Source organism: Cryobacterium sp. TMN-39-2 (assembly GCF_004402745.1).
Lineage (GTDB): Bacteria > Actinomycetota > Actinomycetes > Actinomycetales > Microbacteriaceae > Cryobacterium > Cryobacterium zongtaii.
Genome location: NZ_SOFX01000033.1, coordinates 57,672 through 115,342, shown reverse-complemented (window position 1 = coordinate 115,342; position 57,671 = coordinate 57,672). Strand labels below are relative to the sequence as shown.

The window sequence follows — 57,671 nt, the reverse complement described above, 5'->3', positions numbered from 1 at the left end:
ACGGGGTGCAGCCGCAGCGATGGGATGCGGGGCGCGCGGGTGCGCACCGGCTCCTCACCGAACGCCAGCGGCGCCGCGGCGGAGCCGACCACGATCGGCTCACCCAGTCGTTCTCCGCCGGAACCGATGTCGACGACGACGATGGTGACGTTGTCTGGCGCGCCGCCGTCCAGGCTCTCCTTGACCAGGCGGTCGGCAACGGCCTGCGCATCGAGCGAGGATCTCAGGGCGTTGCCGATGCCCGTGTTCGACACCACGCCGCTCAGCCCGTCGGAACAGATCAGCCAGCGGTCGCCCGCCCGGGTGGCCAGGATCGAGGTGTCGATCTCCGGAGAGGACTCGACGTCGCCGAGCACCCGCATCAACACCGACCGGCGCGGATGCACCATGGCTTCGGCCTCGGTGATGCGACCGCTGTCGACGAGGCGCTGCACGAAGGTGTGGTCGGTGGTGATCTGCGACAGCTCACCGTCCCGGAACAGATAGATCCGGGAATCACCGATGTGCGCGATGGCGACCTGGTCATCGAGCACCACGAGGGCGCTGACGGTGGTGCCCATGCCGGTGAGTTCGGCGTGCTCGAAAACAGTCTCGGCCAACTGCGAGTTCGCGGCGATCAGCGCAGCCTGGAGCGCGAACTCGGCGTCCTGAGCCGACAGGTAGGCCGTGTCGGCCTCCATGATGCGCTTGGTGGCGATGGCCGAGGCCACGTCACCACCGGCGTGTCCGCCCATGCCGTCGGCCACGACGAACAGGGTGTGTCCCGCGTACCCGGAGTCCTGGTTGTTGGACCGAATCTTGCCAACGTTGGACGCGGCTGCGCTGTGACTAACCGATGCCATGCACTACCGCCGAAGCTCGAAGCTCGTCGCGCCGATTTTCACGGTGGCGTTCAGCGGCACCGACGTGGGCACGGCAACACGTTTGCCGTCGAGGAAGGTGCCGTTGGTGGAATCCAGGTCCTGCACCATCCAGTCGTCATGCCACAGCATCAGCCGTGCGTGGTGGGTGGAGGTGTAGTCGTCCCGGATGACCAGGCTCGAATCGCTGGACCGGCCGATGGTGACGGGCTCGGTGCCGAGCGGGAACTCGGTGCCGGCCTTGGGTCCGGAGGTGATGACCAGGCGGGTGGCGGTCTGCGCGGTGGCCTTCTCTGGCCCGGCTTGCGGGAGCGGAGCGGCCTTCTCTGGCCCGGCTTGCGGGAGCGGAGCGGCCTTCTGGCGGGAGAACTGCTCGGTGGGTGCGGAGGCCGAGGCCGCCGGGGGCTGCGCGAACGCTCCGGCGGGTACCGGCGCGGGCGGCGGGGTGGCGAAGGGTACGGGTGCCGCTGCGGGCGCATCCGTGGACATCTTGCGCACTCGCTGGCCGAACAGGTCACTGCGGAGGGCGTAGACGATGCCGAAGATGAACAGCCAGAGCACCAGCAGGAACGCCAGGCGCAGGACAAGAAGGGTCAGTTCACTGGGATTCATGCGTTCGGCCCCCAGAAACCGCCCATATCGTGCCGTTGGGTGGACTCGTCGACCCGACGGGCCTCGGTTCTGTCGGTGCCGGCCTGGGCGACGACCCTGAAGACGATGCTGGTGCGCCCGATGGTGATGACAGAGTCGGGCTCCAGGATGGCCTGTTTGACGGGGGAGCCGTTCAGCTGGGAGCCGTTGGTGGAGCCGAGGTCGCGTACCTGGGCGCGGGCGCCGTCCCAGATGATCTCGACGTGGCGGCGGGAGGTGCCGGTGTCGTCGATGGTGATGTCGGCGTCCGAGCCGCGGCCGATCACCGTGCGGGACTTGACGAGCTGATGACGGTGCCCGTTGATGTCAACGACCGGGGTCCAGGCCACGCTGCCGTTGACGGAGGTGGAATCGATCTGCACCATGCCCTCGCTGAGGCCGGGGTCGTTGGCGAACGTGATCGAGACGACGCCGGTGAACTGATAACCCTGCGAGGACGCGTGCTGCTGCACGAGCTGGACGAGTTCGTCGATGAGGGCGGGGCCCAGATCTCTCATGCGGCCGAAGTCGGCCTGGGCCAGGCGCACGGTGAAGCGATTGGGCGCCAGGATACGATCCCGCGACACGACCGCGGCTTTGGTGTCGAGCTCACGACGCAGCGCTGAGGTGATCTCCACCGGCTGCACGCCCGACTTGAAGGTCTTGGCGAAAGCGCCGTTTACGGCGCGCTCAAGACCTTTCTCAAAGTTATCCAGTATGCCCACAGGTCTCCCGATCCGGTCCGTTTGGCTATGAGCATGTTACTTGCCTCACGTGTTAACTCGCCCAATGGGCGGGTCAGGGCACGGGAAGTCATCCTACGGGGGTAGTGCGGTCAGACCACTAACGGGGGGCATTCCGCGGGTCTGGGGCAGGCTGAGTCGGGGCGGAAGCCCTCGAATGGCGCTCAGGCCCTGCGGAATGCTAGGATTTCAAAGTTCGCGCGAGTGGCGGAATTGGCAGACGCGCTGGCTTCAGGTGCCAGTGTTCGAAAGGACGTGGGGGTTCAAGTCCCCCCTCGCGCACAGTGAAAAAGTGCACGATGGATGAATAATCTGCGCGAACAGGAAAGGCCCCCGGGAAACCGGGGGCCTTTCGTCATTCTCGGTGGTGCATACGGAACTGCACTCGCTGTCACGCTCTCACCGGATTCACCAGTTCTGGTTCTCAATGGCATCGGTGAGTGTTGTTGTACTTCTGCACCGCGCGTCCCTACGGTGGAATTACACCGCAGCGGCGCGAGAGGCTCGAACGTGCAGCACCCGCCGCCGGTGCATCACCCGAGAGGACCACCGTGAAGCGATTCACCATGCCCGGAACCGAGATCGTCGCCCCGAACGTTGTGCTGGGCCTGATGCGGATCGCGGAGAAGACCGACGACGAGGTGCGCGAACTGGTGCGCACCGCCCGTGACGCCGGCATCGACTTCCTCGACCACGCCGATGTGTACGGCACCGACCTGCACGGGTGCGAGCGCCGGTTCGCCGAGGCGATGCAGCTCACCCCGTCGCAGCGTGACGAGCTGACCATCCAGACCAAGACCGGGATCGTGGGGGATGGGCCGTACTTCGACTTCTCTTATGAACACATCATGGATTCGGTGGACGGTTCCCTGGCCGCGCTCAACACGGACCACATCGACATCCTGCTGCTGCACCGCCCCGACGCGCTTGTCGAACCCGCAGAGGTCGCCAGGGCCTTCGACGAGCTGGACGCCGCCGGCAAGGTGCGCGCCTTCGGTGTCTCCAACCACACCCCGCGCCAGATCGACCTGCTCAAGAAGTACGTACGACAGCCGCTCGTTGCCAATCAGCTGCAGCTCTCGATCACCCACGCTCCGATCGTCGCGCAGGGCGTGGCGGCGAACATGGCCGGAGAGCAGCAGTCGCTCACCCTCGACGGCGGCGGAATCCTGGACTACTGCCGGCTGAACGACATCACGGTTCAGGCCTGGTCGCCGTTCCAGGCCGGCTTCTTCACCGGGGTCTTCCTCGGCTCAGCGGAGTACCCCGAGCTGAACGCGGTCATCGACCGTCTCGCCGCTGCCTACGACGTTCCCGCGATCGCCATCGCCACGGCCTGGATCACCCGCCACCCCGCACAGATGCAGGTGGTGCTCGGCACCACCAGCCCTGAGCGGGTGGCCGCGGCCGCGCTCGGCTCGGAGATCCCGCTCACCCGCTCAGAGTGGTACGAGCTGTTCCGCGCCGCGGGCTACCGGGTGCCGTAACCCTGGCTAGTCCTCGACGGTGAAGCCGAGGAGGGCGCCGGGGGAGGCGACGATCAGTCGCCCGGCTCCGGCGTCGACCCCGACCATCCGCACCGACCCGATCGAGAACGTGTCACTGAGCTCTCCGGTCGCTTCGCAGGCTTGGTGGTCGTCGCCGCCACCGAACGACGTGCTCTCTCCGGTTCCGGGGTACATCGCGATCAGCGGCTCGCGCTGGATGGAGCAGGCGTAGACGGCCTCCTCCGAGGCGTCGGAGTGCTCCCCGGTGATGAGGTTCACGATCGTCGATTCGCCGTCGATGAGCCTGACGCTGTCGGCAGAGAATGAGGCGAAGGTCGATTCCTTCTCGTCGCCGGTGCCGTTGTAGTCGTCGCCGCCCAGCGGGAGGGTCCAGTCGATCTCCCCTGTTGCCACGTCGACCCCGACGAGATCCACGTCGAAGTCGGTGCGGGTGACGTCGAAGCCCGACCCGTCTGCTTTCTTGACGACCGATGTTGTACCGGAGTTGATGACGCAGAAGGTGCGCTTGCCGTCGGCGCGCGCCTCTTCACGCACGTAATAGTCACAGAACTCGGCTCCGTCGAGGCTCCAGACGCTCTCACCGGACTCCGGATCCAGCGCCACGACGCGCTGCTGCGTTGCGTCGTCGGTGTATTCGGTGGCGTCCGCACGGGACGCGTCGAACAGGCCCCCGGCGCCGATCAACAGGCCGGTGGTTTTCTCTTTGGTCCAGAACCAACCGCCGTCGGACGAGGTGCCCTCGCCGAAGACATCCTGATAGGGGCGCTCCCAGAGAAGCTCGCCGTCGGCGCTGCTGCCGAGCATCTCGGTGCCTTCCGGGGGTCGGCTATTGGTGGAATAGACGCGGTTGCCGATCAGGCGGGCCGAGTCCGGCAGCACGACGTCGGTATCCGGGGTGATCTCGCCTCCGGCGGTGGTGAAGCGGTAGCTCAGGCTGCCGGCGTCGTAGTCGGTCTGCTTCCAGCCCGTGAAACAGATATCGGTGCCGTCGGCGCAGGATGACGGTCGGCTGGTCGCCCAGACCCGGTTGTCGGTCAGCGGGACAGGCGTTCCCGTGCCGAGGTCCGCCAGCACCAGGTCCTGCCAGTCTTTGTCGTCGCCCGGGCGAAGGTAGGCGGCGTAGTGCTGGTCGCCATCGCTGATGATGGTGGCCGACGCCTGCACGCCGACCGTTGCCGCCCCGGTCACTGCGCTGTCGGCCCAGAGCTGTTCACCGGTCGTGGCGTCCCAGGCCACGACCTGCAGGGAACCTGAGGACGCCTTCGCGTAGGCGAGAACCACGCCGTCTGCCGCGGCGGGATCGCCGACCAGGGACGCGTCGACGGACCAGTCCGGCGTGGCCACCTCGTCGAGCTCCCGAGCCGCGATATCGGCGGCGCTTTCCGGGATCAAGCTGGTCCCCGGTGTGCAGCCGGTGAGAGCAACAAGCAGCACCAGAGCCGCGATCGGCAGCGTGGACGTGGCTCTGAACATGGTTTCCCCCGAATCCCCCCTGGCGCGCTCGCCAAGACTGCAAGTATGGCGCATCCGCCCCGCTCGGGTGACTATCGAGAACGAACGCAGGGCGCGGTGGCGTTGATCGAGATGCCCGCGGCGGTGCCGCGGATCGACAGGGTCTCCAGGCTGCCGTCCGGCACGGAGTAGAAGTCTGTTCCCATGGCACGGTCGGATCGGCTGAAGCCGCTGATCTCCCAGGCCGTTGTGATCGCGTCGAAGGCCTCGTCGGCGCTGTCGGCGATCTCGAAGATCGGGATCACGACAGAGCCCGTCACCTGCTCGTCGGAGCCGCCGGTGCACGTCGTGGTGGTGACAGAGGCCGGCCCGCGGATGCCCGCTTCGTCGCCGGCGGCATCCAGCAGCGCCGTCACCAGGGCGAGGTCGCCGGCAATCCGGGTGGTGGCATCCGCCGGATCGACGACGGCCGGGGGAGTGGCGCCGGGCAGCCCGGCCAACCTGTCGTCGGGCTCGGCCGAGCCGAGCGGGAGCCCCAGGTAGCCCGTCAAGGTCTCTGGTGAGTCGGTGGCGGTGGCTGGTGCCAGGGATACGTCGAAAGATGCCAGAGGCAGGCCGTCGACCTGGGTCTGGGAGTCGTCGAGCTCGGTCAGCAGGCCGGCCACGTCCTCGACGTCTCCGAGAGCCGCGACCCGCACCCTCAGGTTCGGACGCCACGCTGCGGAGTCCTTGCGGTTGTCGACACCGTCGAAGTACACGGAAGTGACCGCCAAGTCGGTGCTGAGCTCGGCGAGAAACCGTACCAGGCCGGTTCCGGGCGAAGTGGGGTCGATTGTCAGGGAGGAGCCCTCGCTCGAGCCGTCCGCCGGCGAGGTGAGAGTGATCGCCGGCAGGGCTCCGCTGCCGAAATCGGGCAGTGCCCGGACTGTTGTTGTCAGGTCGGCCCAGACCGAGGCGGACTCGACCTCGATGCCGACAGGCTCACCGTGCTGGAACACCGACACCGACAGGGTTCCAGGCAGGTCGCGCAGGGCGACGGCCGCGTCGGCCATCTGCTCAGGATCGAGGCTGGTGATGACGCCGATGCCGGGCGGCGAGAAGCTCAGCGACACGTCGGCGCCCCCCTTCTCGCCCGGGATCCGCACGACGGAACTCATCGAGACCGTGCCGTTCTGGGCAGCCGAGTCGACCGACACCGCCAGAGCCGGCACGTCCACGTTCGAGTCGTCGGCCTGCACCGTGAAGTGGGCGTCCCACAGGTCCGGTGCGGTGGGCGACGTGTCGGACTGGGCGAAGCCGTCGCTGACCCGGATGTCCGCGGTCACACTGGCCACCCCGGGGGTGGCCCGGATCTCGGTCAGGGCCTCGTCGACCACCGTAGTGACCTCTGTCGGTGGCCCGTCGGCGGGCCCTGCCCAGGCCGCGCACCCCGTCAGCGTAAGCGCCAGCGCCAGCGCCCCGACCCCCGCGCCGGCCGTCATCCGTAAGAACCCCCGTGCTGTCATCGAGCCAGTATCCCGCACCGACCTGGACGGTGTGCCACGCGGAGCCAGGCGCCCGGCTGAACACTCACGGCCGACTCAAGGCCTGCCTGTTACTGTCGGTTGGTCACCTCGAACCGAGCTGACACCACAGTCGTCAGGGAGATCCCGTGAATCAGCCGCGCATGAACGTCGAGTCGTTCAACCTCGACCACCGCACCGTCGTTGCGCCGTACGTGCGCCTGGCCGACACCAAGGTGCTGCCGCTGGGCGATGTCATCGTGAAATATGACGTGCGCTTCACTCAGCCCAACGTCGCCCACCTGGAGATGCCGGCGGTGCACTCGATCGAGCACCTCTTCGCCGAGCACTCCCGCAACCACTCGGACCGGGTCATCGACTTCTCGCCGATGGGCTGCCAGACCGGTTTTTACCTGATCCTGCAGGGACGACCGGAGTTCACCGAGGTGCTCGAGCTGATCGAGGCCACCATGACCGACATCCTCGGCGCCTCCGAGGTGCCGGCGGCCAACGAGGTGCAGTGCGGCTGGGGCGCGAACCACTCGCTGAGCGCCGCCCAGGAGGCCGTGACGGTGTTCTTGGCCGGCCGCGACGGCTGGGCCAACGTCACCGCATGAGCAGCGTAGACACCCTCGGCGCGAGCACCCTCATCCCCGACAGCCCCGACGCGATCGTCCTGGTCGCCATGGCGGAGGAGGCCGCGCCGTTCCTGGCGGCGGCCACCGTCGCCGCCGAACCGGTCACCGTGGGCAAGGCCCTGCAGTACCGGCTGACGCTGGCCGGGCGCGATGTGCTGCTCGTGCAGGGCGGTATCGGGCTGGTCAATGCGGCCGGTGCAACGACATCCGCGATTCTCGCCGCCCGGGCGGGTGACCCTGTGGCCGCGCCGCTGGTGATCAGCGCCGGCTCGGCCGGCGGCGTGGGCGTAGAGGTGCGGGTCGGTAAGGTCGTGATCGGCAGCGACTGCCTGAACAGCGACGCGGATGCGCGCCCCTTCGGCTACGCCCTCGGCCAGGTGCCCGGTATGCCCGCCCGGTATGCCGGCGCGGCTGCTGCCCTCGACGCCGCCGAAACGCCCACCCGGATGCCCGACGGGTCGGCCCTGGTCGTGCAACGCGGGCTGATGGTCTCCAACGACAAGTTCGTGGGCCCCGAGCTCGCCGAGACCCTGCGCGAGCTGTTCCCAGGGGTGCTCTGCACCGACATGGAAACCGTGGGAATCGCGCAGACCTGCTTCGCCTACGGGGTGCCCTTTGTGGCCATCCGCGGCATCTCGGATCTGTGCGGACCCGTGGGCGATCACCTCACCCACGTTGACGATGCGGCCGAACGTTCGGCCGTGGTGGTGCTGGAAACCCTCCGCCGGCTCTAGAGCTCGTCCATCGCGGGCGGGGGAGACCGGACCGATCACGGTGCTGCTGGTCGTGCCGGCGTTGCGCGCATCCGCCGAGGAGGTGATGGCCAACCCCGCCGGTACCGCCAGGGTGGCCGGTTACCCGCGTATCGCCGCCGGATCCGGCATCGTCACCCTGTTGCTGGTCGGCGTGACCGTGGTGATGGTCTGGAAGCCGTAACCGGGGCGGGTCAGGCAGCCTCGTAGGCGCGCCGCAGCCAATCGAGCACCTCGGCGGTGAGATCGTCGGGCTCGGCCAGGCGCAGCCGGTGGGTGACCATGCTGTTCCAGCTGCCGGATGCCTCCAGCGCGTCGGCGCCATCGACGCCGGGCAGCTTGAGGCCCAGGTCGAGCCGGCCGGCGGTGACCTGCACGATGGCGAACTTCTTCGTCGCCTTGAGCAGACTGATGTAGCTGTTCGTGGGAGCGAGGTTCACCTCGCCGCTCTCACGGGCGTGGCTGACCAGGGCGTCGTAGGTACCCCGCCAGTGCGCCTTGCCGCCGCCGAACTGGGCGTTGATCTTCTCGTCGACCGGCAGGCGCTGCCCGGAAACCTGCCCCAGGGCCGAGACGAGGGCCATCGCATGGCCGGTGCCGAGGCCATAGTCGTCCTTCAGCCAGGCCACGATGCGGGCGGTCTTCACGCCGGGCCCGAGCAGGCCCTTGGCGGCCGCGGCGGCACGGAAGTCGTCCGGGTCGAGGCCGGTTTTGGCCTTGATGGTGTCGAAATACGCCTGGATCGTCATGGAGGTCCTCGCTGCGAGCCGGATCAGTGACGTTAACGTAGCAGGGCCGCGCATCCGGGTGGATGCGCGGCCCTGCAATGGTGCGAACGCTAGTCGAGCGTGGGCATCTGCTCGGTGATGTGCGCGATCGTGGGGATCGACGAGGTGATCACGGTGCCGTCGGCGCGACGGGTGTCCTCGATGAGCGCCGCCGTGGGAGCGCCGGGGTCGCGGGCGCCCTGGTGCGACAACGGAACGGTCTCCGGCTGGCCGGCAGTCACGATGACCTGCAGACCGCGCACGGTGAGCCGCGCCTCGGTGCCCTCCTCGATGCTGAGGTGCACGCTGGTCTGCGTGACGGCCACGCGCAGGCGAGAGCCCTTCAGCGTGACCCTGAAGATCAGCTCATCCCAGTCCTCCGGCAGGCGCGGGTCGAGCGTGATGCGCCCGCTGTGGTCGCGCAGGCCACCGAACCCGTAGACCAGCGCGCTCCACACGCCACCGGCGGAGGCGACGTGCACGCCGTCCTGCGCGTTGTGGTGCAGGTCGGCGAGGTCCACGAACAGCCCGGAGGTGAAGTAGTTCAGCGCGAGCTCGTGGTAGCCCACCTCGGCGGCGATGATCGACTGCACGACATCCGACAGCGTGGAGTCGCCCGTGGTCAGCGGGTCGTAGTAGTCGAAGTCGGCACGTTTCTCTTCCGGCGTGAACTGGTCGCCCTGCAACAAGAGCGCCAGCACCACGTCGGCCTGCTTGAGCACCTGGAAACGGTAGATCACCAGCGGGTGGTAATGCAGCAGCAGCGGCCGGTTCTCCGGCGGCGTCGCGGTGAGGTCCCAGCGTTCCTTCTCGAGGAACTGGGCGTCCTGCGGGTGGATGCCGAGGTTGCGGTCGAAGGGGATGTGCATCGCCTCGGCGGCGAAGGACCACTCCATCACCTCGGCCTCATCGAGCTTCAACCGTGCGGACATGGAGTCGAACGAGGCCCGGTCGACCGAGTACAGCCGGCGCACGCTCTTCACCGCGGCACGCAGGTTGGAGCGGGCCATGATGTTCGTGTACAGGTTGTCGTTGACGACGGTGGTGTACTCGTCCGGGCCGGTGACGCCGTGGATGTGGAAGACGTCGTTGCCGTTGCCGCGCCAGAAGCCCAGGTCGGCCCACATCCTGGCGGTCTCCACCAGGATGTCGATGGCTTCGCGGGCGAGGAAGTCCTCGTCGCCGGTGGCCGCGACGTACTGGCTGAGCGCATAGGAGATGTCGGCGTCGATGTGGTACTGCGCCGTGCCGGCCGCGTAATACGCGCTGGACTCGAGCCCGTTGATGGTGCGCCACGGGAACAGGGCGCCGAGCTGGTTCAGCTCGGTGGCGCGGGCGCGGGCGTGGTCGAGCATGCCGTGCCTGAAGCGCAGGGCGTTCCTGGCCGCGTTCGGCGACGTGTAGGTGAGGAACGGCAGCACGTAGACCTCGGTGTCCCAGAAGTAGTGCCCGCCGTAACCGGACCCGGACACCCCCTTGGCCGAGACGCCCTGGCCGTCGGCGCGCATGGACGCCTGGGCGAGCTGGAAGAAGTTCCACCGGGTGGCCTGCTGCAGGGCCGGCTGGCCGGGCAGCTCGACATCCGTGCGGGCCCAGAATGCGTCGAGCCAGTCGCGCTGCTCCTGGATGATCGCGGCGACGCCGGCTTCCTTGGCACGGTCGAGGGTGCGGTCGCACCGGTCGGCGAGCTCGTGCGTGGGCACCCCGGCCGAGGTGTGGTAGCTGAGCAGCTTGGTGATGCGGATGGGGTTGCCCATCTTGGCCTTCACCTTGTACACGTGCTTGGCCAGATCGTCGCCCAGCTGCGACGACTCGTCGAAGTCGTTGATCGTGTCGATCGAGTGGTCGGACGCCGTGGCGATGGTCATGCCGGAGTTGGTGCACCGGAAGCCCAGGATGTAGCGGCCGTTGTTGGCCCGCTTCAACCGCGGCTGCAGCACCCGGTCGGTGAACGTCTCGGCGCGGCGGGGATCCCAGTCGTTCGCCGAACCGGACTTGGGCCGGTCGTACTCGCCGATGCCGTCCTGCCGGTTGAGGGTCTGGCTGGAGATGACGACCGACGCGTCGGCATCGAGCATGGTGACCTCGTACTCGATCACAGCGAGGTGGCGTTCGGTGAACGACACCAGGCGGCGCGAGCGGATCAGCACCTGCTTGCCCGACGGGGTGCGCCAGACCAGCGACCGCGACAGGATGCCGTCGGCGAAGTCGAGCCGGCGCTCGTAGCTGAGCAGCTCGGCGAGGGTGAGAACCAGGGGCTCGTCATCGACGTAGATGCGGATGATCTTCGCATCCGGTGCGTTGACGATGGTCTGGCCGACCCTGGCGAAACCGAAGGCCTCTTCGGCGTGCCGGATGGGCCATGTCTCGTGGAACCCGTTGATGAAGGTGCCGTGCACGTGGCCGTCGCGGCCCTCGTCGACGTTGCCGCGGAGCCCCAGGTAACCGTTGCCGACGGCGAACAGGGTCTCGGTGCGGCCCATGTCCTCGCCGGAGAAGTCGGTCTCCACCAGCGCCCACTCATCGAGCGGGAACCGGCTGCGGTCCAGTGGGTCGGAGAGGTTCTGGATGGTCGCGTCAAGAGTCATGCGCGCACTCCACTCGGGGTCAGGACGGTGCTGCCGATCAGCGGCAGGAGTTCGTCGAGGTCGGTGACGACGGTGTCGGCCCCCGCCTCGAAGAGCACGTGGGCGCCGACGCCGCGGTCGACACCGAGCACCAGGCCGAAGTCGCCGGCGCGGCCGGACTGGATGCCGGACTCGGCGTCTTCGACGACGACACACTGGGCGGCGGTGAGGCCGAGCAGCTCGGCGGCGAACGCGTAGGTATCGGGGGCGGGCTTGCCGGCGAGCTTCTCGGCGCGGGCGCGCACACCGTCGACGACGATCTCGAACCTGTTACGCAGGCCCGCGGCGGTGAGCACCATCTCACCGTTGAGGGAGCTGGTGACCACGGCGACCTGGATGCCGGCCGCGACGACCGCGTCGAGGAACCGGAGCGAACCGGGGTACGGGCTCACGCCGTCCTCGGCGAGGGTCTCGTTGAATGCCTTGTTCTTGCGGTTGCCGAGTCCGCAGACGGTCTCGAGCTCCGGCGCATCCGTGGGCTCGCCGTCGGGCAGGGACAGGCCGCGGGAGGCCAGCAGTGACCGCACGCCGTCGTACCGGGGCTTGCCGTCGATGAAGCCGAAATAGTCGGCGTCGGTGTACGGCTTGACGCCCTTCGACTCGAGGAACGGGGTGAACAGTCGCGACCAAGCGCTCATGTGCACCTCGGCGGTGGGGGTGAGCACACCGTCAAGGTCGAAGAGCACGCCGCGCGCGCCAAGTACCCGGTCTCGGGTCTCAGCTGGCGTAAGGGGGGAGTGGGGGGAAGTCAATATGGAGCCCTGCTTGGTAGGTGCGTGACGAACAGATGGCGGAAACCGGGTAGTCGAGCTTGTCACCTGCTCTGCGGATCACGAAATTCCGAAGGCTAACGCCCCAGGGTTCGGGAGGCCGAGCACGTGCAAGTCGATCCTAGGTCGCGGACCGGTCAAGCATGGTGCCGGAGTGTTAACATTCTGTTGCCATTCGGGCGGACTCGGCGCGCTGTGATGCCGCCTCGGTGAACGCTCAGTGGGCCATCATCGGCGCGTCGTGGGTGTCGGTGACCGACGGGGCCGGCTTGCGGATGAAGAACGCCAGCGGGATCGCGAAGAGCGAGATGATCGCGCCGTAGAGGAAGGCGCTCTGGGTGCCCGCCGCCGTCGCGGCGACCTCGCCGGCACCGTTGGCCATCTGCGTCGCCGCGGTCGAGGACATCACCGTGACGAACAGGGCCGTGCCCGCGGCTCCGGCCAACTGCTGGGCGGTGCCGACGACGGCGCTACCGTGCGAGTACAGCTTGGGCTTGAGGGAGGCGAGCGCCGAGGTGAACAGCGGAGTGAACAGGAACGCCAAGCCGAAGCTCAGTGTCACGTGGGCCACGAGCACCCACCAGACCGGCGTCGTGGCGGTGAGCATGGTGAGGAACCAGAACGCGGCGCTGACGATGATCGACCCCGGCACGAGCAGGACGGTGGGGCCGAACCTGTCGTAGAACCGGCCGACGAACGGGGCGAGCAGGCCCATCGTGAGACCGCCGGGCAGCAGCAACAGACCGGTGGTCAGCGCATCCAGGCCCAGCACGGTCTGCATGTAGATCGGCAGCAGGATCAGGGTGCCGAACAGGGCCATCATGCTCACGGCGAGCATCACGATGGCGAAGCTGAACGTGCGCGAGACGAAGGTGCGCAGGTCGAGCAGGGCCTTGTCGGTGCGCTGCAGCGTGAGCTGGCGCCAGACGAACAGGGCGATCGCCAGCACGCCGATGGCCAGCGGCACCAGGCCGGCGGCGGCGTTGCCTGTGGCGGATTCGCCGAGGTTGCTCAGCCCGTAAACCAGGCCGCCGAAGCCGAAAGCCGAGAGGATCACCGAGACGACGTCGAGGGGCACCGCGGTGGGAGTGGTCACGTTCTTGATGCGTGCGGCGCCGAGCGCCAGGGAGCCGAGGGCGATCGGCAACACGAGGATGAACATCCAGCGCCAGTCGAGCACGCTCAGGATGAGGCCGGAGATCGTGGGGCCGATCGCCGGGGCGACCGAGATGACAATGGAGATGTTGCCCATGGTCTTGCCGCGGGCGGCCGGTGCCACCAGGGTCATCACGGTGGTCATCAGCAGCGGCATCATGATGGCGGTGCCCATGGCCTGCACCACCCGGCCCACGATGAGCACCTCGAAGCCCGGTGCGATGGCGGCGATGAGGGTGCCCGTGCTGAACAGGGTCATCGCGGCGAGGAAGACCGGGCGGGTGTTGAACCGCTGCAGCAGGAAACCGGTGATCGGGATCACCACGGCCATGGTGAGCATGAACGCGGTCGTCAGCCACTGGGCGGCGCCGGCCGTGATGTTCAGGTCCTTCATCAGGTGCGGCAGCGCCACACCCATGATGGTCTCGTTGAGGATGACCACGAACGCGGACACCAGCAGCAGCGAGATGACGAGCTTGGTGCCGGCGGCATCCGGGGCATTGCCGGTCGGCGCGGCGGGCGCGGGGGCAGTGGTGACGGCGGAGTCGGTCATCGGGGTCCTAACGGAACGGGCTCAGGTGCGACCCCGGTATGAGGTACCCATGGTTCAACCAGAATGCGCCGGTTATGTTCCCGAATCGGACAATTCCGTCCGGCGCACCGGCACCATTTGTCCGCACGGGCAACAGTTGCCGGTCTTTTAGACTGGGGAGCATGGGGGAATGGCTGATCGACAACTGGACCGAGGTTTTGGGATTCGGAACGGGGGCCGCGTGCGTGTGGTTGGCCGCGCGCCGCAACATCTGGACCTTCCCGCTCGGCATCGCGAACAACCTGGTCTTCATCGTGCTGTTCTTCGGCGCCGCGCTCTACGCCGACCTCGGTCTGCAGATCGTCTACCTGGTGCTCGGGGTGATGGGCTGGCTTGGCTGGTCCCGGCACCGGGCCGCCGACGACCGCGCGCTGATCGGCCGGATGCCCAGGCAAGCCATCCTGCCGCTGGTCGCCGCCGCGCTGGCCGGCACCGCGATCATCGCCTACGCCCTGCACTCCTACACCGACTCCACCACCGAGATCGCGGATGCCGCCACCACCTCGGTGAGCCTGGTCGCGCAGTACATGCTCAACCGGCGCTGGCTGGAGAACTGGTTCGTCTGGATCGCCGTCGACGTGGCCTATGTGGGCCTGTTCCTCTATAAGGGGCTGAACATCACCGCCGCGCTCTACCTGCTCTTCATCGGCCTGTGCGTCTGGGGCCTTCACGGCTGGATGCGGGCCCGCACAGATCAGACGGCGAGCGACTCCGGGGCGGCCGGCGCCTCGCCCCACCAACCGGTGCCAGCCGGCACGACGGGTGCCCGAGCCGGTGCCTGACCCGCTGCCGGCGGCTGACCCGGTGCCGGTGGCGGCGACCCGATTCGGGCACGGCCTGGTGCTCGGCAAGTTCTACCCTCTGCACGCCGGGCACTCGGCCCTGATCCGCACGGCCCTCAGTCGCTGTGACAGGGTCACCGTGCAACTGTTCGGGGCCAGCGTGGAATCCATCCCGCTGAGCGTGCGCGAGGAGTGGCTGCGCGAAGAGCACCCCACCGCGCACGTCGTGAGCGCCATCGACGACGCTCCGGTGGACTTCGACTCCGCCGACGCCTGGGACGAGCACATGGTGTTGATCCGGGCGCTGCTGGACGCACCGGTCGACGCCGTGTTCTCCAGTGACCCGTACGGCGCCGAACTCGCCGCCCGCCTGGGCGCCGCGTGGGTGCAGGTCGACCCCGGCCGGCGGCACACCCCGGTCTCCGGCACCGCGATCCGAGCGGATGTGCCGGGACACTGGTGGGCGCTGGCCCCCGCCGTGCGCGCCTGGCTGACCCCGCGCGTGGTGGTGCTCGGTGCCGAGTCCACCGGCTCCACCACCCTCGCCGAAGCCCTCGCCGACCACTACGACACCGCGTGGGTGCCGGAGTACGGCCGCGAGCACAGCGAAACCCGGGTGGGCGGCCTGGACACCCCGTGGCGTAGTGACGAGTTCGACGTCATCGTGGACCGTCAGATCGGCTGGGAGAACCAGGCCCTGCGCCGGGTGCCGCGGCCGCTGCTCATCTGCGACACCGACGTGCTGGCCACCACCCTCTGGCACGAACGCTACGTGGGACCGGCCCCGGCGGGGCTCGTGGCGCGCGCCGCCGCGCATCCGCCCGCGCTGTACCTGCTCACCGGGGACGAGATCCCGTTCGTGCAGGACGGCCTGCGCGACGGCGAGCACATCCGGCACGCCATGCAGCACCGGTTTCGCCAGACGCTGGCCGGGCAGGACGTGCCGTGGCTGGAGGTGACCGGGTCGGTGCCGGAGCGCCTGGCGCAGGCGGCCGTGGCCATCGACCGGATGCTCGCCGGAGTCTTCGACTTCGCGCTGCCCCTGGAACAGCAGGCCGCGCTCGAGGCCGCCGTCGCCGCCGGGCCCGCCCGATAGGCTGAAAACCATGGCGCTGGGGAATCGTTGGAACAAGGTATCCGAATCACCGACGCGCGCTAACGCCGCCACACTGGCCGAGGAGCTGACCGCGGAGGACCTCTTCACCGAGGCGCCGGCGGTGGTGGACACGGCGCTGGACGAGAAGCTGCGCCAGGCCTACTTCTGGTTGGTGAACCGGGCCGTGATCTCGCCGTTCTACGACGTCGAATTCTCCACCGGCTCCCCGGTCACCTTCGAACTCGGCGACGCCGGCGCCGAACTGCACCTGCCCACCGACCAGTCCTACTCCTCGAACGTGCTGCTGCCGCTGCTCACCTTCGCGGTGGGCGGCAAGTGCCTGCTCGTGGGCGGTCCCGGGCGTGGCAAGACCACCCTGGCCATCCTGATGGGTGTGCTCGCCGGGTCGAGCGCCCGGGAGGTGCGCCGCAACGTGCAACAGGGCCAGCCTCAGGTCACGGTGAGCGACCTGGTCGGGATGCCGCTGCCGCGCGACCTCGTCACCGCCGGGAGCCTGGCCGAGATCGAGATCGCCTGGCGCGGCTGGCTCAGCCAGCCGGTGAAGATCATCGACGAGTACAACCGCATCCCCACCAAGACCCAGTCGGCGCTGCTCACGATGGTGGCCGAGGGCTACGTGGAAAGCCACGACCAGATGCACTCCACCGCGCCGGAATCCGGGGTGGAGAGCTGGTTCTTCACCGCCAACGACGACGCCGGCGGCGGCACCTTCCCGGTGATCCAGGCGCTCCGCGACCGGATGGACGTGACCGTCGCCGCGCAGGGTTTCAACAACCGGTTCTTCGACGAACTCGTCGCCCGCGTCGAGGCCGGCGAACGGCCGGAGGACCACCTGCCGCCCGAGCTCATCTTCGACGCCGACGAACAGCGCCTGCTCGAGGCGGCCATCCGGGCCGTGCCACTGCCCGGTGCGGTGCGTCGCCAGCTGGAGTTCTTCGCCAGCCACTTCGAATTCGTGCAGCAGGGCGGGCGCCGCTTCGAATACCGCACCAAGGACACCGTGCGCACCGGCGGCGGCGAGGTGGCCGAGGTGATCGAGGCCAACTCCGGCGCCGACCTGCAGGTCGACCTCGGCTCGCAGACCAGCAACAGCCTCTCGGTGCGGTCGCTGCAGACCCTCATCCGCTACGCCAAAGCGATGGCCTACTTTCGCGGCCGGCCCGTGGTGGGCCTGGACGACCTGGCCGCCGTGCTGCCCTTCGCCCTGCGCGGCAAACTACTGCCCAACGAACTGCACCCCCGCTTCGACGTGGGTGCCGACCGGGAGCTGGCCACCGACTCGATCAGCTGGCTCGCCGACCTCTTCACCGAGTCCCGCCGGCAGTTCACCGCCCTCGGCCTCGGCGGCAACGACCCGATCAGCGACGCCCTCGACCTGTTCAACCAGGGCCTGGATGCAGTCAGCTCCGCCGAGGCCGCGCAGCGCCTCACCGGCATTGAATCCCTGATCAGCGGCATCGCCAAGCAGGGCAAGCTCTACGGTCGGCACTTCGACGACCTGCTCGCCCTCAAATACCTGCACCAGCGCTACACGAACTACGTCAGCTGGTTGGGGTTCAGCGGGTGACCCAGCGCCCCCGGCACCTCGTGAACGATTCGCTGGAGCTCACCGACGAGGCCCTGCCGGAGACCACGGTCGACCTCGAGCTCTCGGCGACCCGCATTCAGGAGCGGCACGGCGAGGCGGCCGGCGCCCGCTACCGCCACTTCATCGGCCGGGCCGTGGCGGCAGCGCCCGACGCCGACCGGGACGACCTGCTCACCCTCGCCGCCCTCGCCGCCTGGCGCTCGGGTGCGCCGGCGTTCCGAACGGATGCGCTGCGTCGCCTCGACCTGGCCCTCGCCGCCGGCCGCACCGGCCTGCCCGCCCTCGCCGCGGCGCTGGGCCTGGGTGAGGGCGGGGTGGCCCCGTTCGCGGCGTTGCAACTGAATTCCCGGTTCGGTTGGCCCGGCCTGCACGCTCCCGGAGAACTCCTCGCCGTGATCGGCGGTTTCCGCGGCCTCTACGGCCCGTGGCTGGCGCCCCCGGTGGCGGCGCTGCCCGGCGACCGGCCGGGCAGCTTCCTGATCCGCACGGGCAGTGCTGCCACGGCCGAGGACTGGCTGCTCACCGTGGATGTCTTCGGGCACACCCTCGTGCGGCTCGCGACCGACGAGCAGGGGAATGTCGACGCTGCGGCCGACGCACGGTGGTCTGCAGCGGGCGATACCGCGCAGGGGCTCGCCGAGACTGGAGCGGCCGGCGCCGTGCTGACCGTGCGCGCCTACACCGCACAGCTGTGGACCCCGGAGGAGAGCCCGTGACGGCTGCGCCGCTCACCCCCGAGCAGCGCAGCGCCTGGCAGAGCGCCCAAGCGCTCTGGGGCGTCGAACTCCACGACCCCGAGCTCGCGCCGGACGCGAAGGAGGCGTCCTTCGCCTGGTTCAGCTTCCCGCCCCAGGTGACCTTCGACCTTCCGCAGGCCGAGCGGCTGGGCGTCGGGGCGTTTCTGGAGAGCATCTTCGCGCACGAGATCGGCCACCACGCCCTTTCTCCCTCGACCCGGCTGACGAGCCTGAAAATCCGGCACCAGATCGCGCGGGCGCTCGCGGCCACCGATGCCGCGCGCATCCCGGATGTCGCCGACCAGGTTCACAAACTCTCGAACCTGTGGTCGGACATGCTCATCAACGTGCGGGTGGCCGAGCTGCAACGGCGGCGGGACGGCGAAGCCACGCCGCCGGAGATGGTGCGGATGTGGGCGGTGCTGGGCGGGAATGACAGCGCCGATCGGCTCTGGTGGGTGCTCCTGCGGGCCTACGAGATTCTGTGGGTGCTCGCGGCCGGGGCACTCTGCCCGGCCGAGCCACCGGCCGTCCCGATAGACCCTGACGAGGTGGTGCGGCAGCGGATATCGAAGATCACCGACGCGTGGCAGAAGAAGAACCGGCTCAATGAGGTCTTGGCCACCAAAGACCCGAAAAAGCTCGCCGAGTTGCAGCTGTCGGAGCGGACCCAGGAGCTGGCCGCCGAAGTGCAGCGCGAGTTCGACGCCCTGGCGCTCACCGACCCGCGGCTCGACGCGGTGCTGCTGGCCGAGACCGTGCGCACCTTCGGTGACGATCCGGTGAGCGGGGCGCTGCGCTTCGGGATGCTGCTGGCACCGTACCTGGTGGCCCAGGGGCCCACCAGGCACCGCCCCGGGTTGGTGGTGCAAGGGGGAGGCTGCGACGGCGAGTCCGGAGCAACCCCGGCGACCGCGGGTGAGCTGGTCGCGGTGCTGGGGGATGCGCGCCTACGGGAAGACCCGGAGCATCCGGCGGTGGCCAAGGCCCGCGGCCTCACGACGGCCGGCCCCGGCGCCGGCACGGTGCCGGGCGCCCCGGACTCCCCGGGTGACGGCCCGCCCACCGCGCCCACCGGCCAGGGCTACGGCCTGGCCCGGACGCTGGAGCTCTACCGCGACAGCGGCGCCAACGCTGTCATCGCCGCCTGGTATCAGACCCGGGCGCGCAGCTACGTTAAGCCGCTGCTGCAGCGCACTCCGGATGCGCCCCCGGCCGACGCCGAGATCCCGGGTCCCCTGGCAGCGTGGGAGCTCGGCGACGACCTCGCCGACATCGACTGGGCCGCATCCATGGCGAGAAGCCCCACGGTCGTGCCCGGGGTGACCACCCGGCAGCGGGAATACCTGCCCGACGCGCCGCCCGTGGCCACCGCGAGCCTCGATCTGGACCTGTACATCGACTCCTCGGGGTCGATGGTGAGTCCCGCCAACGAGTCGCCGGCCGTCCTGGCCGGCAGCATCCTCATCCTCTCGGTGCTGCGCGGCGGCGGCCGGGTGCGGGTGACCTCATTCTCGGCGGCCGGACAGGTCGCCGGTGGCGAGAGATTCACCCGTGACCGCCTCGAGGCGCTGCGTGACCTCACCACCTACTTCGGCTGGGGCACGGTCTTCCCGCTCGACCTGTACGGGAGCCGGTATCGCGGCCTGGGCCGCACCAGCGCGAGTGTGCGCCGGCACGTGGTGGTGCTTTCCGACGAGGGACTGCTCTCGATGTTCGGCGCGGGGCAGCCAGAGTACGCCGACGTCGCCGCCCGTGTGCGCCGCGGGCTCGACACGGCCACCCTGATCCTGCAGGATCCCCGCCGCTCCGTTGCCGAGCCTGCCGCTCTGGCCGGCTATGACGTCGAGTACATCCAGCGGATGGACGATGCACCGGCCGCCTGCGCCCGGCTCGCCCGGCGACTGACGGAGAGCGATCCGCGCCGTGCCGCCCGAACACCAGGAGGATTCCGTGGCTGAGAGACCCGCGCCGTTCTGGCGACGGCTGACCAACTCCGCCGGGCTCAGGGAGCCCGACCGGGGGGAGCTGGCGACGAACGCCATCCCGTTCTCTCCTCCCACCGCGCGGGTGCCGCGCCCGGCGGCCGACGCGGAGCCAGCCGGCGCCACGCCGGATGCAGTTGACTCGGAGGCGCTTCTCGCGGTGTGGTTCGCGCGTGAGCAGGACGACATGCTCGTCTGGCGCACCTGCCTGCCCGGGGCGAGTACCGCCGAGATCGCCACCCGCCTGTCCCTGGTTCCGGCGTCCTTCCTCGCCGATGACGTGGCTATCCTCCCGCTCGCCGAGAATATTCTTGAAATGGAATACGGCGCCGTCGGATCAACGCCGCCGGACCGGAGGGGGCAGGAGGTCCTCCGGATTGTGGACCAGGTGCGTGCCACCGGGTCGGCCGCCGCCCGCCGGGGCGCGGCCCTGGTGCTGTGGCTCTGGGCCAGCGAGGACCTGAACGGTCCGTTGTCGGTGCCCTTGAGCCCGGTTTGGTACGGCCGCGCCATGGCCGCGCTCTCGTTTCGGTTGGCGGCGGTGGTCGACCCGGCCGAGTGGGTGCGCACGGCCGACCGGCGCGACGAAGCAGCCCGCACCTTCCTGCTCTGGTCCGGCCATCTGCCGGCCGGCGAGGACGAGGCCACCGCCAGGTCGATCCTCGCCATGCGCGACTCCCTGCAGCAGAACGCGGCGCTGGCCCAGACCATGGCCGAACACGAACACCGGCTCCAGGTGACCAAACGGCTGCAGGAGGCCAGGGCCCGCGAGGCCGCCGCCCGGTACTCGAATGAGTAACCCGCCGGGGCCGGCCATGGCAGTGCCCGACCCGGACGACCCGCTGGCGCTGGCCGAATACGCCCCGGGCGGCACCGTCGCGCTCACCGACGCCGAACGGTGGCCCACCCTCGATGTGGCCGGCGCGGCGCGTCTGGATGCCGTGCAGCGGCATCCGCTCGCCCCGGCCTGGGTACACCGGACCGGTGACAGGCTCACCGCCGACGGAGTCGCCAGGGCCCAGGCGGCGCTGCCCGTCACCTGTTGGCTGGCCGAGCACCTCGCCATCGCTCGCCGGCTGCCCGCCTACCGCAGGGTCGCCGACACCCTCGGTGAGCTGCGCACCTGGCCCACCGTGACCCGCGACGACCTGCTCGAGAACGTGTCGGCGTTCGTGCCGCTGGATGCCGACCTCGATCGGATGATCGAGGGCTCCAGTTCCGGCACCACCGGGCGCGCGTTACAGATCCCCGACGACATCGAGGAGGTCGCTCGCAGCTTCCACCTGCTGGTGACCCTGGTGGCCGAGCAGGGTATCGACTGGCGGCCCGACCCGGCACGGATGGCCCTGGCCTACCTGGTGCACCAGCGCCAGGCGTTCACGTACACGTCCTCGATCAGCAGTTTCGGTCAGTCCACCATGGCCAGGCTCAACCTGCATCCTTCGCAGTGGCCGGCGCCCGGGCAGCGCACCGGGTTCCTGCTGGACCAGCAGCCGCAGGTGATCACCGGCAACCCCACCAGCCTGGCGGAGCTGCTGCACCCCGACCTTGTGGCGGGCCTGCGGCCGCTCGCGCTGTTCAGCGGCGCGATGGCGCTCAGTCTCGCCCTCCGCCGCGACCTGGAGGCGGCATACGGCTGCCCGGTGATTGACGTCTACGGGTTGCACGAGACCCGGCCGATCGCCGCCAGCACTGACGGGGGACCCTTCGTGATCCTCGATCGGCGGGTGCACGTGGAGGTGCTCGACGGTTCCGGCCATCCGGTGGCACCCGGGGAGCGCGGCGAGATCGTGGTGACCGCGGGGGAGAACTCGCTGTTGCCGCTGGTGCGGTACCGTACCGGGGACTTCGGCCGGCTGGTCGACGTGGCCGGCCGGCCCGCACTGGCCGACCTGGAGGGCCGGGAGGCCACCCGGTTTCTGGCGTTGGACGGTTCCCTGGTGCCCTGCGTCGACCTCACCCAGCAGTTGCAGGCCGGCGGGGCGCGCGGCTGGGCTGTGCGGCAGGGCGTCGACGGCAGCGTGACCGCCACTGTGGTGGGCGGTGCTACCGGGCAGATCGGTACGGCGCTCCGACGGCTGCTGGCACAGCCGGTGACCGTGACCGCGGTGCCGACCCTGCTCGACCTCGGCGAGGGCAAACCGCGCCGCTACGAGTCGGAGGCGCCGGGCACCTAGCTCACCGTTGCCGCAGGGATGCGATTGGCAGTGTCTGCACCATTTGTGGCAGTCAGTTCCCGCAGCCGGCCGGCCGGTTTCCCTAGGCTGTGAAGATGCCGATCACCCCCGACACCAAAGACTGGACCTGGGTGCTCGAGCGCCCCTGCCTCGAGTGCGGATTCTCCGCCGCCGAGCTTCGTTACGACGACGTACCCGATCTTGTGCGCCAGAACGCGGCCGCCTGGGCACCCGTGCTCGACCGACCGGATGTTGCGGCGCGGCCCGACGACACCACCTGGTCGGCGCTGGAATACGCGGCCCACGTGCGTGACGTGTTCCGCATCTTCGACCTGCGGCTGGGCCTGATCCGCGCCGAGGACGACCCGCTCTTCGCGAACTGGGACCAGGACGCCACCGCGGCGGCCGAGCGCTACAACGAGCAGGATCCACGGGTCGTGGCGGCGGAACTGGCCGCGGCCGCGGCATCCGTTGCCGACGCCTTCGCGGCCGTGCCGCCCGCCGACCGGCAGCGCACCGGCCGCCGCAGCGACGGCGCCCGCTTCACAGTGACCACGCTGGCCCAGTACTTCATCCACGACCCGACGCACCACCTGCATGACGTATCCCGCTGACCGGACGTCAGCGATCCGGTCACTCGAACGGCCGACGCTGTAAACTTCGGCCATGACGACGGACCGCAGCGTGGCGCGCAGCCCGGCCGTTGTGGCGCACAAGGTGCTCAACAACAACGTCGTCATCTCGGTCGACAGCGCCGGCCAGGAACGGGTACTGATGGGACGGGGGCTGGGATTCCAGTTGCAGCCCACCGACACCATCGACCCGGCGAAGGTCGAGAAGACCTTCATCCTCGAGCAGGGCAGCGGAGCCGATCACGCCCGGCAGCTGCTCGCCTCGGTGCCGTATCCGGTCATCGAGGCCGTCACGGCCGCCGTCGATGAGGCCGAGCGGATCCTGGGGCGCAGCCTCGGTCGGCGGCTGCCGATGGCCATCATCGACCACGTGCAATACGTGCTCGAGCGTATGCAGAAAGGCATTCGGATCCCGAGCACGGCGATGCCCGAATTGCGCGTGCTGCACCCGCAGGAATTCGACGCGGCGCTGGCGATGGCACGATCCGTCAGTGCCAGTCTGCAGACCGACCTCCCGGCGGAGGAGGCCGTATTCCTCACGATGCATATTCTCAACGCGACCCGGGACGAGCCCAACGGCACCGCGGCGTTGCTCTTTCGTCGGGTACAGCACGTGGTCACCACGGTTGAGGGCGGCCTCGGCGTGCAGCTGGACGTGGCGAGCCCGGACTACGCGCGGTTCATCCTGCACATCCAATTCCTCCTGCAGCGACTCGTGGCCCAGACGATGCTGCGAGGCTCCGACACGTCGTTCTTCGAGTTCGCTAAACACAGTTATCCGCGCTCGTACGCGATCGCCGCCGACGTCAAGCTGTACGTCAGTGAAGCCACCGGCTCCGATCTCACCGATGAAGAACTCCTCTACGTGATCGTGCACGTGGAGCGCCTGGCCAACCAGGTTGTGGATGGCGCGGCGCCCTGACGGTGTGCTAGCGTGAGCGTCGCAGGGCGAAGACGACCTGTGGAAGCTCTTCGGATTGTTACTGCGCAAGCAGGCAAAACCTGGACTCTCATCGCATAGCGCGATGTCTGAGTTCAGGTCTTTTTTTTGCCCAAAATCCGAAGTCCCGCTTCCTTGGCACGAAGAAGCCGCGATGCCGCGGCGGAAGGTGAACCAGAACGATGGATTACTCCAAAACCGCTGCTGCGGTTCTCAAGGGCGTGGGCGGCGAAGACAATGTCTCGTCGCTGGTGCATTGCGCCACCCGGCTGCGGTTCGTGATCAAGGACGACTCGAAGATCGACAAGGCCGGCGTGAAGGCGGCCCCGGGCGTCATCGCCACGGCCGAGGCCGGCGGCCAGTACCAGGTCGTCATCGGCAACGAGGTCCCAGAGGTCTTCGCCGAGATCGCGAAGATCTCCAAGCTCGCCGGTCTGTCCGCGAACGAGACGTCCGCCCCGGACGGACCCAAGGGAAACCTTCTCAACCGCTTCATCGCGATGATCTCGGCGATTTTCACCCCGCTGGTATGGGCTCTGGCCGGAACGGGCCTGCTCAAGGCGTTCCTCGCCGCGGCGGTCACCTTCGGCTGGCTCGACAACACGACCACGACCTACGTGATCCTCAATGCGCTGTCGGATGCGTTCATCAATTTCCTGCCGCTCGCACTGGCGATCACGGCGGCGAAGTACTTCAAGGCCGAGCAGTTCACCTCACTCGCGATCGCCGGCGCCTTCGTCTATCCGTCGATCGTCGCCCTCAACGGGGTGCCCGACATCACCTTCTTCGGCATCCCCGTCACAATGGTCAGCTACGTGTCGAGTGTTATCCCGATCATCGTCATCGTCTGGCTGCAGAGCCACGCCGAGCGCTTTCTCTACACCAAGCTTCCCGCCGCGATCCGCCGGTTCGTCACCCCGATGCTCCTGGTTGCCATTCTTGTTCCGTTGACCTTCCTCGCCATCGGCCCGCTCTCCAACCTGATCAGCGGCGGCCTCGCCGGTGGCATCGGCTGGATTTTCACCGTTCTGCCGTGGCTCGGTGGCGCCATTATGGGTGGCCTCTGGCAGGTCTTCGTGATCTTCGGCTTGCACTGGGGATTTGTTCCCCTGATGACGGCCGAGTTGCAGAGCACAGGTTTGACCTACCTCCTGGCGCCACTCTTCGCTGCAGTTCTGGCGCAGGCCGCGGCCGTCACCGGTGTCTGGGTTCGCACCAAAGACGCGAACCTGAGGTCCCTCGCGGCCCCCGCGGCGCTGTCTGGCTTCCTGGCCGGTGTCACCGAGCCAGCAATCTACGGCGTGAATCTGCCGCTCAAGCGCCCGTTCCTGTATGGAATCATCGGCGGTGTCATCGGCGGCGGGCTGATTTCGGCGGGCGGTGTGGCCGGCAACGCCTTCGTGCTCCCATCGGCACTGGGCCTGCCCGCGCTATTCAGCGAGGGAAGCGTCGTGATGCTGGTCCTCGGCCTTGCCGTCGCCGTCCTGGTGCCGTTCCTCCTCACCGTCATCGTCGGTTTCACGGACCCGGTCGTCGAGACCGCCGCTCCGGTGGATGGCACCGACCTTGTCGTCCTCAGCCCGCTGGACGGCACCGCCGTGCCGCTCACCGAGGTTCCCGACGCCGTCTTCGCCGGTGGCGCACTCGGCAAGGGTGTCGCGATCATCCCCCGCGTCGGCACTCTGTACGCCCCGTTCGACGCTCTCGTGGTCGCCGCGTTCCCGACCGGTCACGCGATCGGCCTGCAGCACGCCGATGGCGCCGAAGCGCTGATCCACATCGGACTCGACACCGTCAAGCTCGGCGGAAAGCACTTCTCCCTCAAGGTCGAAAAGGGCCAGCAGGTCAGGGCCGGCGACCTCCTGGTGGAGTTCGACATCGCCGCGATCACCGCGGCCGGCTACGACGTGACCACGCCGGTCATCATCACCAACCCGAAGAAGTACCCGACTATCGGCTCGCCCGCATCGGGACCGGTGGCCCACGGTGACGCCCTTTTCCTCGCCATCGCCGAAGCAGAACTAGCCATCGCCTAACAAGCACACCCAGCACGTCTCGGCAGAGGAGCGGCCCGACCGCTCCTCCGCCCCGTGCACTGCACCACATCTGCACTGCGTAATAGAAGGAGCACACGAATGACTGATTCCATAACGTTTCCCGCTGATTTCCTCTGGGGCGGCGCCACTGCCGCGAACCAGATCGAAGGCGCATACAACGAGGGCGGCAAGGGCCTGTCGATCCAGGACGTCATGCCCCAGGGCATCACTACGCCGCGTACCGACGGCCCCACCGACGACAACCTCAAGCAGGTGGCCATCGACTTCTACCACCGCTACGCCGAAGACATCGCCCTGTTCGCCGAGATGGGCTTCAAGACCTTCCGCTTCTCCATCGCCTGGAGCCGGATCTTCCCGCTCGGCGACGAGGCCGAGCCCAACGAAGAGGGCCTCGCGTTCTACGAGCGGGTTCTCGACGAGTGCGAAAAGCACGGCATCGAGCCGCTGGTGACCATCTCGCACTACGAGACGCCGCTCCACCTCACCGACACCTACGACGGCTGGGTCAACCGCGAGCTGATCGGCTTTTACGAGCGCTACGCCCGCGTGCTCTTCGCCCGCTACGGCGCCCGGGTGAAGTACTGGCTCACGTTCAACGAGATCAACTCCGTGCTGCACGCCCCGCTCCTCTCTGGCGGTATCAACACACCCAAGGGCCAGCTCACCAAAACCGACCTGTACCAGGCCGTGCACAACGAGCTGGTTGCCAGCGCGCTGGCTACCAAGGCCGCCCGCGAGCTCGCCCCGAACGCCCAGGTCGGCTGCATGATCCTCGCAATGCCGGTGTACCCGCTGTCGCCGTCTCCCGATGACATGATGGCGTCACTCACCACCGAGCGCACCAACCTCGCGTTCGGCGACATCCACGTGCGCGGTGAATACCCGGGCTACTACCTGCGGAGCCTGCGCGACCAGGGCGTCGACCTTGTCATCACCGACGACGACCGCGCGGTCCTCAAAGAGAACACCGTCGACTTCGTCTCGTTCAGTTACTACGTGAGTGTGGCCGAGACGGCCGACGATTCGCAGCGGGTGATGGGCGAGGGCAACATTTTCCCCGGCGTGCGCAACCCGACGCTGAAGGCATCCGAGTGGGGCTGGCAGATCGACCCCGTGGGCCTGCGCATCGTGCTCAACCAGTTCTGGGACCGCTGGCAGAAGCCGCTGTTCATCGTGGAGAACGGCCTGGGTGCCAAGGACGAACTCGTCGAGGTCGACGGCCGCAAGACCGTCATCGACGACTACCGCATCGCCTACCTGAACGACCACCTCGTGCAGGTCGGTGAGGCGCTCACCGATGGTGTGGATGTGATGGGCTTCACACCCTGGGGCTGTATCGACCTCGTCAGTGCCAGCACGGCACAGATGAGCAAGCGCTACGGGTTCATCTATGTCGACCGCAACGACGACGGCAGCGGCACCCTCGACCGGTACAAGAAGAAGTCCTTCGACTGGTACGCCGAGGTCATCGAGTCGAACGGTGCCAGCCTCACCCGCTAGCGTCGATTTATACGTACTAACCCTTAGGTGGTCTCCCGGGCCCGGTTCGGCTCCGGAGACCGCCTCGTTTGGAGCTCCACATGATTTCCCCGCGCATCGCTTTTCTCGACGTGGACGGCACCCTCATCGACTCGGGCGAAGTGATCGCCCCGTCCACCATCGAGGCGGTGCGGACCGCCAGGGCGAACGGGCACCTGGTCTACCTGAGCACCGGGCGGGCTTCGGTGGAAATCTACGCGGCGATCCGCGACATCGGCTTCGACGGTGCCATCACCGCCGGTGGCGGTTTCGCCGAGATCGGCGACGAACTCGTGATCTCCCGCACGATGCCCGAGGATGCGGTCGCCCGAATGGTCGGCTTCTATGAGGAGTCGGGGTACGACTTCTACCTGCAGTCCTACGACGAGCTCTTCCCGAGCCCCGGGGTTCGGGGGCGGTTCGCGGCGTACCTCGACGACGACAGCGAACGGAAGGGTGAAACCCGCACCGACCTGGCCTCCGTGACCGACGCCGACGAGCACCCCGCGCTGAAGGCATTCGCCGACGTACGACCGCTTCGTTACAGCGGCATCGCGAAGTCCGTGTTCCTCGCCGCCGACCTCACGGCCTTCGACAGGGTGTCGGAAGCGCTCAGCGGCGACTTCCACGTGATCACCGGCACCATCCCGCACATGGGTAAGGGCAGCGGCGAGGTCACCCTTGACGGGGTGAACAAGGGCACGACCCTCCTGCAGCTGCTCGACAAGCTCGGCATCGACGCGGCATCCGCCATCGGCATCGGCGACAGCACCAACGACATCGAGATGCTGCAGGTCTGCGGCGTCGGCATCGCCATGGGCAACGCCACCGACACGGTCAAGGCGCACGCCGACGAGGTCACCACCTCGGTCCTGGACGACGGCGTCTGGAACGCGTTCCGCCGCCACGGCCTGATCTGAGGGCTGCTCGCCCCGGGTTGCGCGGGTAGCCTGAGCGGATGAACGAGTCCTCGGCCGAGATGCGCACGCGGCTGACCGCGTGGGGTGTGACGCCCGTGGGGACGGGGTTCTCGACACCGTCGAGCGAGCTCATGCCCGGTACCCGCGGGGGTGAAGCCGTGATGCTCAAGATCGCGCTGGTGGAGGAGGAAGCTCGGGGTGCCACCCTCCTCGAGTGGTGGGGCGGGCACGGAGCCGCGCGGGTGTTGGCGCGGACCGACCGGGCGACGCTGATGGTGCGAGCGACCGGTTCTCGCGATCTGACGGTCATGGCGGCGGCGGGTCAGGATGCGGCAGCGACAGCCGTCCTCGTGCAGAGCGCGCTGACCTTGCACGAGCGCACACCGCCCTCATCCGGCGAGGTGCCTCTCGTCGCCCTCCGCGACTGGTTCCAGGTCCTGCTCACCACCCGGTCCGACGACCCGGTGCTGCGGCGGGCGGCCGAACGGGCCGAACGGCTGCTGGCCACGACGCCGCCGGCGGATGTTGCGGTGCTGCACGGCGACATCCACCATGGCAACGTGCTCGACTTCGGCGACCGCTGGGCGGTGATCGATCCGAAGGGCCTGATCGGGCATCGCGCCTTCGACTTCGCCAACATCCTCTGCAACCCGACAGAGACGGCCGCGCTCGACAATCTCGCGGCGCGGCTGAACACCATCAGCCGCCAGGCGAGCATCGACCCGGTGACGCTAGCGGAGTGGACCATCGCCTGGTGCGGTCTGTCCCTGGCCTGGGCGCGGGGCGACGCCATTCCCACCTGGCACGCCCGAACCGCCCGCGCCGTGGCGGAACTCCTGTTGGAAAGCCTGAACGACGGGTCTAAGTCGAGTGGAACTTTCAGCATCGGAGCGTAGTGTCGGGGATACGCATTGCGCAGTTCTATGTGGTGACACTGGAGGTCTTCTGTCATGTCCCGAACCTGGTTGAAGTGGATGCCCGCCGTCGCGGTTCCCGCCGTGATCGTCGCGGGGGTCCTCGCGGTTCCGTTGCAGGCCGGCGCGGCCGTTGACCTGCCGGACAAGACCCCGCAGGACGTGCTCGAATTGGCGGCCGGCAGCACCGTCGACACCTTCTCCGGCACCATCGAGCAGACCTCGGAACTCGGACTGCCCGAGATCCCCAGCACCGGGGACGCCGCCACCGCCGAGTTCGCCGACGCCCTCGACCTGCTCACCGGCAGTCACACCGTACGGGTCTACCAGAACGGCCCCGACCAGAGCCGGGTACAGGTGCAGGACACCATGTCCGAGCGCAACCTGATTCAGAACGGCGCCGACCTCTGGCTCTACGACTCCGCCGACAACACCGCCGCGCACACGACCCTGCCGGCCGACACGGGTGACCGGTCGGCGCCGGGTTACACGCCGAGCGAGATGGCCGACACGTTCCTCGCCGAGGTGGCGCCAAGCACCGAGGTGACCCTGGGTGAGAACACCGAGGTGGCCGGTCGCACCGCGTACGAGCTGGTGCTCACCCCGAACACCGACGACACCCTGGTGGGATCCGTCTCGATCGCGGTCGACTCCGAGACCGGGCTGCCGCTGCGCGTGCAGGTCGAGGCGCTGGAGGCCGCGGAGCCCGCGATCAGCGTGGCCTTCACCTCGCTCAGCTTCGACGCCCCGCCCGCCGACCTGTTCGTCTTCACCGCGCCGGCCGGAGCCACGGTCACCGAGGAGACCCTGCCCACCAAGGACGCGGCCGGCCACCCCGAGGGCGAGACCAGCGGCGTGACCGTCACGGGCTCCGGCTGGGACGCCGTCGTGTCTGTGCCGGCCGGCGCGGATGCCGCGGCCATGGCCGAACTCACCGCCTCACCCCTGTACAGCCAGCTCACCGACGCCGTTGACGGCGGCCGGGCCCTGAGCACCACCCTCATGAGCGTGCTGATCACGGACGACGGCCGGGTCTTCGCCGGTTCTGTCCCAGTGGAGCGGCTGCAGGCCGCCGCAGCCCAGGAGTGACCATCGCCGCCCGGGCCGGCGACCTGGCCATCGAGACCCGGGCTCTTACCAAGCGGTTCGGCCGCCAAATCGCCGTGGACGCCATCGACCTTGCCGTGCCGATGGGCTCGGTGTTCGGCTTCCTCGGCCCGAACGGGTCGGGCAAGACCACCAGCATCCGGGTGATGCTCGGCCTCGCCGCGGCCACCAGCGGCGAGGTTAGCCTGCTCGGTGAGTCGATGCCGGGCCGCCTGGCCAGGGTGCTGCCGCAGGTGGGCGCCCTGGTGGAGGGCCCCGCGTTCTACCCGTTCCTCTCCGGCGCCGCCAACCTGCGCCGGCTCGACTCCGCCGATCGCGCCGCGCCCGGCCGCAGCCGCCGGGCCCGGGTGGACCGCGCGCTGGACCGGGTGGGCCTGTCGAACGCGGCGGGCAAGAAGGTGTCGGCGTACTCGCTGGGTATGAAGCAGCGCCTGGGCATCGCGAACGCCCTGCTGATGCCGCGCCGACTGCTCGTGCTGGACGAACCGACCAACGGGCTCGACCCGCAGGGCACCCGCGAGGTGCGCGCCCTGGTGCGATCCTTGGCCGGTGAGGGCACCACGGTCTTCGTGTCCAGCCATCTGCTCGCCGAGGTGGAGCACATGTGCACGCACGCGGCCATCATGAGCGCCGGACGTCTGGTGTCCCAGGGCACCCTCGACGAGCTGCGCGCCGGTGAAGCCAGGGTGCGGGTGCGAACCCCGGATGCCGCGGCGGCGATCCGGGTGCTGGCCGCCGCCGGACTGGTGGCCGAGCTGGAGTCCGCGCCGGACGAGCGCGGCGCCGAGAGTTTCTCCGCCGCCGGCGGTTCCTCGAACCGGCCCGCCGACCACTGGGTGAGCGCCCCCCTCGAGGTGCCCGCAGGCGGACACCTCGCAGAGGAAGACCTCGTCGCGGCGCTCGTCGCCGCCGGGGTGCGGGTGCGTGGCTTCCACCTGCAGGACACCAGCCTCGAGGACCGCTTCGTGGCTCTCACCGGAGAGGGGTTCGACGTTGTCCGATAAGACGGTGTCCGATAGTTCGGTGTCCGACAGAACGGCGCCAGAGAGTGGGCCAGCGGCATCCTCGGCGACGGCGCCGACCGGCTCGCCCCGACCCGGCGGCGCCTGGGCGCTGCTGGTCTCCGAACTGACGGTGCTCTTCCGCCGCCGCCGCACCTGGGCGCTGCTGCTCGCGTTGGCCGCGGTGCCGGTGCTCATCGCCGTCGCCGTGCGGCTCTCCTCGCAGGAGCCGACCCCCGGCCGCGGTCCGCCGTTCCTCGACCAGGTCACCCAGAACGGCCTGTTCGTCGCCGTGACCGGACTGATCGTGTCGATCCCGCTGTTCCTGCCGCTCACCGTGGGCGTCGTCGCGGGGGACACCATCGCGGGCGAGGCCGGCCTGGGCACCCTGCGCTACCTGCTCGCGGCCCCGGCCGGGCGGGTCTGGTTGCTCGTGGTGAAGTACATCGGCGCCGCGGTGTTCTGCCTCGCGGCCACGCTCACCGTCGTCACCGCCGGGGTGCTCGCCGGGCTGGCACTGTTCCCGGTCGGCCCGCTGACCCTGCTCTCCGGAGACACCATCAGCCTGGCCGAGTCATTCCTGCGGGCCCTGCTCATCGCCGGCTACGTCACGGTCTCACTGCTCGGCCTCTCGGCCATCGGGCTGTTCTTCTCCACCCTCACCGTGGTGCCCGTCGGGGCGATGGCCGCCACCATCGTGCTCTCGGTCGTGGCGCAGGTGCTCGACTCGCTGCCGCAACTGGACTGGCTGCATCCGTGGCTGTTCAGCCACTACTGGCTCGACTTCGCCGACCTGCTGCGCCAACCGATCGATTTCACCTCGTTCGGCGCCAATGCGTTGCTGCAGGGCGGCTATCTGCTGGTCTTCGGGGCGCTCGCCTACGGCCGATTCGCCACCAAGGACATCCTGAGCTGAGGTCGCCGGGCAACCCGAGACGGGCCCGCGCTGCGCCGCTTTCTATGCAATTGACATGAGTGTGCCAGAACGGGCCGCTATCGCAGGTCCCTTGCAGAACGGGAGCCTACGGTAATATTCTGCCCTCATTCGGGGGGTGAATCCGGAGGCATCTGTTTTGGCAATCGAAAGTACCCCACCCGTCGTTAGACCGAGCAGCCCGCCGCGGGTTCGCTTGGCGGATGTCGCCGGTCGGGCCGACACCTCGTGCGCCCCGGCCGACGCGGGCACAATCGTGACGGGCATCGCCCTCTCCACCCAGTCGGTGCAGCCGGGCGACCTTTTTGTGGCCCTGCCCGGCAAGAACGGTCACGGCGCCGCGTACACCGACGGCGCGGTGCAGGCCGGCGCGGTGGCCGTGCTCACCGATGCAGACGGCGAGGCCGAGGCGCGTGCCGCCGGCGTGCCCGTTCTCGTGAGCGACAACCTGCGCGGCCGACTGGGCGAACTCAGCGCCTTCATCTACGGCACCGCCGACAGCGCCCCCACGATCTTCGGCATCACCGGAACCAACGGCAAGACCACCACCGCCTACGTGCTCGAGGCCGTGCTGCGCCAGATGGGCCTGGTCACCGGCCTGTCCACCACGGCCGAACGCCACATCGCGGGCGAGGTCTTCGTCTCCAGGCTCACCACCCCCGAGGCCACCGACGTGCACGCTCTCCTCGCCCGCATGAAGGAAAAGCAGGTGGAGGCCGTGGTGCTCGAAGTCAGCGCCCAGGGCCTGACCCACGGCAGGGTCGACGGCATCGTCTTCGACGTCGCCGGCTTCACCAACCTCTCGATCGACCACCTCGACGACTACGGCACCATGGAGAACTACTTCGACGCCAAGGAGCTTCTGTTCCGGCCGGACCGCGCCCGAAGAGGCGTCGTGAGCATGGAGACCCCCTGGGGCCTCAAGCTGCTGTCCGAGCCGAAGATCCCGGTGACCTCGATCTCGGCGGATGCCAAGACCGACCCGGATTGGCGCCTGGACATCCTCGAGGCCCTGCCGGAGGCCACCCGGTTCCGGGTGCAGAACCGGGCCGGCGAGTTCGTCGAAACGACGGTCGCGCTGCTGGGCGACCACCTCGTCGCGGACGCCGGGCTGGCCGTGGCGATGATCGTCGAGGCCGGCTACGGCGCCGCCCGGGTGCAGGCGGCGCTGCAGGACGGCATCGAGGTGTACATCCCCGGCCGCACCGAGAGCGTGTCCGGTCCGACCGGCCCGCGCGTCTACGTGGACTTCGGCCACAGCTCCGACGCGTTCGAGAAGACCTTGCGTGCGGTCAAGGCCGTCACCACGGGTCGGGTCATCATGCTCTTCGGCGCCGACGGCGACCGGGACCCGGTCAAGCGCCCCGAGATGGCGCGCGTCGCGGCGGCCGGCTCCGACATCGTGGTCATCACCGACCACCATCCCCGCTTCGAAGACCCGGCCAGCATCCGACGGATGCTCGTGGACGCCGCCAGGGAAGCCTTCCCCAGCAAGCAGATCGTGGAGGTCTCCCCGCCGGAGGCCGCGATCGACTACGCGGTCGACCTGGCCAGGGACGGCGACGCCATCCTCTGGGCCGGACCCGGCCATCAGGACTATCGCGACATTCGAGGCGTGCGCACACCGTACTCGGCGCGCGCTTTGGCCCGGGAGGCCCTCGCCCGGCACGGCTGGCCGGTCTCCTAACTCGCGAACTGTGACTTAATCACCAAAACTCCCGGTTTCAGGTGCTTAAGTCACGGCTTGCGTGGGGGTCGGCGCGCACACCCTCGGTCCAGGTGGCGACGCAGAGCGGCACCCCCGGCCGGTAGGCCAGATGTGCCACCGACGGGGCATCGAGCACCTGCAGATCGGCGCGGCCGCCGATGCGGAGCGAGCCCACGGCATCGGGCCCGTGCTCACGGCCGACCGCCCGCGCCGCGCCGCGGGTGGCGGCCCAGACCGCCTCGCGCACGGTCAGGCCCATCTGCAGCACCGCCGTGGCCACGCAGAACGGCATCGACGTGGTGTACGAGGTGCCCGGGTTGCAGTTGCTGGCCAGCGCGATGTGCGCGCCCGCATCGAGCAGCCGTCGGGCGGGCGGGAACGGCTGCCGGGTGGACAGGTCGCAGGCCGGAAGCAGGGTGGCCACGGTGTCGGAGCCGGCCAGGGCGTCGATGTCGGCGTCGTCGAGGTGGTTGCAGTGGTCCACGCTGGCGCAGCCGAGCTCCACGGCGAGCCGCACGCCACCGCCGGCGCCGAGCTGGTTGCCGTGCAGGCGGAGGCCCAATCCGGCGGCCCGGCCGGCGAGCAGTACCTCGCGGCACTCGTCGACGTCGAACGCCCCGGTGTCGCAGAACGCGTCGATGAAGTCGACGTGCGGGGCCACCGCCTGAAGCATCGGACCTGTCACCAGGTCGAGGTAGTCGCGCCGGTCGATGCCCGGCGGCACCAGGTGGGCGCCGAGGAAGGTGACGACATCGGCGACCTCGGCCGCCGCCCTGGCACCGCGGAGTTCGGTGGCCAGGTCGAGGCCGTAGCCGGTCTTGGTTTCCAGGAAGGTGGTGCCCGAGGCAGCGGCCTCCCGGCGGAGGCGGCGGGCATTGGCGACCAGATCGGCCTCGCTCGCTGCCCGGGTGGCGGCCACCGTGGTGGCTATGCCGCCGGCGGCATATCTCTGCCCGCCCATGCGGGCCTCGAACTCGGCAGCCCGGTCACCGGCGAAAACCAGGTGGGTGTGGGTGTCGACCCAACCGGGGAGCACCGCCCGGCCGTGCACATTCACCTCGCTGTCGGCGGCGGGCGCGTCGGCGGCCGGCCCGATCCAGGCGATGCGGCCGTTCTCGATCACGAGCGCGGCATCCGCCAGCCTGTTGTCGTCATGACTGTCATGGCTGGACTCGGCGGCTTGGGTGGTGAGCTCTGCGATCCCGGTGATCAGTTCGGCGGTCATCGTGGGGCCTTCCGGTCGGGGTGAAGAACGGTGATGCAACTGTTCCTGTTCCGGACAATTGTGGCCGGTGCGCCGGTAACAATTGTCCGCATGGGGCACAGAAGAGCCGGGCGCGGGTGGTCATGCGGGGCTCGGGGCGGCGGGGAAGCTGCTTGTGTCGGGGGAGCTGAGGGCGTCGAAGGGATCGAGGGCGTCGAGCGCATCGCCGAGGAGCGCCGCGGGCGACCCGTCGAGGGCGAGGGCGGCCGCGGCGGTGCCCACCAAGCGGCCGCTGTCGGCGACGATGCGGCCGGCCACGATCACCCGCCGCACGTCGGTCGCCGTGGCGGCGAGCACTAGCTGGTCGAGCCGGGCCCCGATGGTGCGGATGCTGCGCGCATCGACCTCGACCAGGTCGGCCGGGTCACCCGGGACCAGGCGCGCCCGACCGAGGCCGAGGGCGGCGTAACCGTCGGTGCCGGCGGCCTGCAGCAGCTCCGCCGGGGTGAACCGGCCGCGACAACCGGAGGCCAGGCGTTCGCCCATCTCCAGGCCGCGCAGCTCCAGGAACGGGTCGATCACGGCGTTCTGGTCGGAGCCCAGGGCGACCGGTGAGCCCGCGTCGGCCAGGGCCCGGGCCGGACCGATGCCGTCGCCGAGGTCGGCCTCGGTGCTCGGGCACATCGATACGGTGACACCGTTGGTGCCGAGTAGGCGCACGTCGTCGTCGCTGAGGTGGGTGGCGTGCACCACGCTCAACCGTGGTGTGAGGGCGCCGAGGCCGTCGAGCACTCCGGTCGGCGTGACCCCGTATGCGGCCAGGCAGTCAGCGTTCTCTTGCACCTGTTCGGAGAGGTGGATGTGCAGCGGAACGTCGGCCGGCAACCCGGCGAGGATCTCGCGCATGGCCTCCGTCGGGACCGCCCGCACGGAGTGCAGCGCGGCACCGAGGCTGACCAGGGCCGGTTCGGCCGGCCGGGCGGCGGCATCCGCGTCGAGAGTCTCGCGCAGACGCGCCCAGCGGGCCAGCCAGCCGGCGGCGGAACCGTCGCCGAAGGCGCGTTGCTCGGGCCGCAACGGGGTATGGATACCGCCGGCCAGGTAGCTGGTGTCCAGCAGCACCAAGCGGATGCCCACCTCGCGGGCCGCGGTCGCCAGCGCGAGCTCCATGGCGTGGGCCTGCGGGTATGGCGCGCCGCCCGACTGGTGGTGCAGGTAGTGGAATTCGCCGACGGCGGTGTAGCCGCTGACCAGCATCTCGGCGAAAACGGCCCGCGCCAGCCGCAGATAGCGCTCGGGGGTGAGCGCCTGCGCCACGGCGTACATGGACTCACGCCAGTGCCAGAAATCGCCGCCCTGGTCGTGGGTGCGGCCGCGGAGTGCCCGGTGGAAGGCGTGCGAGTGCGCGTTGGCCAGGCCGGGCAGAACAGTGCCGAGGCGGATGTCGCCGGGCTCGACCGGAACACCATCGGCGCGGTCGGTCAGGCGGCCGTCGATGCCGGCGGACAGGCGCACGCCGGCGACCGCGACGCCGTCGACCAGCAGCGCCTCGCACCAGTAGGTGGCGCCTGTCGGCAGCGGGCTGCTCGCCGGGGCCGAGGTCACAACAGCTCCCGCAGCAGGGTGTCGAGGGCTTCGACGCCGGCGAGGCAATCCGCCAGGGTGGCGAATTCCTCGGGGGAGTGCGAAATGCCGGTGGGGTTGCGCACGAACAGCATCGCGGTGGGCAGCCGGGCGGCGAGCACTCCGGCGTCGTGGCCGGCTCCCGTGGCCAGCGCGGGCACGCCGCCAAGCGCGAGGGCCAGGCGGGCGGCCAGCTCCGGGTCGAAGGTGACGGTGCCGGTCCAGGACTCCTCGACCACGGTCGCGGCGCAGCAGGAGTGCGGGGCCTGCAGCCGGGCGGTGATGTCGGCGACCACGGCGCGGGCCTGGTCGTCGGTGTCCGCGCGGGCGTCCAGCCAGGCGGTGACGGCGGAGGGGATCACGTTGGTGCCGCCGGGTATCGCCTCGATGCGGCCGACGGTGGCACGGGCCCCCGGGTTGGCCAGGGCGGCCTGCTGCACCGCGACGATGGCATGTGCCGCGGCCACCATGGGGTCGCGGCGGCCGGACATCGGGGTGGCGCCGGCATGGTTGCCCTGGCCGGTGAAACTCAGCCGCCAGCGCCCGTGGGCGAGGATGGAGGAGGCCACCGCGACGGGTTCACCGAGGTCGATCAGGCGGCGGCCCTGCTCCACATGCAGTTCCAGGAATATGCCGATGCGGTCGAGGGCGGCCTGGTCTCGGCCCAGGTGTGCAGGGTTGAGCCCGGCCGTTTTCGCCGCCTCGGCGAGGGTGATTCCCGCCCGGTCCGTCAGGGCACGGGCCGTATCGGCGTCGATCGCGCCGGAGAGCAGCCGGGAACCGAGGCAGGCCACCCCGAATCTCGAGCCCTCCTCCTCGGCGAACACCAGCACGGCGCAGGGCCGGCTCGGCACGAAACCGGCGGCCTGCAGTCGGGCGACGGCGTCGAGGGCGGAGACCACGCCGAGCGGGCCGTCGTAGGCGCCGCCGCCGGGCACCGAGTCGAGGTGGCTGCCGACCACCACGGCATCCGCGCCAGGTTCGCCCCACCAAGCCCAGGTGTTGCCGTTGCGGTCTGTCTCCACAGCCAGCCCGAGCCGCTCGGCACGTTCGGTGAACCAGGCCCGCAGCTCGTGTTCGGCCGGCTCCCAGAGGTGCCGGGAGTAGCCGGCGGCACGCCGGTCCCTGCCGGTGTCGGCGATCTCGTCGAGGCCGGCCAGCAGGCCGTGCGCGATGAGGTCAGGCATGCGGCGCATCCGCGACCGAGCCGGCGGGCGCATCTGTCTCCCACATCGGCACCCGCAGGCCGCGTTCGCGGGCCACCTCTTCGGCGCGTTCGTAGCCGGCGTCGACGTGGCGCATGACGCCGGTGCCCGGGTCGTTGGTGAGCACCCGTTCGATCTTCTCGGCGGCCAGCGGGGTGCCGTCGGCCACGATCACCTGGCCGGCGTGGATGCTGCGGCCGATGCCGACCCCGCCGCCGTGGTGGATCGAGACCCAGGTGGCGCCGGACGCGGTGTTCAGCAGGGCGTTCAGCAGCGGCCGGTCGGCGATGGCGTCTGAGCCGTCTTTCATGGCCTCGGTCTCCCGGTAGGGCGAGGCGACCGAGCCGGAATCGAGGTGATCACGGCCGATCACGATCGGGGCGGACAGTTCGCCGGAGGCGACCATCTGATTGAACTTGAGGCCGGCCAGGTGGCGTTCCTGGTAGCCGAGCCAACAGATGCGGGCGGGCAGGCCCTCGAAGCGCACCTTTTCGCCGGCGGCGGTGATCCAGCGGCGCAGGTGCTCGTCATGAGGAAACAGGTCCACGATGGCCTTGTCGGTGGCCGCGATGTCGGCCGGGTCGCCGGAGAGCGCCGCCCAGCGGAACGGGCCCTTGCCCTCGGCGAAGAGCGGCCGGATGTAGGCGGGCACGAAGCCGGGGAACTCGAACGCCCGCTCGCAGCCGCCGAGCAGCGCCTCGGCGCGAATGGAGTTGCCGTAGTCGAAGACCTCGGCTCCGGCATCCTGAAAATCGACCATCGCCTGCACCTGCTTGGCCATCGCGGCGCGGGCCCGGTCGGTGAACTCTTCGGGTTTGTCGGCCGCGTAGGCGTGCCAGTCGGCGACGCTGACGCCCTCGGGCAGGTACGCGAGCGGGTCGTGCGCGCTGGTCTGGTCGGTGACGATATCGATGGGTACCTCGCGGGCGCGAAGCTCGGCGAACACTGTGGCGGCGTTGCCGACCAGGCCCACCGACAGTGGCCGGCGATCGGCCTTCGCCGCCAGCACCCGGGCGATGGCGTCGTCGATGTCGTCGGTCATCTCGTCGAGGTAGCCACGCTCGACCCGGCGCTCGAGCCGGGACGGGTCGACGTCGACGATGAGCACGACGCCCTCGTTGAGGGTGACCGCCATCGGCTGGGCGCCGCCCATGCCGCCGGCGCCGCCGGTGAGGGTGAGGGTGCCGGCCAGGGTGCCGTTGAACCTCTTGGCGGCCACGGCGGCGAAGGTCTCGTAGGTGCCCTGCAGGATGCCCTGGGTGCCGATGTAGATCCAGGATCCGGCGGTCATCTGGCCGTACATGGTGAGGCCCAGGGCCTCGAGCCTGCGGAACTCCGGCCAGGTGGCCCAGTCGCCGACGAGGTTGGAGTTGGCGATCAGCACCCGGGGCGCCCACTCGTGGGTACGGAACACGCCCACCGGCTTGCCGGACTGCACAAGCAGGGTCTCATCCTTCTCCAGCGTGGTGAGGGTGCGCACGATGGCGTCATACGCCGCCCAGTTGCGGGCAGCCTTGCCGGTGCCGCCGTAGACCACCAGCTTCTCCGGGTGCTCGGCGACCTCGGGGTCGAGGTTGTTCATCAGCATCCGCAGCGGGCCCTCGGTCTGCCAGCTCTTGGCGGTGAGGGTGTTGCCCCGGGCGGCGCGCACGACGCGCGGGGCGTGCGGGTCGGCGGCCGGCGCATCCGCGGCTGCTGGCGCCGTGCTGTCGGTCAGGTCGGTCATGAGCGGGTCTGCTTTCTCGAGAGCTGGGCGTGCGGATGCGGTTAGTACAGCGAGCCGGTCATGGTCTGCGCGGCGTCGAGTAGGGCGCCGCTGCGTGCGGATGCGGCGACCGACTCGATTTCGGGGGAGAGGAACCGGTCGGGGCCGGGGCCGGCAACGCCCCGGCGCACCTCGGCCAGCACGGCACCGGTCGCGGGCCCGGGCTTCAGCGGCGCGCGCAGGTCGAGGGCGCGGCTCGCGGTCATGATCTCGATGCCGAGCACCCGGGCGAGGCCGTCGATGCCGGTGCGGAGCTTGCGGGCGGCGTGCCAGCCCATGGATACGTGGTCCTCCTGCATGGCCGAGGAGGGGATCGAGTCGACCGAGGCCGGCACGGCGAGGCGCTTGAGCTCGGAGACGATGCCGGCGGCGGTGTACTGGGCGATCATCAGGCCGGAGTCGACCCCCACGTCGTGGGCGAGGAAGGCCGGCAGACCGTTGTTGCGGGCCGGATCGAGCATCCGGTCGGTGCGGCGCTCGGACATGCTCGCCACGTCCGCGACGGCGATGGCGAGGAAGTCGAGCACGTAGGCGACCGGGGCGCCGTGGAAGTTGCCGTTGGACTCGACCCGGCCGTCGAGAGTGACGACGGGGTTGTCGATCGCTGAGGCCAGTTCGCGGTCGGCGATGCGGCCCGCGTGCTCAACGGTGTCCCGGGCGGCGCCGTGCACCTGCGGGGCGCAGCGCAGCGAGTACGCGTCCTGCACCCGGGTGCACTCCGGGGTCTGGTGGCTGGCCACGATCGGCGAGCCGGCGAGCAGGTGGCGGAGGTTCTCGGCGGAGGCCTGCTGACCCAGCTGCGGGCGGAGGCCGGCGAGGTCGGCGGCGAAGACGGCGTCGGAGCCGAGCAGGGCCTCGATGCTCATCGCGGCGGCCACGTCGGCGGTGGAGAACAGGGTCTGCAGGTCGTGCAGGGCCAGGCTGAGCTGGCCGAGCATGCCATCCGTGCCGTTGATCAGGGCCAGGCCCTCCTTCTCGGCCAGGAGCACCGGCTCGAGGCCGGCGGCGGCCAGGGCGTCGGCGGCGGGCAGCTCAGTACCGGCGCGGTCGCGCACGGTGCCCTCGCCCATCAGCGCCAGGGCGCAGTGCGCCAGCGGGGCCAGGTCGCCCGAGCAGCCGAGCGAGCCGTATTCGCGCACGATCGGGGTGATGCCGGCGTTGAGCAGGCCGGCATACGCCTCCGCGGTCGACAGACGGATGCCGGTGCGCCCGGTGAGCAGGGTGGACAGGCGCAACAACATCAGGGCGCGCACGGTCTCCCGTTCCACCTCGGGGCCGGAGCCGGCCGCGTGTGAGCGCACCAGGCTCTGCTGCAGCCGGGTGCGATCGGCGGCGTCGATGAAGGTGGTGGCCAGGGCGCCGAAGCCCGTGGAGATGCCGTAGTGCGGCGCCGTGTCGGTGGCGAGCACCTCGATGGTGGCCCGGCTGGCGGCCACGGCGGCGCGGGCGTCATCGCCGAGCAGCACCGGGGCGTCGTGGCGGGCGACGGCCACGACATCCGCCACGGAGACCGGGCCGGTGCCCACTGTGACGGGGAACGGGGTGATGTTGGTGGCGGGCAGGACGGTGTCGACGGTGTGCATGTGTCCATCTGACTCCTGCCCGGTCCTCGGCGCACGGGGCTCAGCCGACTTGGTGTCTCGGATACGAGACACTTGCCGGATCCCCACAGCGGGCTAGGGTGGCGCGTGAACGGGTCCTCGGGTGGGCCGGTCGTCGACCCACAGGAGGTACCGGATGCTGTCGACCGACCTGATCACGGATGCGTTCGGCCGTGTGCAGGGGGCTGTGCACGCCGCCCTCGTCGGAGCCGGCCCCGAGCTGCTGGGGTACCGGGCCGACCACGAGGCGAACACCATCGCGTGGCTGGTCTGGCACCTCACCCGGGTGCAAGACAACCACGTGGCCGATCTCATGGGCGAGCCCCAACTGTGGACGTCGGCGGGCTGGCAGAAACGGTTCAACCTCCCCTTCGCGCCGACGGCGACCGGCTACGGCCAGGGTTCCACCGAGGTAGCCGCGGTGCGGGCCGGTGCTGACCTGCTGCAGGGTTACTTCGACGCGGTGCACGAACGCACCCTCGGCTACCTGGCCACCCTGCACGAGGACGATTTCAGTCGCATCGTCGACACCCGCTGGACCCCGCCGGTGACCCTGGCGGTGCGGCTGGTCAGCGTGATCGCCGACGATCTGCAGCACGCCGGCCAGGCCGCGTACGTGCGCGGGTTGGCGCAGCGGGCCGGCCTGCTCTGAGCCGGGCCTGCCTGCCTGCCTGCCTTGCCTGCCGCGAGAGCGGCCACGTGGCTGCCTGTGGCCGCGGAGGTGACCGTTCGACCGCTCTCGCGAGAGGGATCGCCCGGCTAGGCTCGGTGTCAGCACCTCGACACTGGAGAGCCCGTGGCCCACTCGTATCCGCTGTATGTGAACGTGCTGGCGCAGTGCTTCTGCTGCCAGTCGCTGCAGCCGTTCCACTTCACCTCGGCGACCGACCAGGTCGTGTGCGGCCACTGCCTGCGCCACCTCGGGCCCGAAAAGGCCGAGCAGCGCGACGCCGACCACATCAAATTGTGGCTGGGGCAGTTCGCCGCGCAGCAAGAGACCCTTCAGGAGCTGGACGCGACGACCACCGCGACGATCGCCGAGCGGGACGCCGAGATTGCGGCGTTGGCCGCCCAGGTCGCCGACCTCACCGGCATCGTGGCCGGCCGCTTCGACCGCGGGCCCGACGCGGGCCTGCGCGGCCTGCTCGAGACCGAGGTGCTCAAGCGGGCCGAGCGCAAGGCCGAGCTCGGCCAGCGCCGAACGGATGCGGCCATGGCCGTGCTCTGGGAGATTGACCGTCTGCACCGGGTGACGCCCGCCGACCCGCAGCACTGCGGATGCGGCAAGTCGGCCGCTGCCTGCCCCGAAACACGTGCACTCAACCCGATGCGCCAGGCGCTGGGCGACTGGGAGAGCAAGAACCAGAAGCTGCACGCCGCCGGCCAGCGGCACGCCCTGCCCGCCGGGCATCCCGACCTCACCTGACGCGCTGCGCATCCACCCTGACCGCACCCTTACCAGCAGACAACTGTTCCCGGTGCGGACAATTGCGCCCGGTGTGCCGGGCGCAGATGTCCGAATCGGGCACAGATGTGGCGCTGGGCTAGCGGGCGACCGAGGACTGGCCGGGATCGCGCGCGCCGAGGCTCGACGAACCGGGGCTCGGCGTGAGGCCGAGGCGGCGCACGATCTCGGCGGCCTCCTCGGCGGGCTTCCGGCCGGCGTCGATGGTGATCGCGTTCTCGTCGGGCTCCGGCGGCTCGAGCGCGTCCACCTGCGAGTCGAGCAGCGAGGTGGGCATGTAGTGGTCGTGCCGGGTGGCCAAGCGGCGCCCGATCAGGTCTTTCGACCCGGTCAGGTGCACAAAGATCACGTTGTGCTCGCGCAGCACGTCGCGGTAGCGGCGCTTGAGCGCCGAACAGGTGATGATGCCGGGCACGCCCGCCATGGAGTGCTCGATGATCCACGAGGAGATCGTGTCGAGCCACGGCGCGCGGTCTTCATCGTTGAGAGGCTCGCCAGAGGACATCTTGTCGATGTTCTCCTGCGGGTGCAGGTCGTCGCCCTCTTCGAGGTCCCAGCCGAGCTGGCCGGCGAGGATTCCCGCCACGGTGGACTTGCCGGATCCGGAGATTCCCATGATCACGAGCACGGGTTGCTGATTCTCGAACACGGCTAGATCACGATGTTCAGGAGGAGGACGCCGGCCAGGCCGGTGACGGAGATGAGGCACTCCATGACCGTCCAGGTCTTCAGGGTCTGCGGAACGCTGGTGCCGAGGTACTCCTTGACCAGCCAGAAGCCTGCGTCGTTGACGTGCGAGAGGAACAGCGAACCGGCGCCGATGGCGAGCACCATGAGCGACACATCCGTGGAACTCAGGCTCGCGGCGACCGGGGCGAGGATGCCGGCGGCCGTGACCGTGGCGACGGTGGCCGAGCCGGTGGCGACGCGAACCAGCGCGGCGACGACCCACGCCAGCAGCAGCACCGAGACGCTCGAGCCGTTGACCGCGTCGGCGATGACGGTGCCGATGCCGGTGTCGATGAGCACCTGCTTGAAGCCACCGCCGGCGCCGACGATGAGCAGGATGCCGGCGATCGGGGGAAGCGAGTCAGCGAGCGACTTCGAGACCGCAGCGCGGTCCATGCCGCCGCCGCGACCGAACACGATCATGGCGTAGATCACGGCGATGCCGAGCGCGATCATCGGGGTGCCGAGGAAGTCCAGGGTGGCGTTGAGCGGGTCGGTCGAGCCGGGGTTGATCGCGTCGGCGATCGACCTGGCGAGCATCAGCACGACCGGCAGCAGGATTCCTGAGACCGTGGCGATGAAGCTCGGGCGCTTGATGTTCTCTTCGAGACCCTGGTCGGCGGCGGTGATGAACATCTCGGGAACGGGCACCTTGACCCAGCGGGCAGCGAACTTGCTGAACAGTGGGCCGGAAATGATCACCGTGGGGATGGCGATGAGCACGCCGATGGCCAGGGTGAGGCCGAGGTTGGCGTTCAGGGTGGTGACGGCCACGAGCGGGCCGGGGTGCGGCGGCACCAGGCCGTGCATGACCGACAGGCCGGCGAGGGCCGGGATGGCGATACGGATGAGCGACTGCCCGCTGCGACGGGCGACCAGGATGATGACGGGGATGAGCAGGACCAGGCCGACCTCGAAGAACATCGGCAGGCCGATGAGGCCACCGATCAGGGCCATGGTCCACGGCAGGGTGCGCACGCTCGAACGGCTCACCAGTGCGTCGACGATGCGGTCGGCTCCGCCGGAGTCGGCCAGCAGCTTGCCGAACATGGCGCCGAAGCCCACGAGCACACCCACGCCGGCCATGGTGGAGCCGAAGCCCGCACCGAAGCTGGTGACCGCGGCGTTGGGGGCCATGCCGGCGCCCACACCCACGCCGACGGCGCCGATGGACAGGGCCAGGAAAGGATGCACCTTGAGCCACGTGATCAGCACGATGATCACGGCGACGCCGATGGTCGCCGCGAGAATGAGTTGCAGGGTGCTGCCGGCGGGAACCACTGGTTCCACCGCCTGAATCGCGCGGGTCACATTCATCTCGAGAATCCGTTCCGAGGCCGCGTCCCTGCGACCCCTTCGTCATGTGGTGAACACGTAAGTCGCCCTCTCGCCGCGGGATGCGGCATAGTGAAGGAGGAAGTACGTAATCTGATTAATCTGATTAATCGGATTTATGAAGTCTTACACAACGACGGCGATGCAGGCAACATCACCGAAGTGCAGAGTGCGATGACGCAGGCTGGGACGGATCGGTGCGACGGGGTCGCACCGGGTGAGTGAGGGTGTGACAGTGACTGCAGTGGGCGACGAAACCTGGCGGGACCGGGGATTGCACGCGCGAGTGGTGAATGCGCTCGGCCAGGAGATCGTCGACGGAACCTACGCGCCCGGCGACATCCTCAATCTGGACAGACTGAGCGAACGGTTTACCGTGTCGCGCTCGGTGCTGCGCGAGGCACTCCGGGTGCTGCAGTCTCTGGGCATGGTCGAACCCCGGCAGCGCGTGGGCACGCAGGTGCTGCCCCGGCAGTTGTGGGACCTCTTCAGCCCGCAGATCATCCAGTGGCGCGGCCAGGGAGACTACTTCGCCCAGATGCGCGAAATGCTCGAGCTGCGCCTGGGCATCGAACCCGTGGCCGCGCGGCTGAGCGCCCGCCTGATGACGACAGAGGAGCGGGAGGCCGTCGCCCGGGCCGCCGCCGTCATGGTCCAGTCCGACCAGGCACAGGACGGCCGGCGGTACCTCGAGGCCGACGTCGACTTCCACACCCTGATCCTGCAGGGCTCGGGCAACGCGGTGATGGGCCACTTCGCGAGCACCGTGGCGGCGTTGCTGCGCACCCGGGAGCAGGAGAAGCGCTTCACGATCACCGAGTACACGCCGCCGTCCGCCCATCGGCACAACGACCTGGCCGAGGCCATTGTCGCGGGCGACGAGGATGCCGCCTACTCCTGCGCGTATGCCACCCTCGAGGCCACCCTCACCGAGTTCGTGCAGGAGTCGGCCGACGCGAACTCCACCGCGGGCTAGTTCTCCGTAGCCGGGGCCGGCTCAGAGCCGCGCGAGCCGGTCGATGTCCTCGAGGAACTCGGCGGCCACCTGCGCCGACACCGTCGTGCGGGTGCCGCGGATGCCGGCCAGATAGTCCTGGGTGCCCGGCCCGCCGGGCACGGACTCGTCGGCGCCCGCGGAGAGGGCATCCTCCAGGGCCTGCTGGGAAGCCCGACGGGCGGCGTATTCGATGTCGGCTGGGGAGAAGCCGTCGCTGGCCGCGACGAGGGCCGCGAGGTCGACGGTGCCGGCCACCGCCGGGGGAATGTAGCGCTCCCAGATGGCCTGCCGGGCGGCGGCATCCGGCAACCCGATCGGCACCACGTAGTCGAATCGGCCGTGCCGCAGGAACGCCGAGTCGAGGGTGCGGATGAAGTTGGTGGCGCAGACGAGCAGCCGCCCGGGCCGCTCGCGGAACGCCGGGATGAGCTTGAGTAGCTCGTTGGTCACGCCCTGCAGGGGCGAGGGCGGTTCGCCACCGCGCTGGGCGGCGATCTCCTCGACCTCGTCGATGAAGACCACCACGTTGTCGAGGTCGTCGATCTTGTGGAACGTCTCCCGCAGCGCCCCGGCCAGTCCTTGCGGGTCGCTGGCCAGCCGGGACGGGAACACCTCCACGAACGGCCAGTCCAGCCTGGACGCGATGGCCTTGGCGAAGGTGGTCTTGCCGGTGCCGGGCGGGCCGAAGAGCACCACGGCCTTGGGCGGCACAACGCCGTATTGTTCGGCCATCTCCGGCCGGGCCAGGGGCATCACCAGGCGCCGCTCGAGCAGTTCCTTCTCGCGCACCATGCCACCCACGCTCGCCCACAGGTCCCGCGGCAGGATGCGCCCGCCGAGGTCGGCCAGGGCCCTGATCGACTGGCCCTGCACCGGGATGCGGCGCTCGAAGTAGCTGAGGTGGTTCTTGATTTCGAACCCGCGGTTGAGGAACGCGTCGACCCTGGTGGCGGTCTCCGGCATCAGCGCCGAGAGCTTGGTCAGGCCGTGCGGTGCCATCCGTCGTTCGAGGGCGGCGAGCAGGGCCGAACCGATGCCGTGGCTCTGCCACGGTTTGGTGGTGGCGAGGAACACGATCCAGCCCTGCGCGTGGGCGGCCCGGCCGACCGCGGCGCCGACCACCTCGTCGCCGTGCACGGCCACGACGGCATCGTCCTTCTGGCAGGAGGCGAGCACCTCAGACAGGGCGTAGACAGGGTCGGTGCTGGAGGCGGTGATCTCCTCCCACAGGCGCAGGATGCCGTCGAGATCGTCGGTATGAAAGTCGCGGATACGCCACTCGGTCATCGGGCTCCCTCGGTGTGTGAGGTCACTATGCCACCCTCCCTACCGCGACCCGTGACTCAATCCCCACAAGTTTGCGATTTTTGGGGCTTTCCTCACGGTTCGCGGATGGGCGGGCCCGGCTACTGCAGTCCGTCGACCGAGACCAGGCCGTCGTGGCGGCGGCCGTCGAAGATGATCGTGGGGATCTTCACGGTGGCGATCTTCTCCTCCACGAGGGTCTTGTTGGCGGCGATGATGTCGGTAACCGTGTCCGAAGCGGCCTCGGTCACGACCGCGTCGATCTGGTCGGCGGAGAGGCCGAACTCGCCGAGCCAGTCGACCAGGGTCGCGGTGGCCTCGTCGGAATCCATCGAGTTGATGGTTTCCTGCCACGGCAGGCCGGTTTCGGCCTTTTCGGTGAAGATGCGCTCGAGCACCTGCCAGTCGACGGGGGTCTCGGCGCCGTCCAGCGGGTGCAGCCGCAGGGCCTCGAGGTACTGGGTCACCAGCAGCGAATTGGGGAACTTGTAGCCCTCGGTGCCCGCGATCGGGTAGGCGATATAGGTGAGGTTGTAGGCCGATTCGAAGCCTGCCTCCTCGATGTTCTGGAACAGCGCCTTGCAGAAGGTGCAGCCGGGGTCGATGACCTCGACGGCGACGGGGTTGGCGGTGTCCTCGGTGAGGTAACTGGCGTTGGCGGGCAGGTAGTCCTCGGCGGTCCAGGTCTGCAGGCGGGCCGGGATGGCCGCGAAGGTCTCGCCGAGGCTGCCGAATTCGTTGCCGAATGCGCCGAGCACGTCGAACTCACCCAGCGACTCCATGAAGCCCGGCGTTTCATCCGGGATCGAGCAGGCCTCGGCGCCCAGGGTGCAGGATGCCGAATCCTGCTTGTTGCAGGTGCCGTAGACGTAGAGGTTGACGGCGCTTTTGACCACGGTGTAACCCGACCAGATGGTGGTGACCAGAACGAGCACGGCAAGGATCTCGAGGCCGATGCTGGCCGGACGCACGAGCCCCGGCCGGCGCACGGCGATCGGCGCGAGCAGGTGGTCCTTGATGTCCTGCTTGAAGGTGGTGTCGCAGGGCCGGAAGGTGACCCGGCGCCAGGTGCAGTTCCAGGCCTTGCCGACGTAGCGGCGGTACTTGGCCGAGAAGGCGGCCATGACGACCAGGACGATGAATGCGGCGATGCAGAACACTTAGGAGAGGCCTTTCATCAGCCGGGTGAGGGCCTGCGTGGCCGAGTCGATGTCCGACTCGGTCGAGTGCAGGCCGAGGGAGAGGCGCAGCAGCGGGGGTAGCCCGAGCTGTTCCTTCAGGTAGTGGTGGGCGCAGAAGTAGCCGCTGCGCACGGAGATCCGCGAGTGCGAGAGGAACACCGCGAGCCGGTGCGAGTCCTGCGCGGGCGCGTAGAGGCTGATCACCGGGCTGGGCTCGGTGTTCAGCAGTGTGAGTCCGGGGATCTCGGCGAGGCCGTCGTGGAGCCGCCTGGACAGGCCGGTGATGTGCTCGGCGGGGGTGAGCCCGCCGGGGCGGACGTCGCCGAGCCACTCGATCGCCCGGCCGAGCGCGATGATCTCGCCCCAGGCCTGCAGGCCCGGTTCGAGCAGCGCCGCCGGGTCACCCTGAACGAGGTCGAAGTCGTTCTCGCGCACGTCGGAGACCATGCCGCCGCCCACGAAGCCGAGCTCGAGGGAGGTGAGCAGCTCGTGCCGCGCCACGACGACGCCGAGACTTGCGGCGTACATCTTGTGGCCGGAGAAGCAGACCGCATCCGCCTCGGTCTTCTGCAGCAGCGCCCGGCTGTGGCCCATGGCCTGGGCGGCGTCGACGATGACGATGCCGCCGCGGGCGTGAGTGTCCCGCACGAGGTCGGCGAGGTTGCTGAGCTGGCGGCCGTCGATGTTGGACGTGGCGTTGACGACGACGACGGCCTTCTCCAGCTGCGCGGGCTCGTAGAGCAGGGCGCCGTCGGCGGCGCGACCCAGCACCAGGCGGTCGACGCCCAGCCGGCGGGCGGCGGTGATGGTGGGCAGGAACACCGAGTTGTGTTCGACGTGGCTGGTGACGACCCTGGTGAAGCGGCCAAGCGGCAGCTGCTGCAGGAGCAGGTTGAGGCCGTAGGTGGTGTTGAGGGTGAACGACACGGCGTGGCTCTTATTCGAGAGCCCGAGCAGGCCGAGCACGGCCTTGCGGGTGTCGGCCACCGCGGCATCGACCTTCAGGCCCCAGACGTATTTCACCCGTCCGCCGCAGGCGTTATAGGTCGTGTAGTAGTCGGTGAGGGCGTCGATCACGGGCTGCGGGCGCAGGCTCTGGCAGGCGGCGTCGAGGTAGACCTCACCGGATTGCAGGTAGCCGAAATCGCCCGACCGGCCCGTGTCGAGTCGCTCGGCGGCGGGCCTGCGGAACAGCGTGCTGCGCTTCATAAGGTCTCAACTCCAGGCTCAGCTTAGATTCGCGGCTGTTCCGGGAATGGGGACCAAAGTCCCGTTTGACCGGGTGTAGCACCGTTTACACAGCCAGCTCCAAGCGTTGGGCGAGGTAGGGCGCCGTGCGGCTGTGCGGATGCGCCGCGACAGTCGCCGGAGTGCCCTCCGCCACGATGCGGCCGCCCGCGCTGCCGCCGGCCGGGCCCAGGTCGATGACCCAGTCGGCCGCGGCCACGACGCCCATGTCGTGCTCCACCACGACAACGGTGTTGCCCGCGTCGACGAGCCGGCCCAGCTGCGTCATCAGCAGCTCCACATCGGCCGGGTGCAACCCGGTGGTGGGCTCGTCGAGCAGATACAGGGTGTGGCCGCGGCGGGCGCGCTGCAGCTCGGTGGCCAGCTTGATGCGCTGCGCCTCACCGCCGGAGAGCTCGGTGGCCGGCTGGCCGAGCCGCAGGTAGCCCAGACCCACCTCGCGGAGGGTCGCCAGGCTGCGGGCGGCGCTGGGCACCTCGGCCAGGAAGTCGGCGGCCGCGTCGACGGTGAGTCCCAGCACGTCGGCGACGGACTTGCCGTTGTAGAGCACCGCGAGGGTCTCGGCGTTGTAGCGGGAGCCGTCGCAGGTCGGGCAGGGTGCGTAGCTGCCGGGCAGGAAGAGCAGCTCCACGGCCACGAAGCCCTCGCCCTGGCAGGTGTCGCAGCGGCCGCCGGCCACGTTGAAGGAGAACCGACCGGCGCCGAAGCCGGCGGCCTTCGCCGCATCCGTCGCCGCGAAGGTGGACCGCACGGCGTCGAACAGGCCCGTGTAGGTGGCCAGGTTGGAGCGCGGGGTGCGGCCGATGGGCTTCTGGTCCACGCGCACCAGACGGTCGATGGCCCCGGCACCGGTCACCGTGTCGACGACGGTGCTGGCACGGTCCGCACCGGTCTCGTCGTCATCGGCGTCCTGGGCGGCCTGCTGGTCGGCCGCGCCGTCTCCGGCAGCGCTGGCGGCGGGCCCGGCGTCGACCGGGCCCTGGCGCAGTTCCCGGCCCACGGCATCCGCCAGCACCCGGCTGACCAGGGTGGACTTGCCCGACCCCGAGACACCGGTGACGGCGGTCAGCACGCCGAGCGGCACCTTCACGTCAAGGTCGACGAGGTTGTGCCGGGTGACGCCGGTCAGGCCCAGCCAGGCGGCCGGCTCACGGTGCGCCGGCGCCGCCGAGTCGCCCATGGAGGGGAACAGGTAGCCGCGGGTGACGGAGGTCTCGACCTCGGCCAGCCCCGGCACCGGGCCGCTGTAGAGCACCTCGCCGCCACCGTCGCCCGCGCGCGGGCCCACGTCGACGAGCCAGTCGGCGCGGCGCACGACGTCCATGTTGTGTTCGACCACGAAGACCGAGTTGCCGGATGCCTTGAGCTGTTCGAGCACCACCAGCAGCGGTTCCGCGTCGGCCGGGTGCAGCCCCGCGGAGGGTTCGTCGAGCACGTAGATCACACCGAACAGGCCGCTGCGGAGCTGGGTGGCGATGCGCAGCCGCTGCATCTCGCCGGGCGACAGGGTGGGGGTGGCCCGGTTCAGGCTGAGGTAGCCCAGGCCCAGGTCGATGAGCACCTCGAGGCGGCGCACCAGGTCGCCGGCCACGGTGACGGCCACCTCGGTGACCTCGCCGGACTGCGCGGAGCGGTGCGACCCGGTGGCCCCGGTGAGCTCGGCGGTGGGCCGCAGCACCTCGGCGAGGTCGCTGAGGGTGAGGGCGTTGAGTTCATTGATCGGCCGGCCGGCAAAATGCACCGCGAGGGCCTCGGCGCGCAGGCCGCTGCCGCCGCAGAGCCGGCACGGGCCGGTCTCCACGAACGCGAGCACCCGCTGGCGCATCTGGGCGCTCTTCGAATCGGCCAGCGTGTGCATCACGTAGCTCTTCGCGCTCCAGAACCGGCCCTTGTACGGCTTGGCCACCCTGTCTCGCTGCGGGGTGACCTCCACGACGGGCTGCTCCTCGGTATAGAGGAGCCAATCGCGCGACTCGCGGCTGAGCTGTGACCACGGCACGTCGATGTCGTGGCCCAGCACCCCGGTGATGTCGCGCAGGTTCTTGCCCTGCCAGGCGCCGGGCCAGGCTGCGATGGCGCCGTCGCGGATGCTCAGGCTCGCGTCGGGCACCAGGAGGGGTTCAGTGACGGTGTGCGAGATGCCCAGGCCGTGGCACTCCGGGCAGGCGCCGGTGGCCGTGTTGGGCGAGAAGGCGTCGGAGTCCAAGCGCAGGTCCGACCCGGCGGGGTAGGTGCCGGCGCGGGAGTAGAGCATCCGCATCGAGTTGGACAGGGTGGTGACGGTGCCCACGCTGGAGCGGGAGCTGGGCGAGCCGCGGCGCTGCTGGAGGGCCACGGCCGGCGGCAGCCCGGTGATGAGGTCAACGTGCGGGGTGTGACCCTGCTGGATCAGGCGGCGTGCGTACGGCGCGACGGACTCGAAGAACCGGCGCTGGGCCTCGGCGAAGATGGTGCCGAAGGCCAGCGACGACTTGCCCGAGCCGGAGACTCCGGTGAAGGCGACGATGGCATCGCGGGGGATGTCAACGTTGACGTCTTGCAGGTTGTTCTCCCTGGCACCGCGCACACGCACGAAGCCGTCAGCGCCGGGGTGGGCGGCGAGGTCCGCCGGAAGGGCCGGAGAAATGGGTGCCGAAGAAGTCAAGGGAGAGTGAGGCATTCGATCGACTCTAGTTCGGCCCCCTGACACTCGACCGTGCGCGGCACGCGTATCGTGGAGAAGTTGATCCTCGAAAGGCCCTGATGCGCCGCACAATGTTCAAGTCCAAGATCCACCGCGCCACCGTGACGCACTCCGCCCTGCACTACGTGGGGTCGCTGACCGTCGACCTTGACCTGCTCGACGCGGCCGACCTGCTGCCCGGCGAGCTGGTGAGCATCGTGAACGTCAACAACGGCGCCCGATTCGAGACCTACCTGATCGCCGGGGAGCGCGGCAGCGGTGTGATCGGCGTCAATGGCGCGGCAGCGCGCATGGCACACGAGGGCGACCTGGTCATCATCATCTCCTACGCCCAGATGGGCACGAAGAAGGCCAGGGTCTACCAGCCCACCGTCGTGCACGTGGATGCGCAGAACGCCATCATCTCGGTAGGCACCGACCCGGCCGCTGCCGACGGCGATGACGACCTGGAGCGCCCGCCCCACGCGCTCTGAGCGCGGCTAGTGGCCGCCGTCGACGAGCTTCAGGCCGATGACGCAGCCGACGAGGCCCAGGATGAGCAGGATTTTGATGAGCGACGCCGGTTCGCCGCCGAAGATCATCGCGTAGAGCACAGTCAGCGCCGCGCCGATCCCCACCCAGACGGCGTAAGCGGTGCCGATCGGGATGGTGCGCATCGCGAACGCGAGGCCGGCCATGCTCAAGACCAGGCCGGCACCGAAGATCACGGTGGGCCAGAGCTTGGTGAAGCCGACGGATTTGCCGAGGGCCGTCGCCCAGACGGCTTCAAGAACACCGGACACGATCAAAATGATCCACGACATGAGAACTCCTATGGCCAGTCTTGTCGCGTGCCGGGTACTGATCCGTCGTCCGGAACCGCGGTGAGCGGTCTCCCAGAAGACTAGCCCGGCGGCCTGTGCAGACACTGGGCAGGCCGCCGGGGACACTTAGGCTGCGGCGATGATGTCCACGACGAAGACGAGAGTGTCTGTTTCGCTGATGCCGGCCGTCTCGTTACCGCCCTCATAACCCAGCTCGCCCGGCGGGATGACAATGACCACCTGGGAGCCGACGGTCTGTCCGACCAGGCCCTGGGTGAAGCCGGTGATCAACCCGGAGACCGGGAACGACGTGGGGCCGACACCCCAGCTCTGGTCGAACACCTTGCCGGTGTCCCAGATGGCGCCGGTGTACTGCACGGTCACCGTGGAGGTCTCCGTGACGGCCGCGCCGTCACCCTTCTTGAGCACCTCGACCGCGAGGTCGGTGGGCGGGTCGCTCTTGGGCATGGTCACGGTGGGCGCGCCGTCATCGGCGAGCTTCACGGTGGGGAAGCCGTCCGTGGGCTCCTGGTCTTCCCCGGTGGCGCGGGTGGGCAGCTTTTCCTTGATGTCGATCACGAAGAGCAGCTGGTCGGTGGCGGCCACACCCAGGTCGGTGTTGCCGGTCTCGCCGAAGCCGTCGGCCGGCGGGAAGACCACGGCCACCCTGTCGCCCACGTTGGAGCAGGCCACACCCTTGAGGATGCCCGGGATGACGCCCTGGCCGTTGACGACGTTCACGGTGAGGCCGGCGGCGTCGCCGAAGCCGCCGGCGGTGAGCTTGGCGCCGGTGGTGGCGTTGTACGCGGCGTAGGAGATCGCCACGGAATCACCCTCCTCGATGGCGTCTCCGGTGCCCTCCGTGATGACGGTGCGTTCGGTCGCTTTCGTGGCCAGAGGGGCCTCGAAGGTCACGGTCGGTTCGGCTGCGGCATCACCGGCGACGGTGACGGCATCCGAGGTCGCACCCGGATCGGTGCATGCGACCGGGGCCGTCGTGGCCGACGGTGTCGGCGACGACGCGGGTGACGCCGCGCAGCCGGTCAGGGCGACGGCGGCGACCGCCGTCAGGGTGAGGAAAGTGGGAAGTGTACGCACGCAGGTGTCTCCAGTCAGATTCGGGCCTCGACCAGTCTGGTCCCCGCACCTATGTATGTGCTGAATCGGTGTGCTCCCAGCCGGCTCACAGACCCGCCGATTCGGGACCTTCGTCCCCTGACGGGGGGAAGTGCGGAGATCTAAACTGATTATTCGGCCCCGGGAATTCGTCAGGCCGAGCAGGTCGATGGTGACCGAAACCCACCGACAGTGGCGCCACGCTCATCACGGCAACCTCCTGATTGACGCCCTGCCCCACCCATCGAACGCCGCTCGATGTGGTGACAGCACGTCAAGAGAAAGAGCAATTCGTGTCCGACCAAAAGTCGACCTCAGTAAACGCCGTCAGCATGGACCGCTGGGAGAGCCTCAAGCGCGAGTACTTCTGGCGCACCCACCGCAACGTGCCCGCCGCCGCCCCGGCCGCCACGGTAGCCGACCCCAACGCGGAGTAGCCCGAAGCCCGGCCGTTTGCCGGCACCGGCGACGGGACCTTGGTCCGGGGTTATCCGCTGGTAGCGCGATATGATGAATTCATGGAACCGCTGAATGACGACCCGACCGGCACCTTCACGGATGCGAACCGTCCGCTGTATGAGGTGAAGGCCAACCTGTTCAAGGGGTTGGCGCATCCGGTTCGGGTGCGGGTGCTCGAGGTGCTCGCCCACGCCGACACCGACCTGTCGGTCTCCGACCTGCTCGCCGACACCGGCCTGGAGGCCTCGCACCTCTCCCAGCACCTGTCGGTGCTGCGCCGGCACAACCTGGTGGTGGCTGAGCGCCGCGGCAGCCTGGTCTTCTACGGCCTGGCCTACCCGCAGGTCGCCGATCTGCTCGCGGTGGCCCGGCAGCTGCTCGTCGAGATTCTCGAGACCACCCAGCAGCGCCTGATCAGCACGGTCGGCCGGCCCCGGCTCGGGTCGACGGATGCGGCGTCCAACGCTGCCGTGTCCAGTGACGCGGTGTCCCGGTGAGTGTGATCACCGTCGCCGCCGGCAGGACCGGCCGTTACCTGCGCGCGCTGTTGCCCAGCTGGCAGGATTACCGCGATGTGAAGCGCACCTGGCGCGGCGACATCGTGGCCGGCCTCACCGTGGGCATCATTGCGCTGCCGCTGGCCCTGGCCTTCGGGGTCAGCTCCGGCGCCGGCGCCGAAAGCGGCCTGATCACCGCCATCGTGGCCGGTGTGATCGCCGCGGTGTTCGGCGGCTCCAACATCCAGGTCTCCGGCCCCACCGGCGCCATGGTCGTGGTGCTCGGTCCGGTCGTGGCCGCCCACGGCGTCGGCGTTGTCGCGGTGCTCAGCCTCATGGCGGGCCTCATCGTGATCATTGCCGGCGCCCTCAAACTCGGCCGAGCGGTGACCTTCATCCCCTGGCCGGTGATCGAGGGGTTCACCCTGGGCATCGCCGTCATCATCTTCCTGCAGCAGGTACCCGCCGCGATCGGTTCCAAGGCCGGGCCGAGCAGCAATGCCTTCGTGGCCGCCGTACAGTCCTTCCAGACCGTCGACTGGTCCACCGTGATCGTGCCTGTGGCCATGGTGCTCATGGTGGCCGCGATCATGCTGCTGGCCCCCCTGGTGCACAAGAAGCTGCCGGGGTCGATCGTGGCCATCATCGTCGTGACCGTGATCGCCAACCTCGCCAACCTGCCGCTGGCCCGCATCGGCGAGCTGCCCAGCTCGCTGCCGTCGCCCGCGCTGCCGCAGCTTGATGCCGGCCTGCTGAGCTCCCTGGTCGGCCCCGCCCTCACCATCGCGGCGCTCGCCGCGATCGAGTCCCTGCTCTCTGCGCGGGTGGCCGTCACGCTGTCCGACACCGGCCCGTACGACGCCGACCGCGAGCTCGTGGGCCAGGGCCTGGCCTCGATCGCCTCCGGCTTCTTCGGCGGCATGCCGGCCACCGGCGCGATCGCCCGCACGGCGGTCAACATCCGCTCTGGCGGCCGCACCCGGCTGGCGGCGATCGTGCACTCGATCGTGCTCGTCGGCGTGGTCTACCTCGCCACCGGGGTGGTCTCGCAGATCCCGCTCGCCGCGCTCTCCGGGGTGCTCATGGTGACCGCGGCCCGGATGATCTCGATCGCCACCGTGCGAAGCATCATCGGCTCCACGGGGTCGGATGCCACGGTGTTCGTCATCACCGCCCTGGTGACGGTCTCGGTCGACCTCATCGTGGCCGTGGGCATCGGCATCGCCGTCGCCGCTTTCTTCGCGCTGCGGGCGGTGTCGGCCTCCAGCGGCGTGCACCGGGAGGAACTGCCCGGCACCCCGGTTCCCGGCGACGAGCGCATCGCGCTGTTCAGGCTCGACGGCGCCCTGTTCTTCGGTGCGGCCGAGCGGATGCTCGAACGGGTCAACCAGACCAGCCACATCACGGTGGTGATCATCCGGATGTCGCAACTGCAGATCCTCGACGCCACCGGCGCCCGGGTGATCACCGAGATGATCCAGGCGCTCGAGCGGCGCGGCATCACGGTGCTCGTCAAGGGCATCCAGCCGCGGCACCTCAAACTCGTCACCCGGGTGGGCGTGATCACGTCGCTGCGGCACCGCAACCACCTCTTCGTCGACCTTGACGCCGCGATCGAACACGCCCGCAGCCACGTCACCCGGGCCGCCACGGCCGGCGGCGCGGATGCCGGCGACTACGGCTGGACCAGCGCGATCCGGTTGCCCAGGGACTAGCGGGCCAGCGAAGCCAGCTCGGCGCGGGTGGAGGCGCCCACCTTGCGCAGCAGGTTGGCCACGTGGAACTTCACGGTGTTCTCGCTGATCAGCAGCTCGCCGGCGATGGCCTTATTCCGCGCGCCGGAGGCGACCAGCGCCAGCACCCCCTGCTCCCGCGGGCTCAACCCCCACTCGGTGGCGGGGGCCAGCGGGGCCGACGGTGGGTCCAACGGCAGCGACACCGTGAGCTCGGAGCCCCAGCCGGCGGTGGCCTGCACGCCGAAGGTGCCGCCGAGCGCGGCGACCCTGGCCGTGAGAGGGACGACGCCGGGGGAGTCCGTGCTGAGAACGCCCGCGCCGTCGTCGCGGATCTGGATCAACAGGTTGCTGCCGTCGCAGTCCCACTGCACGCGTACCCGGCTCACCCCCGCCTGCTCCACCAGGGCCAGCACGGCGCCGCGCACGATGGCGCGGCCCGCGTGCGCGACCTCACCGGGCAGGGCTGGGCCGTTCGCCGGCGGCTCGACGAACTGCACGTCGAGGTCACCGAACCGCACCAAGGGCCTCAGATCGTCCCGCAGCCTGGCAAAGGCCGCCGCCACCGGTTCCTGGGCGAGTGAGCGGTCCCGGTCCGACACCGCGCGC

At 69.4% G+C, this 57,671-nt stretch carries 51 protein-coding genes, 1 tRNA gene and 1 riboswitch (2 of these 53 cut by a window edge); of the genes, 29 read left to right on the top strand and 23 right to left on the bottom strand.

From position 1 onward, the window contains the following. The 3 genes in view from E3O57_RS12130 to E3O57_RS12120 are tightly spaced (at most 3 nt apart) and all read right to left on the bottom strand, a layout consistent with a single transcriptional unit that may run on beyond the window. On the bottom strand, positions 1-842 hold the 5' portion of the coding sequence (locus E3O57_RS12130; protein ID WP_088454797.1) for a PP2C family serine/threonine-protein phosphatase. The gene continues 388 nt to the left of window position 1, outside the view; the window shows 842 of its 1,230 coding nt (coding positions 1-842); it begins with the start codon at positions 840-842; the stop codon falls past the left edge of the window. Between the two features lie 3 nt (positions 843-845). After that, complete coding sequence (locus E3O57_RS12125; protein WP_103479215.1) at positions 846-1,472, bottom strand: FHA domain-containing protein; 627 nt, start codon at positions 1,470-1,472, stop codon at positions 846-848. After that, the gene (locus tag E3O57_RS12120) at positions 1,469-2,215 is read right to left on the bottom strand and encodes a DUF3662 and FHA domain-containing protein (RefSeq protein ID WP_088454799.1); all 747 of its coding nucleotides are present in this window, start codon (positions 2,213-2,215) and stop codon (positions 1,469-1,471) included. The genes E3O57_RS12125 and E3O57_RS12120 overlap by 4 nt, the downstream gene beginning before the upstream one ends. Before the next feature lie 216 nt (positions 2,216-2,431). Here E3O57_RS12120 and E3O57_RS12115 point away from each other — a divergent pair. Further along, positions 2,432-2,515: transfer RNA gene (locus E3O57_RS12115), tRNA-Leu, on the top strand. Positions 2,516-2,784: 269 nt separating this feature from the next. Next, entirely contained in the window at positions 2,785-3,720 is a 936-nt protein-coding gene (locus tag E3O57_RS12110) for an aldo/keto reductase family oxidoreductase (protein WP_103479216.1), read from the top strand. A 6-nt stretch (positions 3,721-3,726) separates the two neighbouring features. On the opposite strand, the gene E3O57_RS12105 is transcribed toward E3O57_RS12110, so the two are convergent. After that, entirely contained in the window at positions 3,727-5,214 is a 1,488-nt protein-coding gene (locus E3O57_RS12105; RefSeq protein ID WP_103479217.1) for a PQQ-binding-like beta-propeller repeat protein, read from the bottom strand. A 71-nt stretch (positions 5,215-5,285) separates the two neighbouring features. Next, positions 5,286-6,698 (bottom strand): hypothetical protein, encoded by a 1,413-nt coding sequence (locus E3O57_RS12100; protein WP_133159762.1) that lies wholly within the window; start codon positions 6,696-6,698, stop codon positions 5,286-5,288. 161 nt (positions 6,699-6,859) lie between these two features. Between E3O57_RS12100 and E3O57_RS12095 the strand changes: the two genes are divergently transcribed. Genes E3O57_RS12095 through E3O57_RS18730 form a run of 3 tightly spaced genes read left to right on the top strand, consistent with a single transcriptional unit; the run spans position 6,860 to position 8,269 of the window. After that, entirely contained in the window at positions 6,860-7,312 is a 453-nt protein-coding gene (locus E3O57_RS12095; protein ID WP_088457783.1) for an S-ribosylhomocysteine lyase, read from the top strand. After that, positions 7,309-8,067, top strand: a complete 759-nt coding sequence (mtnN, locus tag E3O57_RS12090) for a 5'-methylthioadenosine/S-adenosylhomocysteine nucleosidase (protein ID WP_103479219.1) — start codon at positions 7,309-7,311, stop codon at positions 8,065-8,067. Before E3O57_RS12095 ends, mtnN begins: the two co-directional genes overlap by 4 nt. 40 nt (positions 8,068-8,107) lie before the next feature. Further along, positions 8,108-8,269 carry a hypothetical protein gene (locus E3O57_RS18730; RefSeq protein ID WP_165787925.1) on the top strand — a complete coding sequence of 54 codons (162 nt, stop codon included), beginning with the start codon at positions 8,108-8,110 and terminating at the stop codon, positions 8,267-8,269. 10 nt (positions 8,270-8,279) lie between these two features. On the opposite strand, the gene E3O57_RS12080 is transcribed toward E3O57_RS18730, so the two are convergent. From E3O57_RS12080 to E3O57_RS12065, 4 genes are all read right to left on the bottom strand, one after another. Further along, on the bottom strand, positions 8,280-8,834 hold the full coding sequence (locus E3O57_RS12080) for a DUF4287 domain-containing protein (protein ID WP_165787926.1): 555 nt from the start codon (positions 8,832-8,834) through the stop codon (positions 8,280-8,282). Positions 8,835-8,923: 89 nt separating this feature from the next. Then, complete coding sequence (locus E3O57_RS12075; protein WP_088454805.1) at positions 8,924-11,440, bottom strand: glycoside hydrolase family 65 protein; 2,517 nt, start codon at positions 11,438-11,440, stop codon at positions 8,924-8,926. Next, positions 11,437-12,165, bottom strand: a complete 729-nt coding sequence (locus E3O57_RS12070; RefSeq protein WP_088454806.1) for an HAD family phosphatase — start codon at positions 12,163-12,165, stop codon at positions 11,437-11,439. The genes E3O57_RS12075 and E3O57_RS12070 overlap by 4 nt, the downstream gene beginning before the upstream one ends. Before the next feature lie 301 nt (positions 12,166-12,466). Beyond that, positions 12,467-13,957 carry an MDR family MFS transporter gene (locus E3O57_RS12065; protein WP_103479221.1) on the bottom strand — a complete coding sequence of 497 codons (1,491 nt, stop codon included), beginning with the start codon at positions 13,955-13,957 and terminating at the stop codon, positions 12,467-12,469. 161 nt (positions 13,958-14,118) lie between these two features. Between E3O57_RS12065 and pnuC the strand changes: the two genes are divergently transcribed. The 17 genes from pnuC (at position 14,119) to E3O57_RS11980 (ending at position 34,092) form a co-directional block, all read left to right on the top strand. Then, positions 14,119-14,778 carry a nicotinamide riboside transporter PnuC gene (gene pnuC / locus E3O57_RS12060; RefSeq protein WP_103479222.1) on the top strand — a complete coding sequence of 220 codons (660 nt, stop codon included), beginning with the start codon at positions 14,119-14,121 and terminating at the stop codon, positions 14,776-14,778. After that, positions 14,771-15,874, top strand: coding sequence for an AAA family ATPase (locus tag E3O57_RS12055; RefSeq protein WP_241990397.1), 1,104 nt, complete (start codon positions 14,771-14,773; stop codon positions 15,872-15,874). Before pnuC ends, E3O57_RS12055 begins: the two co-directional genes overlap by 8 nt. 10 nt (positions 15,875-15,884) lie before the next feature. After that, a complete protein-coding gene (locus tag E3O57_RS12050) occupies positions 15,885-17,462 on the top strand; it encodes a MoxR family ATPase (protein ID WP_241983698.1) in 1,578 nt (525 codons plus the stop codon). Continuing rightward, positions 17,459-18,199, top strand: coding sequence for a hypothetical protein (locus E3O57_RS12045; RefSeq protein WP_103479223.1), 741 nt, complete (start codon positions 17,459-17,461; stop codon positions 18,197-18,199). The genes E3O57_RS12050 and E3O57_RS12045 overlap by 4 nt, the downstream gene beginning before the upstream one ends. Continuing rightward, positions 18,196-20,181: a VWA domain-containing protein gene (locus tag E3O57_RS12040; RefSeq protein WP_174776340.1), complete on the top strand. Its 1,986-nt coding sequence runs from the start codon at positions 18,196-18,198 to the stop codon at positions 20,179-20,181. The genes E3O57_RS12045 and E3O57_RS12040 overlap by 4 nt, the downstream gene beginning before the upstream one ends. After that, positions 20,174-21,004: a phosphohydrolase gene (locus E3O57_RS12035; protein ID WP_103479224.1), complete on the top strand. Its 831-nt coding sequence runs from the start codon at positions 20,174-20,176 to the stop codon at positions 21,002-21,004. Before E3O57_RS12040 ends, E3O57_RS12035 begins: the two co-directional genes overlap by 8 nt. Then, positions 20,997-22,382 carry an AMP-binding protein gene (locus E3O57_RS12030; protein WP_241990396.1) on the top strand — a complete coding sequence of 462 codons (1,386 nt, stop codon included), beginning with the start codon at positions 20,997-20,999 and terminating at the stop codon, positions 22,380-22,382. Before E3O57_RS12035 ends, E3O57_RS12030 begins: the two co-directional genes overlap by 8 nt. A 95-nt stretch (positions 22,383-22,477) precedes the next feature. Beyond that, on the top strand, positions 22,478-22,996 hold the full coding sequence (locus tag E3O57_RS12025; RefSeq protein WP_103479264.1) for a DinB family protein: 519 nt from the start codon (positions 22,478-22,480) through the stop codon (positions 22,994-22,996). A 52-nt stretch (positions 22,997-23,048) separates the two neighbouring features. Next, a complete protein-coding gene (locus E3O57_RS12020; protein ID WP_103460082.1) occupies positions 23,049-23,936 on the top strand; it encodes a PRD domain-containing protein in 888 nt (295 codons plus the stop codon). A gap of 200 nt (positions 23,937-24,136) precedes the next feature. After that, complete coding sequence (locus E3O57_RS12015) at positions 24,137-25,990, top strand: beta-glucoside-specific PTS transporter subunit IIABC (protein ID WP_103479225.1); 1,854 nt, start codon at positions 24,137-24,139, stop codon at positions 25,988-25,990. Positions 25,991-26,089: 99 nt separating this feature from the next. Then, positions 26,090-27,511: a glycoside hydrolase family 1 protein gene (locus tag E3O57_RS12010; protein WP_103460084.1), complete on the top strand. Its 1,422-nt coding sequence runs from the start codon at positions 26,090-26,092 to the stop codon at positions 27,509-27,511. Between the two features lie 80 nt (positions 27,512-27,591). Continuing rightward, positions 27,592-28,449: a Cof-type HAD-IIB family hydrolase gene (locus tag E3O57_RS12005; protein ID WP_103460085.1), complete on the top strand. Its 858-nt coding sequence runs from the start codon at positions 27,592-27,594 to the stop codon at positions 28,447-28,449. Between the two features lie 38 nt (positions 28,450-28,487). Next, positions 28,488-29,345 (top strand): aminoglycoside phosphotransferase family protein, encoded by an 858-nt coding sequence (locus tag E3O57_RS12000; protein WP_103460086.1) that lies wholly within the window; start codon positions 28,488-28,490, stop codon positions 29,343-29,345. Between the two features lie 54 nt (positions 29,346-29,399). Continuing rightward, positions 29,400-30,452: a DUF2092 domain-containing protein gene (locus E3O57_RS11995; protein WP_174776339.1), complete on the top strand. Its 1,053-nt coding sequence runs from the start codon at positions 29,400-29,402 to the stop codon at positions 30,450-30,452. Beyond that, positions 30,449-31,474: an ABC transporter ATP-binding protein gene (locus E3O57_RS11990; protein WP_103460087.1), complete on the top strand. Its 1,026-nt coding sequence runs from the start codon at positions 30,449-30,451 to the stop codon at positions 31,472-31,474. The genes E3O57_RS11995 and E3O57_RS11990 overlap by 4 nt, the downstream gene beginning before the upstream one ends. A gap of 109 nt (positions 31,475-31,583) precedes the next feature. Then, on the top strand, positions 31,584-32,387 hold the full coding sequence (locus E3O57_RS11985) for an ABC transporter permease (RefSeq protein WP_241990402.1): 804 nt from the start codon (positions 31,584-31,586) through the stop codon (positions 32,385-32,387). Between the two features lie 274 nt (positions 32,388-32,661). Further along, entirely contained in the window at positions 32,662-34,092 is a 1,431-nt protein-coding gene (locus E3O57_RS11980) for a Mur ligase family protein (RefSeq protein ID WP_241990395.1), read from the top strand. Positions 34,093-34,129: 37 nt separating this feature from the next. Here the strand turns inward: E3O57_RS11980 and hutI are convergent, their stop codons facing one another. From hutI to hutH, 5 genes are all read right to left on the bottom strand, one after another. Continuing rightward, positions 34,130-35,338 (bottom strand): imidazolonepropionase, encoded by a 1,209-nt coding sequence (gene hutI / locus E3O57_RS11975; protein ID WP_103479226.1) that lies wholly within the window; start codon positions 35,336-35,338, stop codon positions 34,130-34,132. Between the two features lie 120 nt (positions 35,339-35,458). Continuing rightward, complete coding sequence (locus E3O57_RS11970) at positions 35,459-36,922, bottom strand: formimidoylglutamate deiminase (protein ID WP_241990394.1); 1,464 nt, start codon at positions 36,920-36,922, stop codon at positions 35,459-35,461. Continuing rightward, entirely contained in the window at positions 36,919-38,127 is a 1,209-nt protein-coding gene (locus E3O57_RS11965; protein ID WP_103479227.1) for an allantoate amidohydrolase, read from the bottom strand. Before E3O57_RS11965 ends, E3O57_RS11970 begins: the two co-directional genes overlap by 4 nt. Next, positions 38,120-39,871 carry a urocanate hydratase gene (gene hutU / locus E3O57_RS11960; RefSeq protein WP_103479228.1) on the bottom strand — a complete coding sequence of 584 codons (1,752 nt, stop codon included), beginning with the start codon at positions 39,869-39,871 and terminating at the stop codon, positions 38,120-38,122. Before hutU ends, E3O57_RS11965 begins: the two co-directional genes overlap by 8 nt. A 41-nt stretch (positions 39,872-39,912) precedes the next feature. Continuing rightward, complete coding sequence (gene hutH, locus E3O57_RS11955) at positions 39,913-41,493, bottom strand: histidine ammonia-lyase (protein WP_103479229.1); 1,581 nt, start codon at positions 41,491-41,493, stop codon at positions 39,913-39,915. Positions 41,494-41,647: 154 nt separating this feature from the next. On the opposite strand from hutH, the gene E3O57_RS11950 reads away from it, so the two are divergent. Together E3O57_RS11950 and E3O57_RS11945 are read left to right on the top strand one after the other, a co-directional pair. Next, positions 41,648-42,163, top strand: a complete 516-nt coding sequence (locus E3O57_RS11950) for a DUF664 domain-containing protein (RefSeq protein WP_088454822.1) — start codon at positions 41,648-41,650, stop codon at positions 42,161-42,163. Positions 42,164-42,307: 144 nt separating this feature from the next. Next, positions 42,308-42,937 (top strand): hypothetical protein, encoded by a 630-nt coding sequence (locus E3O57_RS11945; RefSeq protein WP_103479230.1) that lies wholly within the window; start codon positions 42,308-42,310, stop codon positions 42,935-42,937. A gap of 118 nt (positions 42,938-43,055) precedes the next feature. Here E3O57_RS11945 and E3O57_RS11940 read toward each other — a convergent pair whose 3' ends face one another. Beyond that, on the bottom strand, positions 43,056-43,592 hold the full coding sequence (locus tag E3O57_RS11940; RefSeq protein WP_103460152.1) for a gluconokinase: 537 nt from the start codon (positions 43,590-43,592) through the stop codon (positions 43,056-43,058). 35 nt (positions 43,593-43,627) lie between these two features. Next, positions 43,628-45,022: a GntP family permease gene (locus E3O57_RS11935; RefSeq protein ID WP_103460092.1), complete on the bottom strand. Its 1,395-nt coding sequence runs from the start codon at positions 45,020-45,022 to the stop codon at positions 43,628-43,630. Between the two features lie 247 nt (positions 45,023-45,269). On the opposite strand from E3O57_RS11935, the gene E3O57_RS11930 reads away from it, so the two are divergent. After that, a complete protein-coding gene (locus tag E3O57_RS11930) occupies positions 45,270-46,016 on the top strand; it encodes a FadR/GntR family transcriptional regulator (protein ID WP_133159763.1) in 747 nt (248 codons plus the stop codon). Positions 46,017-46,037: 21 nt separating this feature from the next. On the opposite strand, the gene E3O57_RS11925 is transcribed toward E3O57_RS11930, so the two are convergent. The 4 genes from E3O57_RS11925 to E3O57_RS11910 form a co-directional block, all read right to left on the bottom strand. After that, the gene (locus E3O57_RS11925; protein WP_103460094.1) at positions 46,038-47,324 is read right to left on the bottom strand and encodes an ATP-binding protein; all 1,287 of its coding nucleotides are present in this window, start codon (positions 47,322-47,324) and stop codon (positions 46,038-46,040) included. A gap of 119 nt (positions 47,325-47,443) precedes the next feature. Continuing rightward, positions 47,444-48,502, bottom strand: coding sequence for a hypothetical protein (locus tag E3O57_RS11920; RefSeq protein ID WP_103460095.1), 1,059 nt, complete (start codon positions 48,500-48,502; stop codon positions 47,444-47,446). Beyond that, positions 48,503-49,732: an aminotransferase class V-fold PLP-dependent enzyme gene (locus tag E3O57_RS11915; protein ID WP_103479231.1), complete on the bottom strand. Its 1,230-nt coding sequence runs from the start codon at positions 49,730-49,732 to the stop codon at positions 48,503-48,505. It lies immediately after the preceding gene. A gap of 85 nt (positions 49,733-49,817) precedes the next feature. After that, a complete protein-coding gene (locus E3O57_RS11910; protein WP_165787927.1) occupies positions 49,818-52,430 on the bottom strand; it encodes an excinuclease ABC subunit UvrA in 2,613 nt (870 codons plus the stop codon). A gap of 83 nt (positions 52,431-52,513) precedes the next feature. Between E3O57_RS11910 and panD the strand changes: the two genes are divergently transcribed. Next, positions 52,514-52,927, top strand: a complete 414-nt coding sequence (panD, locus tag E3O57_RS11905) for an aspartate 1-decarboxylase (protein WP_088454831.1) — start codon at positions 52,514-52,516, stop codon at positions 52,925-52,927. Positions 52,928-52,933: 6 nt separating this feature from the next. Here panD and E3O57_RS11900 read toward each other — a convergent pair whose 3' ends face one another. Further along, positions 52,934-53,257 (bottom strand): multidrug efflux SMR transporter, encoded by a 324-nt coding sequence (locus E3O57_RS11900; RefSeq protein ID WP_088454832.1) that lies wholly within the window; start codon positions 53,255-53,257, stop codon positions 52,934-52,936. 9 nt (positions 53,258-53,266) lie between these two features. After that, positions 53,267-53,331, bottom strand: a riboswitch (guanidine-III (ykkC-III) riboswitch). 52 nt (positions 53,332-53,383) lie between these two features. Beyond that, positions 53,384-54,355, bottom strand: a complete 972-nt coding sequence (locus tag E3O57_RS11895) for an FKBP-type peptidyl-prolyl cis-trans isomerase (RefSeq protein WP_103479232.1) — start codon at positions 54,353-54,355, stop codon at positions 53,384-53,386. Between the two features lie 311 nt (positions 54,356-54,666). Here E3O57_RS11895 and E3O57_RS18725 point away from each other — a divergent pair, with 311 nt between their 5' ends. The 3 genes from E3O57_RS18725 (at position 54,667) to E3O57_RS11885 (ending at position 57,044) form a co-directional block, all read left to right on the top strand. Next, positions 54,667-54,810, top strand: a complete 144-nt coding sequence (locus E3O57_RS18725) for a hypothetical protein (RefSeq protein WP_158253860.1) — start codon at positions 54,667-54,669, stop codon at positions 54,808-54,810. An 81-nt stretch (positions 54,811-54,891) separates the two neighbouring features. Further along, the gene (locus tag E3O57_RS11890; RefSeq protein ID WP_088454834.1) at positions 54,892-55,329 is read left to right on the top strand and encodes a metalloregulator ArsR/SmtB family transcription factor; all 438 of its coding nucleotides are present in this window, start codon (positions 54,892-54,894) and stop codon (positions 55,327-55,329) included. Beyond that, positions 55,326-57,044, top strand: a complete 1,719-nt coding sequence (locus tag E3O57_RS11885; RefSeq protein WP_241990393.1) for a SulP family inorganic anion transporter — start codon at positions 55,326-55,328, stop codon at positions 57,042-57,044. Before E3O57_RS11890 ends, E3O57_RS11885 begins: the two co-directional genes overlap by 4 nt. Here the strand turns inward: E3O57_RS11885 and E3O57_RS11880 are convergent. Beyond that, positions 57,041-57,671, bottom strand: partial view of a LuxR C-terminal-related transcriptional regulator gene (locus E3O57_RS11880; protein WP_241990392.1) — the end only. The gene runs 653 nt beyond the window's last position; 631 of the gene's 1,284 nt are visible here — the last part of the coding sequence; its start codon lies off the right edge, out of view; it ends in the stop codon at positions 57,041-57,043. The two genes, E3O57_RS11885 and E3O57_RS11880, sit on opposite strands and share 4 nt — an antisense overlap.

Excerpts from the sequence above, each read along its gene's own strand:
- E3O57_RS12125 (WP_103479215.1), bottom strand. The coding sequence starts at position 1,472 with ATGAATCCCAGTGAACTGACCCTTCTTGTCCTGCGCCTGGCGTTCCTG.
- E3O57_RS12105 (WP_103479217.1), bottom strand. The coding sequence starts at position 5,214 with ATGTTCAGAGCCACGTCCACGCTGCCGATCGCGGCTCTGGTGCTGCTT.
- E3O57_RS12100 (WP_133159762.1), bottom strand. The coding sequence starts at position 6,698 with ATGACAGCACGGGGGTTCTTACGGATGACGGCCGGCGCGGGGGTCGGG.
- E3O57_RS12095 (WP_088457783.1), top strand. The coding sequence starts at position 6,860 with ATGAACGTCGAGTCGTTCAACCTCGACCACCGCACCGTCGTTGCGCCG.
- mtnN (WP_103479219.1), top strand. The coding sequence starts at position 7,309 with ATGAGCAGCGTAGACACCCTCGGCGCGAGCACCCTCATCCCCGACAGC.
- E3O57_RS12080 (WP_165787926.1), bottom strand. The coding sequence starts at position 8,834 with ATGACGATCCAGGCGTATTTCGACACCATCAAGGCCAAAACCGGCCTC.
- E3O57_RS12075 (WP_088454805.1), bottom strand. The coding sequence starts at position 11,440 with ATGACTCTTGACGCGACCATCCAGAACCTCTCCGACCCACTGGACCGC.
- E3O57_RS12065 (WP_103479221.1), bottom strand. The coding sequence starts at position 13,957 with ATGACCGACTCCGCCGTCACCACTGCCCCCGCGCCCGCCGCGCCGACC.
- pnuC (WP_103479222.1), top strand. The coding sequence starts at position 14,119 with ATGGGGGAATGGCTGATCGACAACTGGACCGAGGTTTTGGGATTCGGA.
- E3O57_RS12050 (WP_241983698.1), top strand. The coding sequence starts at position 15,885 with ATGGCGCTGGGGAATCGTTGGAACAAGGTATCCGAATCACCGACGCGC.
- E3O57_RS12030 (WP_241990396.1), top strand. The coding sequence starts at position 20,997 with ATGAGTAACCCGCCGGGGCCGGCCATGGCAGTGCCCGACCCGGACGAC.
- E3O57_RS12025 (WP_103479264.1), top strand. The coding sequence starts at position 22,478 with ATGCCGATCACCCCCGACACCAAAGACTGGACCTGGGTGCTCGAGCGC.
- E3O57_RS12020 (WP_103460082.1), top strand. The coding sequence starts at position 23,049 with ATGACGACGGACCGCAGCGTGGCGCGCAGCCCGGCCGTTGTGGCGCAC.
- E3O57_RS12015 (WP_103479225.1), top strand. The coding sequence starts at position 24,137 with ATGGATTACTCCAAAACCGCTGCTGCGGTTCTCAAGGGCGTGGGCGGC.
- E3O57_RS12010 (WP_103460084.1), top strand. The coding sequence starts at position 26,090 with ATGACTGATTCCATAACGTTTCCCGCTGATTTCCTCTGGGGCGGCGCC.
- E3O57_RS12005 (WP_103460085.1), top strand. The coding sequence starts at position 27,592 with ATGATTTCCCCGCGCATCGCTTTTCTCGACGTGGACGGCACCCTCATC.
- E3O57_RS12000 (WP_103460086.1), top strand. The coding sequence starts at position 28,488 with ATGAACGAGTCCTCGGCCGAGATGCGCACGCGGCTGACCGCGTGGGGT.
- E3O57_RS11995 (WP_174776339.1), top strand. The coding sequence starts at position 29,400 with ATGTCCCGAACCTGGTTGAAGTGGATGCCCGCCGTCGCGGTTCCCGCC.
- hutI (WP_103479226.1), bottom strand. The coding sequence starts at position 35,338 with ATGACCGCCGAACTGATCACCGGGATCGCAGAGCTCACCACCCAAGCC.
- E3O57_RS11965 (WP_103479227.1), bottom strand. The coding sequence starts at position 38,127 with ATGCCTGACCTCATCGCGCACGGCCTGCTGGCCGGCCTCGACGAGATC.
- hutU (WP_103479228.1), bottom strand. The coding sequence starts at position 39,871 with ATGACCGACCTGACCGACAGCACGGCGCCAGCAGCCGCGGATGCGCCG.
- hutH (WP_103479229.1), bottom strand. The coding sequence starts at position 41,493 with ATGCACACCGTCGACACCGTCCTGCCCGCCACCAACATCACCCCGTTC.
- E3O57_RS11950 (WP_088454822.1), top strand. The coding sequence starts at position 41,648 with ATGCTGTCGACCGACCTGATCACGGATGCGTTCGGCCGTGTGCAGGGG.
- E3O57_RS11940 (WP_103460152.1), bottom strand. The coding sequence starts at position 43,592 with ATGGGAATCTCCGGATCCGGCAAGTCCACCGTGGCGGGAATCCTCGCC.
- E3O57_RS11935 (WP_103460092.1), bottom strand. The coding sequence starts at position 45,022 with ATGAATGTGACCCGCGCGATTCAGGCGGTGGAACCAGTGGTTCCCGCC.
- E3O57_RS11925 (WP_103460094.1), bottom strand. The coding sequence starts at position 47,324 with ATGACCGAGTGGCGTATCCGCGACTTTCATACCGACGATCTCGACGGC.
- E3O57_RS11915 (WP_103479231.1), bottom strand. The coding sequence starts at position 49,732 with ATGAAGCGCAGCACGCTGTTCCGCAGGCCCGCCGCCGAGCGACTCGAC.
- E3O57_RS11910 (WP_165787927.1), bottom strand. The coding sequence starts at position 52,430 with ATGCCTCACTCTCCCTTGACTTCTTCGGCACCCATTTCTCCGGCCCTT.
- panD (WP_088454831.1), top strand. The coding sequence starts at position 52,514 with ATGCGCCGCACAATGTTCAAGTCCAAGATCCACCGCGCCACCGTGACG.
- E3O57_RS11900 (WP_088454832.1), bottom strand. The coding sequence starts at position 53,257 with ATGTCGTGGATCATTTTGATCGTGTCCGGTGTTCTTGAAGCCGTCTGG.
- E3O57_RS11890 (WP_088454834.1), top strand. The coding sequence starts at position 54,892 with ATGGAACCGCTGAATGACGACCCGACCGGCACCTTCACGGATGCGAAC.